This window comes from Fibrella forsythiae (genome assembly GCF_017353175.1).
GTDB lineage: Bacteria > Bacteroidota > Bacteroidia > Cytophagales > Spirosomataceae > Fibrella > Fibrella forsythiae.
Genome location: NZ_JAFMYW010000004.1, coordinates 346,030 through 403,700 on the forward strand (window position 1 = coordinate 346,030; position 57,671 = coordinate 403,700).

55 protein-coding genes (2 of these 55 only partly in view) are annotated in these 57,671 nt (G+C 53.0%); 20 read left to right on the forward strand and 35 right to left on the reverse strand.

The features are described 5' to 3' along the window. Together J2I46_RS15545 and J2I46_RS15550 are read right to left on the reverse strand one after the other, a co-directional pair. Nucleotides 1–865: the start of a TonB-dependent receptor gene (locus J2I46_RS15545; protein ID WP_207329956.1), read on the reverse strand. It extends 2,111 nt beyond the left edge of the window; only the first 865 of its 2,976 coding nucleotides appear in the window; it begins with the start codon at nt 863–865; its stop codon lies off the left edge, out of view. Between the two features lie 107 nt (nt 866–972). Beyond that, nucleotides 973–1,761 (reverse strand): SDR family oxidoreductase, encoded by a 789-nt coding sequence (locus tag J2I46_RS15550; RefSeq protein ID WP_207329957.1) that lies wholly within the window; start codon nt 1,759–1,761, stop codon nt 973–975. An 86-nt stretch (nt 1,762–1,847) separates the two neighbouring features. Here J2I46_RS15550 and J2I46_RS15555 point away from each other — a divergent pair, with 86 nt between their 5' ends. Beyond that, nucleotides 1,848–2,639 carry a DUF547 domain-containing protein gene (locus J2I46_RS15555; protein ID WP_207329958.1) on the forward strand — a complete coding sequence of 264 codons (792 nt, stop codon included), beginning with the start codon at nt 1,848–1,850 and terminating at the stop codon, nt 2,637–2,639. Between the two features lie 76 nt (nt 2,640–2,715). Here the strand turns inward: J2I46_RS15555 and J2I46_RS15560 are convergent, their stop codons facing one another. Together J2I46_RS15560 and gldD are read right to left on the reverse strand one after the other, a co-directional pair. After that, entirely contained in the window at nt 2,716–3,636 is a 921-nt protein-coding gene (locus J2I46_RS15560) for a methyltransferase domain-containing protein (RefSeq protein WP_207329959.1), read from the reverse strand. A gap of 76 nt (nt 3,637–3,712) precedes the next feature. Further along, on the reverse strand, nt 3,713–4,309 hold the full coding sequence (gldD, locus tag J2I46_RS15565) for a gliding motility lipoprotein GldD (protein WP_207329960.1): 597 nt from the start codon (nt 4,307–4,309) through the stop codon (nt 3,713–3,715). A gap of 200 nt (nt 4,310–4,509) precedes the next feature. On the opposite strand from gldD, the gene J2I46_RS15570 reads away from it, so the two are divergent. Both J2I46_RS15570 and J2I46_RS15575 read left to right on the forward strand, forming a co-directional pair. Then, nucleotides 4,510–5,286 carry an ABC transporter ATP-binding protein gene (locus tag J2I46_RS15570; protein ID WP_207329961.1) on the forward strand — a complete coding sequence of 259 codons (777 nt, stop codon included), beginning with the start codon at nt 4,510–4,512 and terminating at the stop codon, nt 5,284–5,286. 74 nt (nt 5,287–5,360) lie between these two features. Further along, nucleotides 5,361–7,034: a hypothetical protein gene (locus J2I46_RS15575; protein WP_207329962.1), complete on the forward strand. Its 1,674-nt coding sequence runs from the start codon at nt 5,361–5,363 to the stop codon at nt 7,032–7,034. 65 nt (nt 7,035–7,099) lie between these two features. Here the strand turns inward: J2I46_RS15575 and J2I46_RS15580 are convergent, their stop codons facing one another. Next, nucleotides 7,100–8,134: a nucleoside hydrolase gene (locus tag J2I46_RS15580; RefSeq protein WP_229379780.1), complete on the reverse strand. Its 1,035-nt coding sequence runs from the start codon at nt 8,132–8,134 to the stop codon at nt 7,100–7,102. 11 nt (nt 8,135–8,145) lie between these two features. After that, nucleotides 8,146–9,141, reverse strand: a complete 996-nt coding sequence (locus tag J2I46_RS15585; protein ID WP_207329963.1) for a phosphotransferase — start codon at nt 9,139–9,141, stop codon at nt 8,146–8,148. Between the two features lie 368 nt (nt 9,142–9,509). On the opposite strand from J2I46_RS15585, the gene J2I46_RS15590 reads away from it, so the two are divergent. Then, nucleotides 9,510–11,621 (forward strand): LysM peptidoglycan-binding domain-containing protein, encoded by a 2,112-nt coding sequence (locus tag J2I46_RS15590; protein WP_207329964.1) that lies wholly within the window; start codon nt 9,510–9,512, stop codon nt 11,619–11,621. A 76-nt stretch (nt 11,622–11,697) separates the two neighbouring features. Here the strand turns inward: J2I46_RS15590 and J2I46_RS15595 are convergent, their stop codons facing one another. Then, nucleotides 11,698–12,990: an anthranilate phosphoribosyltransferase gene (locus J2I46_RS15595; RefSeq protein WP_207329965.1), complete on the reverse strand. Its 1,293-nt coding sequence runs from the start codon at nt 12,988–12,990 to the stop codon at nt 11,698–11,700. Between the two features lie 494 nt (nt 12,991–13,484). Between J2I46_RS15595 and J2I46_RS15600 the strand changes: the two genes are divergently transcribed. From J2I46_RS15600 to J2I46_RS15620, 5 genes are all read left to right on the forward strand, one after another. After that, entirely contained in the window at nt 13,485–14,471 is a 987-nt protein-coding gene (locus J2I46_RS15600; RefSeq protein ID WP_207329966.1) for a hypothetical protein, read from the forward strand. A gap of 20 nt (nt 14,472–14,491) precedes the next feature. Then, complete coding sequence (locus J2I46_RS15605) at nt 14,492–14,932, forward strand: GNAT family N-acetyltransferase (RefSeq protein WP_207329967.1); 441 nt, start codon at nt 14,492–14,494, stop codon at nt 14,930–14,932. A gap of 322 nt (nt 14,933–15,254) precedes the next feature. Continuing rightward, nucleotides 15,255–18,782 carry a DEAD/DEAH box helicase gene (locus J2I46_RS15610; RefSeq protein ID WP_207329968.1) on the forward strand — a complete coding sequence of 1,176 codons (3,528 nt, stop codon included), beginning with the start codon at nt 15,255–15,257 and terminating at the stop codon, nt 18,780–18,782. After that, nucleotides 18,779–18,943: a hypothetical protein gene (locus J2I46_RS15615; protein WP_207329969.1), complete on the forward strand. Its 165-nt coding sequence runs from the start codon at nt 18,779–18,781 to the stop codon at nt 18,941–18,943. Before J2I46_RS15610 ends, J2I46_RS15615 begins: the two co-directional genes overlap by 4 nt. Nucleotides 18,944–19,037: 94 nt before the next feature. Then, nucleotides 19,038–20,597 (forward strand): DEAD/DEAH box helicase, encoded by a 1,560-nt coding sequence (locus J2I46_RS15620; protein ID WP_207329970.1) that lies wholly within the window; start codon nt 19,038–19,040, stop codon nt 20,595–20,597. A gap of 110 nt (nt 20,598–20,707) precedes the next feature. Here J2I46_RS15620 and J2I46_RS15625 read toward each other — a convergent pair whose 3' ends face one another. After that, entirely contained in the window at nt 20,708–21,469 is a 762-nt protein-coding gene (locus tag J2I46_RS15625) for an SDR family NAD(P)-dependent oxidoreductase (protein WP_207329971.1), read from the reverse strand. A 164-nt stretch (nt 21,470–21,633) separates the two neighbouring features. On the opposite strand from J2I46_RS15625, the gene J2I46_RS15630 reads away from it, so the two are divergent. From J2I46_RS15630 to J2I46_RS15640, 3 genes are all read left to right on the forward strand, one after another. Then, complete coding sequence (locus J2I46_RS15630; RefSeq protein WP_207329972.1) at nt 21,634–22,410, forward strand: hypothetical protein; 777 nt, start codon at nt 21,634–21,636, stop codon at nt 22,408–22,410. Nucleotides 22,411–22,514: 104 nt separating this feature from the next. Continuing rightward, nucleotides 22,515–23,030, forward strand: a complete 516-nt coding sequence (locus tag J2I46_RS15635; RefSeq protein WP_207329973.1) for a GNAT family N-acetyltransferase — start codon at nt 22,515–22,517, stop codon at nt 23,028–23,030. An 81-nt stretch (nt 23,031–23,111) separates the two neighbouring features. Further along, nucleotides 23,112–23,354 carry a hypothetical protein gene (locus tag J2I46_RS15640; RefSeq protein ID WP_207329974.1) on the forward strand — a complete coding sequence of 81 codons (243 nt, stop codon included), beginning with the start codon at nt 23,112–23,114 and terminating at the stop codon, nt 23,352–23,354. A 157-nt stretch (nt 23,355–23,511) separates the two neighbouring features. Here J2I46_RS15640 and J2I46_RS15645 read toward each other — a convergent pair whose 3' ends face one another. The 9 genes from J2I46_RS15645 to J2I46_RS15685 form a co-directional block, all read right to left on the reverse strand. Next, entirely contained in the window at nt 23,512–24,420 is a 909-nt protein-coding gene (locus tag J2I46_RS15645) for a manganese catalase family protein (protein ID WP_207329975.1), read from the reverse strand. A 163-nt stretch (nt 24,421–24,583) separates the two neighbouring features. Further along, entirely contained in the window at nt 24,584–25,654 is a 1,071-nt protein-coding gene (rlmN, locus tag J2I46_RS15650; protein ID WP_207329976.1) for a dual-specificity RNA methyltransferase RlmN, read from the reverse strand. Further along, on the reverse strand, nt 25,654–26,259 hold the full coding sequence (locus J2I46_RS15655; RefSeq protein ID WP_207329977.1) for a Uma2 family endonuclease: 606 nt from the start codon (nt 26,257–26,259) through the stop codon (nt 25,654–25,656). Before J2I46_RS15655 ends, rlmN begins: the two co-directional genes overlap by 1 nt. After that, a complete protein-coding gene (locus tag J2I46_RS15660) occupies nt 26,256–26,831 on the reverse strand; it encodes a CvpA family protein (protein ID WP_229379782.1) in 576 nt (191 codons plus the stop codon). Before J2I46_RS15660 ends, J2I46_RS15655 begins: the two co-directional genes overlap by 4 nt. Next, nucleotides 26,809–27,411, reverse strand: coding sequence for a Uma2 family endonuclease (locus J2I46_RS15665; protein ID WP_207329978.1), 603 nt, complete (start codon nt 27,409–27,411; stop codon nt 26,809–26,811). The genes J2I46_RS15660 and J2I46_RS15665 overlap by 23 nt, the downstream gene beginning before the upstream one ends. Before the next feature lie 118 nt (nt 27,412–27,529). Beyond that, entirely contained in the window at nt 27,530–27,979 is a 450-nt protein-coding gene (locus tag J2I46_RS15670) for a GatB/YqeY domain-containing protein (RefSeq protein WP_207329979.1), read from the reverse strand. 132 nt (nt 27,980–28,111) lie between these two features. Then, nucleotides 28,112–28,789: a deoxyribonuclease V gene (nfi, locus tag J2I46_RS15675; RefSeq protein ID WP_207329980.1), complete on the reverse strand. Its 678-nt coding sequence runs from the start codon at nt 28,787–28,789 to the stop codon at nt 28,112–28,114. A 131-nt stretch (nt 28,790–28,920) separates the two neighbouring features. Then, nucleotides 28,921–29,982 (reverse strand): saccharopine dehydrogenase family protein, encoded by a 1,062-nt coding sequence (locus J2I46_RS15680; protein ID WP_207329981.1) that lies wholly within the window; start codon nt 29,980–29,982, stop codon nt 28,921–28,923. Continuing rightward, nucleotides 29,979–30,425: a hypothetical protein gene (locus J2I46_RS15685; protein ID WP_207329982.1), complete on the reverse strand. Its 447-nt coding sequence runs from the start codon at nt 30,423–30,425 to the stop codon at nt 29,979–29,981. The genes J2I46_RS15680 and J2I46_RS15685 overlap by 4 nt, the downstream gene beginning before the upstream one ends. Nucleotides 30,426–30,610: 185 nt before the next feature. Here J2I46_RS15685 and J2I46_RS15690 point away from each other — a divergent pair, with 185 nt between their 5' ends. The 3 genes from J2I46_RS15690 (at nt 30,611) to mnmH (ending at nt 33,453) form a co-directional block, all read left to right on the forward strand. After that, entirely contained in the window at nt 30,611–31,543 is a 933-nt protein-coding gene (locus J2I46_RS15690) for a sugar phosphate isomerase/epimerase family protein (protein ID WP_207329983.1), read from the forward strand. 82 nt (nt 31,544–31,625) lie between these two features. After that, nucleotides 31,626–32,369, forward strand: a complete 744-nt coding sequence (locus tag J2I46_RS15695; RefSeq protein ID WP_207329984.1) for a pyridoxine 5'-phosphate synthase — start codon at nt 31,626–31,628, stop codon at nt 32,367–32,369. Between the two features lie 40 nt (nt 32,370–32,409). Beyond that, nucleotides 32,410–33,453: a tRNA 2-selenouridine(34) synthase MnmH gene (gene mnmH, locus J2I46_RS15700; protein ID WP_207329985.1), complete on the forward strand. Its 1,044-nt coding sequence runs from the start codon at nt 32,410–32,412 to the stop codon at nt 33,451–33,453. On the opposite strand, the gene J2I46_RS15705 is transcribed toward mnmH, so the two are convergent. The 8 genes from J2I46_RS15705 to J2I46_RS15740 all read right to left on the reverse strand — a co-directional run bounded on the left by J2I46_RS15705 (nt 33,426) and on the right by J2I46_RS15740 (nt 42,076). Then, the gene (locus J2I46_RS15705) at nt 33,426–34,067 is read right to left on the reverse strand and encodes a Uma2 family endonuclease (protein WP_207329986.1); all 642 of its coding nucleotides are present in this window, start codon (nt 34,065–34,067) and stop codon (nt 33,426–33,428) included. The two genes, mnmH and J2I46_RS15705, sit on opposite strands and share 28 nt — an antisense overlap. A 39-nt stretch (nt 34,068–34,106) precedes the next feature. Next, nucleotides 34,107–34,670, reverse strand: a complete 564-nt coding sequence (locus J2I46_RS15710) for a hypothetical protein (RefSeq protein WP_207329987.1) — start codon at nt 34,668–34,670, stop codon at nt 34,107–34,109. A gap of 302 nt (nt 34,671–34,972) precedes the next feature. After that, nucleotides 34,973–37,504, reverse strand: coding sequence for a ribonuclease R (gene rnr, locus J2I46_RS15715; protein ID WP_207329988.1), 2,532 nt, complete (start codon nt 37,502–37,504; stop codon nt 34,973–34,975). Between the two features lie 130 nt (nt 37,505–37,634). Then, complete coding sequence (locus J2I46_RS15720) at nt 37,635–38,039, reverse strand: hypothetical protein (protein WP_207329989.1); 405 nt, start codon at nt 38,037–38,039, stop codon at nt 37,635–37,637. Between the two features lie 126 nt (nt 38,040–38,165). Next, nucleotides 38,166–38,879 (reverse strand): lipoyl(octanoyl) transferase LipB, encoded by a 714-nt coding sequence (lipB, locus tag J2I46_RS15725; RefSeq protein WP_207329990.1) that lies wholly within the window; start codon nt 38,877–38,879, stop codon nt 38,166–38,168. 57 nt (nt 38,880–38,936) lie between these two features. Continuing rightward, nucleotides 38,937–39,914 (reverse strand): CPBP family glutamic-type intramembrane protease, encoded by a 978-nt coding sequence (locus tag J2I46_RS15730; RefSeq protein WP_207329991.1) that lies wholly within the window; start codon nt 39,912–39,914, stop codon nt 38,937–38,939. A gap of 45 nt (nt 39,915–39,959) precedes the next feature. Next, a complete protein-coding gene (locus J2I46_RS15735; protein WP_207329992.1) occupies nt 39,960–41,636 on the reverse strand; it encodes a glycerol-3-phosphate dehydrogenase/oxidase in 1,677 nt (558 codons plus the stop codon). After that, nucleotides 41,633–42,076: a sterol desaturase family protein gene (locus J2I46_RS15740; RefSeq protein ID WP_207329993.1), complete on the reverse strand. Its 444-nt coding sequence runs from the start codon at nt 42,074–42,076 to the stop codon at nt 41,633–41,635. The genes J2I46_RS15735 and J2I46_RS15740 overlap by 4 nt, the downstream gene beginning before the upstream one ends. 193 nt (nt 42,077–42,269) lie before the next feature. Between J2I46_RS15740 and J2I46_RS15745 the strand changes: the two genes are divergently transcribed. Beyond that, nucleotides 42,270–42,911, forward strand: a complete 642-nt coding sequence (locus tag J2I46_RS15745) for an AlbA family DNA-binding domain-containing protein (protein WP_229379783.1) — start codon at nt 42,270–42,272, stop codon at nt 42,909–42,911. A 6-nt stretch (nt 42,912–42,917) separates the two neighbouring features. On the opposite strand, the gene J2I46_RS15750 is transcribed toward J2I46_RS15745, so the two are convergent. Beyond that, nucleotides 42,918–43,694, reverse strand: coding sequence for a hypothetical protein (locus J2I46_RS15750; protein WP_229379784.1), 777 nt, complete (start codon nt 43,692–43,694; stop codon nt 42,918–42,920). 4 nt (nt 43,695–43,698) lie between these two features. Next, complete coding sequence (locus tag J2I46_RS15755; protein ID WP_207329995.1) at nt 43,699–44,721, reverse strand: lysylphosphatidylglycerol synthase transmembrane domain-containing protein; 1,023 nt, start codon at nt 44,719–44,721, stop codon at nt 43,699–43,701. Between the two features lie 252 nt (nt 44,722–44,973). Between J2I46_RS15755 and J2I46_RS15760 the strand changes: the two genes are divergently transcribed. From J2I46_RS15760 to J2I46_RS15775, 4 genes are all read left to right on the forward strand, one after another. Further along, the gene (locus J2I46_RS15760; RefSeq protein ID WP_207329996.1) at nt 44,974–47,097 is read left to right on the forward strand and encodes a DUF7657 domain-containing protein; all 2,124 of its coding nucleotides are present in this window, start codon (nt 44,974–44,976) and stop codon (nt 47,095–47,097) included. Nucleotides 47,098–47,191: 94 nt separating this feature from the next. Then, a complete protein-coding gene (locus J2I46_RS15765; RefSeq protein ID WP_207329997.1) occupies nt 47,192–47,917 on the forward strand; it encodes a glycosyltransferase family 2 protein in 726 nt (241 codons plus the stop codon). A gap of 111 nt (nt 47,918–48,028) precedes the next feature. Then, a complete protein-coding gene (locus J2I46_RS15770; RefSeq protein WP_207329998.1) occupies nt 48,029–48,427 on the forward strand; it encodes a DUF2304 domain-containing protein in 399 nt (132 codons plus the stop codon). Then, nucleotides 48,424–49,476: a glycosyltransferase family 2 protein gene (locus J2I46_RS15775; RefSeq protein WP_310589041.1), complete on the forward strand. Its 1,053-nt coding sequence runs from the start codon at nt 48,424–48,426 to the stop codon at nt 49,474–49,476. The genes J2I46_RS15770 and J2I46_RS15775 overlap by 4 nt, the downstream gene beginning before the upstream one ends. On the opposite strand, the gene J2I46_RS15780 is transcribed toward J2I46_RS15775, so the two are convergent. From J2I46_RS15780 to rfbF, 8 genes are all read right to left on the reverse strand, one after another. Next, the gene (locus J2I46_RS15780; RefSeq protein ID WP_207329999.1) at nt 49,458–50,639 is read right to left on the reverse strand and encodes a glycosyltransferase family 4 protein; all 1,182 of its coding nucleotides are present in this window, start codon (nt 50,637–50,639) and stop codon (nt 49,458–49,460) included. The two genes, J2I46_RS15775 and J2I46_RS15780, sit on opposite strands and share 19 nt — an antisense overlap. Before the next feature lie 141 nt (nt 50,640–50,780). Continuing rightward, nucleotides 50,781–51,821 (reverse strand): glycosyltransferase family 2 protein, encoded by a 1,041-nt coding sequence (locus J2I46_RS15785; protein WP_207330000.1) that lies wholly within the window; start codon nt 51,819–51,821, stop codon nt 50,781–50,783. 897 nt (nt 51,822–52,718) lie between these two features. Beyond that, nucleotides 52,719–53,459, reverse strand: coding sequence for a cephalosporin hydroxylase family protein (locus J2I46_RS15790; RefSeq protein WP_207330001.1), 741 nt, complete (start codon nt 53,457–53,459; stop codon nt 52,719–52,721). Then, nucleotides 53,456–54,307, reverse strand: a complete 852-nt coding sequence (locus J2I46_RS15795; protein ID WP_207330002.1) for an NAD-dependent epimerase/dehydratase family protein — start codon at nt 54,305–54,307, stop codon at nt 53,456–53,458. Before J2I46_RS15795 ends, J2I46_RS15790 begins: the two co-directional genes overlap by 4 nt. A gap of 32 nt (nt 54,308–54,339) precedes the next feature. After that, entirely contained in the window at nt 54,340–55,566 is a 1,227-nt protein-coding gene (locus tag J2I46_RS15800; protein WP_207330003.1) for a class I SAM-dependent methyltransferase, read from the reverse strand. 50 nt (nt 55,567–55,616) lie between these two features. Further along, nucleotides 55,617–56,171, reverse strand: a complete 555-nt coding sequence (gene rfbC, locus J2I46_RS15805) for a dTDP-4-dehydrorhamnose 3,5-epimerase (RefSeq protein WP_207330004.1) — start codon at nt 56,169–56,171, stop codon at nt 55,617–55,619. Further along, nucleotides 56,168–57,259 carry a CDP-glucose 4,6-dehydratase gene (gene rfbG, locus J2I46_RS15810; RefSeq protein WP_207330005.1) on the reverse strand — a complete coding sequence of 364 codons (1,092 nt, stop codon included), beginning with the start codon at nt 57,257–57,259 and terminating at the stop codon, nt 56,168–56,170. The genes rfbC and rfbG overlap by 4 nt, the downstream gene beginning before the upstream one ends. Before the next feature lie 102 nt (nt 57,260–57,361). Beyond that, nucleotides 57,362–57,671, reverse strand: partial view of a glucose-1-phosphate cytidylyltransferase gene (rfbF, locus tag J2I46_RS15815; protein WP_207330006.1) — the final stretch only. It continues 461 nt past the right edge of the window; only the last 310 of its 771 coding nucleotides appear in the window; the start codon falls outside the window, past its right edge; the stop codon is at nt 57,362–57,364.

A 57,671-nucleotide genomic window follows, 5' to 3' on the forward strand; every position in this document is an offset into this window, starting at 1 on the left:
TCTGGCTCTTGTCAATGGTGCCACCACCTAGTAGCGGTGCTTTGTAGTTCATGGTCGAAAAGGTGCCGCCGGTCATCAGTGAAGCCGTTAGCCCTTCGTAGTTCTTTTTCAGCACTACGTTGATCACGCCCGCAATGGCATCAGACCCGTATTGAGCGGCCGCGCCATCGCGCAGTACTTCAACGCGCTCTACGGCTGCTACCGGAATTACGTTCATGTCGGTACCCACCGAACCCCGGCCCACCGAACCATTGATGTTGATCAGGGCCGTGTTATGCCGACGTTTTCCATTCACCAGTACCAGTGTCTGGTCAGGGCCAAGCCCACGCAACGAGGCCGGGTCAATGTGGTCGGTGCCGTCGGTAACAGTTTGCCGGTTCGAGTTGAACGAAGGCGCCACGAAGTTCAGAATCTGGCTGACGTCGACCTGCGCGTAGCTTTTCATTTCCTTTGTCGAAATCACATCGACGGGCACTGCACTCTGGATGTTTGTCCGGGCCGTGGCAGCCCGCGAGCCAATAACGACCAGTTCATTCAGGTTCGACTGGCTTTCCTGAAGCTTAGTGGTCAACGTCACCTCGCCTGTAGCTGGTACCGTTACCGGAACCGTGGTGCTTGTGTACCCCACAAAGCTGATTACAAGCTGGTAGCTGCCCGGTGTAAGTTTGAGCACATAGTTGCCATCGCCATCGGCACTGGTTCCGGTTTGGGTTCCTTTGGCCACAATGCTTGCTCCGGGAATGCCATTACCCGATCCACTGTCGAGTACTTTCCCCCGGATTGTTTGACCAAATACAGTGCTGATTGTCAGCAATAAGCAAGTTAATAGTGTAATGAAATAAGTGGTGTTGTATTGACTATTCATAGGTAATCTTTTGTTGATCATCCTACAAATTAAAATAATATATAGCTAATTACAAGTTATAGCATATAAAATTCTGCAATACTTGAATATAACAAAATCAATACATTTTACAACCCACCTGTTTTTCCTCCGTCTACAGGTACGTTGATACCCGAGATTGAGGCCGCGGCCGGGGTACACAGAAAGGCAGCGGCAGCCGCTACTTCTTCGGCCGTTGCGAATCGGCCGATCGGGATTTCACGTTCCATCTGATCAGCCACTTCGTCGGTTGTTTTGCCCGATGATTTCGCCCGCATGTCCAGTACAGCATCCAGACGGGCGGTGCGCGTATAGCCAGGCAATACGTTGTTGACCGTAATACCCCAGGGTCCCAACTCCAGCGATAGCGTTTTGGCCCACTGCGCCACCGCCCCACGGATGGTGTTCGACACGCCCAGTCCTGCAATTGGCTGCTTCACCGACGTGCTGATGATGTTTACAATTCGACCATAGCCAGCCTCACGCATACCCGGCACCAGCATCTGAACCAGCGTTTGGTTGTTGATCAGGTGATTATGAAACGTCTGCACAAATGCCTCCTCAGTCGCTTCGATCAACGGGCCACCCGCCGGACCGCCGGTATTGTTGATAAGTATGTGGATAACTGGTTGCATCGTTAACAACTCAGTAAGAGCGGCCTTTACGCTGCCTGATTGGCTGAAATCAGCCACGGCTAGTGCGTGTCGCTGGCCTCTGCTGGTATCAAGCGTATTTTTCACCGCCTGAAGACTTTCGGCGTTGCGGGCCATCAGGATTACGTTAGCACCTAATAGGGCCAGTTCCACGGCGGTGGCGCGGCCAATTCCCTGCGAGCTGCCACAGACCAGGGCCGTTTTCTGAGTTAGATCGAGATTCATGCGGGTAAAGTTAACGTACCCAGCCACGTACCTGAAAAACCTTTACCCCGTCTTGAGCGTATATCTATCTAAAACCATCACACAACATGAAACTTCTGTTTGTATTTAGTGTCTGCCTTTGCCTAGCCATCAGCCTGTCGGGCAGTTATCTGGCGCATCATAACGCGGTAAATCTTCCTACTACTACCGTAGCCGCTGCCCCGAGTCATGCCGCTTTTGATAAGCTCCTGAAAGCCCACGTGAACGGATCGGGCATGGTCGATTATAAAGGATTCATCAAAGACAAGGCCGACCTGAAAGCCTACACCGATATGCTGGGCAAGAATGCGCCGTCGGACAGCTGGAGCAAAGACGATCAACTGGCCTACTGGATCAATGCCTACAATGCCTTCACGATCCAACTGATTCTGGACCACTACCCCGTAAAGAGCATCAAAGACATTGGTTCGAAGATCAAGATTCCGTTTGTCAACACGCCCTGGGATATCAAATTCATCAAGATTGGCGGCGAAACGTATGACCTGAATAATATCGAGCATGGCATCATCCGTAAGAAATTCTCGGAGCCACGGATTCACTTTGCGCTGGTGTGCGCGGCCAAATCGTGCCCACGGTTACGGAACGAAGCGTTTGACGGCAAAAAGCTGGACGCGCAACTGGACGATCAGGGCGTTGATTTTCTGAATAACCCTGCCAAAAACTCGATCACAGCTAAGCAGGCCAGCCTGTCTAAAATTCTGGATTGGTACGGCGGCGATTTCCAGAAAATGAAAGGCCAGTCGGTGAAAGACGTGGTGAATCAGTTCTCGAAAACAAAGATCACTGACGCTACCAAAATCTCGTACCAGACCTATAACTGGGAACTGAACGAACAGTAAACTATTGATTGGTTTATTTCTAACGACAAAGGGTGCTGCCTGATCAGGCAGCACCCTTTGTCGTTAAGGCACAGAGTTACTGGTATGCCAACGACTCGTAGGCATTCAGGAAGTGCGTGGCCAGAATGGCGTTCTGCGGCAACAGGCACGGAATTGACTGAACTTTGGGATAAGCGAGTAAGCTGTCTTCGGCGAAGAGCGAATCATCGAACGATTTTAATTTCGCTTTGGTGTGCGGACAAGCCAGAAACGGTTCGGCCGGTTTGGCGTTGGCCCCATTCTTTTCAATAATCAGTAAGCCCGTGGGGTTCAGCGGATTGATCGACACATCAAATAACCTGTGTTCAAGGATTGTATAGCCCAGCTCCTGCGCCGACGAGACCAGACAGGTAACGTACCCGTGGTGTATCATCCGCGCCCGCGCCTCTTCGCCCGCCAGTTCGTAGCTGGGTTCCAGTAACACAACGTACCTGTTGGCTACCCGATATAATTCAGCCAACGCCTCTTTCTCGCGCCCCCCATTAGGCTCCACGGAATGGGATGTGTAAACGATATCGACCGAGTTATCGGCCAGGGGCATCTGAAACAGATTACCGGTAAACAGGGTTGGCTGTTTGATACCCTGCTCACGCATGAAGCCCAGCGCGTAGTGAATACGCGACCACGACAGGTCGAACCCGAGTACATGATCAATGGGGCGGGGCAACTGCGGCACCACACGCCCGAGCGTTGTGGCCTCCCCAACGCCTGCTTCCAGAATAGAATTGAACTCACCCAGGCCCAGCAACACCGTCATAATGCTCTGACAGTAAGCTTCTTTCAGACCGGCGTTCAAGCGGTAGCCTTTCACGTATGACCCGGCCTGGAAATCGTAGCTGATCAGGATGTCTTCCAGCGAGTTGGTCGTACTATGTTCCAGCTTTTTCAAAAACCCGATTACATTGTTCCCCTGATCGTACTGCTCTTTTATCTGGGTCAGAAATTTATATTTATTCATGTCGTGTAGGGAGTGCTAGCTTACGTGTAGAGCGAGACGACCAGGATGTAGCGTTCTTTCAGAAAGCGCTACACGCTCATTTCCAGCGCAATGTATTCAGCAATTGCATCATATCGGCGCGGACGTAGTTGATAACCGGGGCCAGCGAATCGTTGGCGGTGGCCGTGTTGAAATAAAGCGCGCCACGCAGAAAATTCCGCGTACTGTCGGTTGTAACGAACTGGAACTGGCTGGGCACTTCGCCTTCGAGCGTGATGAGGCTGGCAGCCAGACCGTTTTTCAGACGTACCTGTTGCTGCTCAATCATCGACGCTTTTACGTTGTGTTTGGCCGTCAGCTTATACGCGTCGGCCAGCAGGCCCCGTAGCCGATTCACGTCGTTCAACACAGGTTTATACGTAATCTGGACCGTGGCTTTCAGGGTGGGGTAATAGATATATATCCAGTGAGGCTCGGCGTTTTTAAACGTATCGGGCAAGACACGGGCGGCGCTGTTCACCTCAAACTGGTATGGATGCCCGGCAGGAATAGGTACGTAGCTCACCGCAGGCAGGTCAATACGGGGGTAGCCTTTGGGTTTGGGAACATAACTGGCTTGTTCCGACGAAGTACAGGCGGCAAACGCGAGCGTGGCCAGAGCGAGGAAGCTGGCGCAGAAACGGCGTGGTATCATGTGTTGACTAACGACAGCAAGGGGTAGTTCGTTGTTTCGGGCACAAGAATAGTACCTTTCCCAATTACCATAGCTATGTCTCCGCCTGCAGGCCGGAAATAACCTATAATTGGCTCCTGTAACCAATTATCCAACCAACAGCTACGTACCTACGCCATTCCACGTATCTTGCTGTACGTATTAAAACCGACTTTATCGCCATGACGCCCGTCATCGACACCCACAACCTGATTCAGTATTACGGTAGTACCAGGATTTTGCAAGGAATAAACCTCAGCGTAGCGCCGGGGCAGGTGGTGGGCTACATTGGCCCCAACGGCGCGGGCAAGTCAACCACTATTAAAACGTTGATTGGCCTCCTGCCCGATTTTCAGGGCGAGGTATCTGTGTTGGGGCTTGACCTGCGTACCCAGGCGATGGAGATAAAACGGCGCATCGGCTACGTACCCGAAAACGCCGCGCTCTACGACCTGCTGACACCGATGGAATACCTCAATTTTGTGGGGCAGCTCTACGAACTCGACTCCACGGCCGTTGAACGAAAGGCACTGGAACTCCTTCGGCTGTTTAGCCTTGAGTACCAGGCCAACGACCGGATGACGACTTTCTCCAAAGGCATGCGGCAGAAAGTCCTGCTCATTTCAGGCCTGCTGCACAACCCCGACTTGGTTTTCCTCGACGAACCACTGTCGGGCCTCGATGCCAATGCCGTTGTGCTGGTGAAACAGATCATTCGCCAACTGGCTGATTCGGGAAAAACGGTCTTCTACAGCTCACATATCATGGACGTGGTTGAAAAGATTTCGGATCGGGTCATCATCATCAACTCGGGCGAAATCATTGCTGATGGGTCGTTTACCGAACTACAGGCACAACGCGAAACCGGCAGCTCGCTTGAACAGCTCTTTGGTCAGCTGACCGGTAGCGATGGCCAGAACACCACCGCCGAAGAGTTTATCCACACGCTAAATCAATGAGCGTAAGGCAGGGGGCTTGGGGTATTGCTTTCGCGTGAGCACCCCCCAAGCCCCCTGCCCCCTGCCACTTTCACATGACTCCTCCTACACTATTCATCACCGACCGGCTACCGTTTCTCTGGCGGTTACTGGGTGTCAATTACAGACAGTTACGGGCTATCCTGGCGGTTAAACTCCAACTCGACAACCGCCGCCCGGTGGCTTTCAACCAGTGGAAGAAAGCAAGTGAAACCAACAATGCATACTGGGTTTCGCTCGCTCTATACGCCCTGTTCGGCGCTGTGTTCGCCTTTCTGCTCACGGTTGCTCCGGCTACCGGGATTGTAAAACCGGCTACGCTATTCTTTGGGTACGTCCTCATCGTCTGCACCATGTCGCTCATCAGCGATTTCTCATCGGTAGTACTCGATTCGTCGGATAACCAGATCATGCTGTTTCGCCCCGTTGACAGCCGAACCATGCTGACAGCCCGGGTTGTGCATATTATCAGCTACCTCTTCACGATTGCGCTGGCCGTGGGAGCCTTGGGCGTAGTGGCTATCGGCTATCGGTTTGGGGCCGTAGCGGGGCTATTATCGCTGGTTCTGTGCCTCATGATGGCCATACTGGCTGTTTTTCTGACCAACGTGATCTACCTCCTGCTCATGCAGTTCGTGAGTAACGATCGACTGCGCGAGGTGATCAATTATGTGCAGATTGGCATGGTCGTTTTTTTTTACGGCGGCTACCAGCTGCTTCCGCGGCTAATGAATGACGATGGCTTCTCGGGCCTGCAACCCTTTGTCTGGCAAACATGGCATTATGCACTACCACCACTCTGGAGCGCCGGCAGCCTCGATCTGGTTGTAAATCGACAAATCGACGCCCGGCATTTGATTCTGCTTGGCCTGGCGCTGGTTGTTCCGTTTGCGGGCCTTTACCTGATGACCCGCGTATTGGCGCCAATCTTTAGCAGTAAACTAGCCACCCTGGACCAGGAAGAAAAAGCGGAGCCCGTTGCCAGACCAATCAGCACTTCTCAGCCAGTTGCCCCTTCATTACCCTTAGCTGAAAAATTAGCCAGCTGGCTTACCAGCAGTCCGCTGGAACATGCAGGCTTCACGTTTGTCTGGTTCATTACAGGCCGCGACCGGAAGTTCAAACTACGTACCTATCCGGGTCTAGGCTTCGGCCTGGCATATGCCGTTGTGATGGGTCTTAACCACCAGTCGAGCATGGGGCGGCAGGGAAGCAGCTTCTTTCTGTTTATTCTATATTTCGGCGGTATCTACATCATGACGGCGCTGATGCAGATTGCCATTTCAGATAACTATAAAGCCGCCTGGATTTACGAATCGTCGCCGATGAGCCAGCCCGGCCTCTTGCTGGCTGGCGGAATTAAAGCGCTGGTTATCAAACTAATGCTTCCTTATTTCTGCCTGTTGGCGGGCTATGTGCTGTATGTCCAGGGAACAAGCGCTATTCCTGACGTGCTCCTGGCCTGCGTCAACTCGCTGATCATGTTGCTGATTACGGCCGTAATGAGTAAGCGGCATTTACCATTCTCCATGGCCCAGGATGTAGTACGCAACAGCACCACGTCGCGCAGTTTGCTCAGTATGTTCATTATTGGCCTGATCGGCGTAGCCCACTGGGGGCTTACCTACATACCCTACGGGCGCTGGGTAGCCCTACCCGTTATGATCGGTGTGGCCGTCGTACTGTTCCGTACATACCAGCAAACGCAGTGGCACGAGGTAGAGAATTAAGCGAAGGGGGATTGAGGCAAAGGTACTCACGCAAGCGCAATGCCTCTCGCCTGCAGCCCTTTCGCTCATTTCTTCAAACTCCCGATCACGATTTCCTCGAAACCAGGCAACGTCTTGTAGGCGTATGTGGCCCGCCAGGGCGTGTCTTTGTAATCGTATGATACTTCCAGAAAGGGCTTCTGACCACTGCCACCGGTATCGTCGGCCCGCGTGTTGATACGTACTGGAATAGCTTCGTAATACTTGAAATAATTGGGGTGCGTCAGGTAACCCAGCGGCGTGGTATCCCAGGGTACGAAGCCATCAACGCCAAATACGTTTTTGTTGAGCATCTGCCAGGGGCCAAGCGTCTTGCTCAGCCATTTATCACCCTCTGAGCCGCCCGCCAGAAAATCCAGATCGGTACGGCCCAGAAACGTGTATACACTGCACTCATAGCCCGACAGCACCACCTTCACGCCCGAATTGAACAACACCCGAAAGGCCTCCGGGTCCATCTCGAAGTTATAATCACCAACCGTAACCAGTTCAAGACCGGGCCGAAACGGCAGCGAGGGTGTTCGGCCGGCACACACCACGACCTCCTCGATCTGTTTGGCAAGTTCGGGGTGGTTTTTAAGCACTGTTGCCACGTTGGTTAGCGGGCCAATGGCCAGAATGGGCAGGCGCTCGCGTCGAAGCGCCGCCGCCATAGCCAGGCTGGCATCCGTTTCCAGGCCAATGTCACGCAGCGTATCAGAACCACGATACACCGGAATTTTCCGGCCTGTCCTGTTGTACCAGCCCAGCAGTTTGCGGGTCACGTTATACCCATATTCGGCGTAGGTGACCGTGCTGATACCAACCAGTTGCACCTTGTCGGCATACCGCAGGGCCATTATCAGCGTAATGGCATCATCGACCTCGCGGGCCCCGCGTTTATCGGGCATTCCCACCATAATGTCGGTATCCAGCCAGATCCGGCGGGGTTGTTTGCTGACGGTTCCCGTTTGCTGAACCGGTTTCTGGCTCGTTCCAAGTGTGTTTTGGGCCATACCCTGCCACGATAACATCAGCAACGTACCCAGCACCAGGATCCATACAGTTTGTTGTTTGTTCATTTTCATCTGAGTCAGCCCATCACCAGGCGTTCGGCCAGTTCCAGTAAGCGGGCTTTTTCATCCAGCAACAAACTTACCGGCAGTTGCGCGATACCGATCAATCGGCGCAGGATTTCAATGCCGGTGAATTGCCGCAGCAACTGTTCGTTGAAGCTGGCATGCCGAACGTACTCAGCCTGTACCTGCTGGTGAACGGTTTCCGGTTGCTGTGCCAGATGCATATGAGCCAGCATCACGCCTAAATCAAATTCGGCGGGGCCATAGAAGCAGAATTCCGGATCGATTATTTTCACGCCCGATTGGGTTCGCAGCCAGCTTCCCGGGTAATAATCGCCATGAAGCAATGTTGCGGGCATACCTACCTGATCGGCCAGGTAACGCTCTCCCAACGCGCGGGCAGCGTCGGCGAGCGGCTTCTTTTTGTAGGGGGCTGCTACATCCTGCAACCCCGCCTGAATCCCGTCAAGGTCAAATCCGTTGCTAGCCAGAAATGGATAAACAAAAATATGCTCATGATTTAGCGTGCGCATAGCCTCGTTGGCAAAGGCAGGATTAAGCCGGTCAGTAAGAAACTGATTGTGGAGTACCGAGAGGTATGTAACTAGAGCCGTCAGTTCGCCGGGCTGCAGTGACTGGCCAGTTTTATAACATTCCAGAAAATCCGATGCCTCACCCAAATCATCCAGTACCAGCAGGTTTTCGGCTTCATCGAGGCCCAGTAGTTCGGGCATATACTGGCGGAGTTCCGGATTTTGTGCGACCTCACGGTAGAAAAGCCCTTCCATGGTAGCCCGTTCCGTTGGAGCAGGAATAGACGGGTATTTTTCAACGTACCCACGTGCCTGTTTTACAATAAGTGAACGGCTGGCAGTACGTACCCGGAGTGTATAATTCATGTTGCCCTCGCCAGGCTTACTAAGGCTGGTAATGGGTTCATCGTCACATATCCATCCTTTCCGGGATAGATAAATTTGTAACCCCTGGGGGTCTTGATCGTCTAAATGCATGTGTACCTGCGTGATTCGTTTTGCAAGAATACAGCCTTGGCAACAGCCTACCAATGAAGCATTCATTAATCAGGTAAATGGCCCGCTATTGGTGTACACTCTTTGGGAAAAACTTAATCAAACTACCTACGGGTAGCTGCCCCACGTGGATGTATGAACTATTCACGCAATAAACATCTTGCCTATTTTGTCTATATATCAGGTATATTCCCTATTTATACATCGAAAAGGCACGACTGTTGCATATGTTACCAGTATACACGTTATGTATCAAACCGGTAACCTTACCTAATTTGCTTACTTTTCGAGGGACTTATCGGATCACTACTTATCGATTCACTCCATACGCTTTACCAACGAAAGATTCTGTGCTGTCACCCATTGCCCGTCATACACTACTCCTTTTTTTATGCCTGCTTTCCGAGCTGGCACTTTCTCAACGTTTACCTGCCATTCCAACAGAAATAAGCTTTGGAGGTGTAACCGTCTACATAAATGCCCTGTCTGAGCAACGATTACAAACAGAAATAAACAGTTTATATGCCGACCGCGCGGCGCTGCGCAACTCCATTGAACAGTTGCAATATGTAGAGTCGGTACTGGGGCCAATGCTGGAGGAACGCTCGATCCCCGCCGATTTTCGCTACGTATGTTTACCTACCCCGGCCTCAAACGGCGCTTACTGGGGACTCGATGCACGAAAAGCCAGCCGGTTGAACCTGCGCGTCGACAACAGCATTGATGAACGCTTAAACGTCGCTTCGTCGTCTGAAGCAGTGCTGGGCGAACTGGCTGCGTTACATGCAAAATCGCCAAACTGGATGCGCGTATTGCTGAATTACGCCGTTGGGCAGCGCGCCAACGATCCCGCCGATGCAGTATTGCCGAACGAACAGCTCCAACTAACGCCCGATAGCCCGTCGCTGGTTTGGGCAGCGCTGGCACGAAAGATCGCTTTCGAGTATGAAATCCCGCTGCTACGCCCCAATAGCCAACCTTATCTGCTGTACGATTACCGCCAGGGACGCGGCAAAACTCTGGCCACTATTGCGCGTGAACTAGGCGTTGAGCAACCCCGGTTCATGCCGTTCAACGAGTGGCTGCGTGTTCGGGTTATTCCAACAGACAAGGTATATCCTGTGCTGATTCGGCTAACATCTACCGAATACCTCACGGTGAAAGGGCAGGTTAACTCCACAGTTCAGTTGGGCCAGCCAACGCAGCCAGGGTCACGACGAGATGTTGGTTTCCCGGTTTTACGCAAGTTGCCGGCTACCACCTCAAAAGACCCGCTGACCCGCAGCGCGGCGTTGTTCTATGAAATCAATGACCGGAAAGGTATTCAGGCGCAGGCTTGTGACAATGTGATAACGCTGGCCTACTACGGCGGCCTGTCTGTGAAGTCATTTCTCGACATCAATGATATGACCGATCGGGATCTGGTTCGTCCCGGCGAAATCTATTACCTGGAATCGAAGGCGCGCAAAGCCAAAATACCGTTTCATGTCATGCAGGCTGGCCAAACGCTCCGCGACGTATCAACAACGTATGGCATTCGGATGAAAAACCTGCTGAGCTACAACCACCTGGAAGCCACCCAGCGACTACAACCAGGACGGATTCTGTGGCTTCGCGAAAAACGCCCAAACAACGTACCTGCCGAATACCAGGTGTTGCCGGAAGCCATACCGCAGCCCGAGCCTACGGTAGCCCAACGAAAGTTGACCCGCGAAAACGAAGAATCGGTCATTGATAGCCCGGGGCCTCCAAACTGGCGGCTTCCGGCAACCGATTCCACAGCCGAATCGGCAGATGGTAAGCAGCCGGCTATGGGTGAGCCAGCCGCTACGACGACATCCTCCGAACCAGCCCCGGCAGTGCCACCCGTTACGTATTACACGGTCAAAGAGGGAGATACGCATTCGGGCGTGGCCCAGCGGTACAACCTGACCTTGGCCGACCTGATGACCTGGAACAACCTGTCGTATCGGAAGCCGCTCGTAGCAGGCCAACGGCTAATTGTGGGCAAACCATCAGCCATCAAACCCGCCGATGTGCCCCGGCCCACTGCGCCCGCCCAGCCATCACCAGAAACTGTGGCCGGCCCGGAGCCATCGATCTCGAAACCGGCCCCAGTCACCGCGGCCGCGCCGAAGACAACAGTCCCACCCAAACCAACCACGCCGGCCACCCGAACGCGGGAATATGCTGAGTCGGCCGTTGACGTTGATCGGCCTGTGAAAGCGCCTGCCCCGGCCGCCCCCGTTTCGGCCAGACCCAAACCGCAGCGACTGGTCAATCAGGTACGCGTTGAGACACCGAAAGTTAACGGAAGTTCGTATTACCACGTTGTTCAGCCAGGCCAAACCGTATACCGGGTAGCCCTGATCAATAAGGTCAGGGTTCAGGATGTGATGCGCTGGAACAACCTGACCAATTATACCATCGAAGTAGGCCAGCGGATTCTGATCAGGAAATAGAAGGTTGATTGGTTAATAGGTTGGCTGGTTAACTGATGAACTAGCCAACCTATTAACCAATCAACTAGTCAACCTTCTACCCCAACTGCCCTTCGATCCAGTCGAGGCCACGGCTATAGAGCGCTAACGCAAACCGGACCCGATTATCGAAATCATCATTGCCCGTTTGCTGGCTGGCCAGGTACGTCTTCACTAGCCGGGCATTCTCGGTTGCCTGCGGATTGGCAACCTCGTCGTCGACGTCTGTTTTAAATTGCGCAAAAGCCGGACGGTCGGCATCGAAATGCTGGTAAAAGAGGTGGTTTTCCGGCGTGCGTACGGCACACAGCACACCGGTAGCCCGCGCTGTTGAGGGGGCCAGAGAGCCTTCAAGGCCACGTTTTAGCACAATAGCCGCATCGAAACCGGCCATCAGCGCCAGCTCTGCCATTTTCATCTGGTAGGTGATATGAAACACCGACGTCACCAGGATACGGGCACGAGCCGGATTCAGAACTTTTTCGAGCGTTGACAGGAACGGCCGCTTCAGCAGAATACGGCGGCGATCGACCCAGCGATTCAACGATGGCGACAGAGCTTTCTGATCCAGCACCCACCCGTAGCCACTGGGCGGCTGCACACTAAACTCGGGCAAACTGAACACAAACTCGCAGTTCATGTGCATATACAGATCGTGCGCGTTGAGCGTATATTTCGGCCCGGGCGTTCGCCCTACCATCGATAAAGCCCCATAGCCACGTTCCTGAAAAAAATTGGCCAGTATTGGCGTAATCAGATAGGAGTGTTCAGCGCCATCGAAGGGTTCGGCCAGTTGAACAATTGGCCGGGTTGGCCCGATGGGTTCGTCATCGTGAAAACGAGGTGCCAACGTTTCCATAACGGCCTGATAGAGTCCCTGATATTCGTCGTTGGTTTCGTGCCGAACCCGCATAATACTGGCCGCCAGCCCGCGAAACGTTTCGCAATCCTGGTTGGGGTCGAAATCGCCAAACAGGTAATCGCCCAGTTGCCGGGCTTCGCTCACCTGCAGGTGTTGCCCGCGAAGGAGTTTGGTAGCAATGGGCAACAAATTGACCGGCAGTTCCGGACAGAGTTTATTGACCAGAAACGTGGGGTGCGAAAACGCGTCGCGCCCGAAACAGGTTTCCAGCGTGCGTTCATCGTCGGTAAGGCCCTTCGTCAGCAACGCACCAATAAATGCGCCGACCTGCAATGGATGGGCCGTTCCCGACAAAAGGCTTGCACGGCATTCGGCGATTAGTTCGGGCGGCATTGGCTTACTACCATACTTACCGATACCAATCAGTTTAATGGCCCGCCCCAGGGGAGTTTCGCCTGGTAATACATCGATCGATCCGGCGGTAGTCATAAAAGCAAATTGTATTAAAACGTGACTGTGTAGCTTGCCAACTGATCAACTAAATCACCCATAGCTAATCATTGGCATAATTCATTAAAAACAAACAATTAATAAAGCATTATCTTAATTTTGACATACATTTTTTGGCTTTTCAATACAGAAGCCTATTTTTATGTGGTTGCAAAGTAAATCAATTTAGAGTAGTCTGGAAAGATTTATGCGATCTTGAGCCAGGTATACTCTTCTTTCTTCGCAACCAGCACACAAAGGGAAAGAACGGGCCGATATAACTTTTACAAGAATAAATAGTGGTTCAATTGTTAGTATACGGGCTCCTGAAACTTAGATAATTAGTTTTGCTACTAACCAAACATTCAACGTGCAAACTGAAAAGCCCTGCGAACTGGCGGGTCCGACAGGGCAAACGGCCTAAGTAATTTTCTACCTTAAACCGTTTCAAATGTATGCAGCCGGGCATCTAAAACAAATAAGTTTGCACCACCATGGTTATTCATCCACCCAACAGAGCGATACTCGTCTTCACAGCCATTCTGCTACTGATTGGTAGTGAAGCGTTAGTCGTTCGTTCAGCTGTTTTCGCACGGGCACCGGCACTCCTTTCGTTAGCCGTACTGTTCGACCTTACAGTTGTGTCATCGGCCTTGTTTTATTGGCTGCTGGCCCGGCCCAAGGGCTGGTCGATTGGCCGTACAGGGCTCATTGCGTTATTTATGCTGCGGATCGGGCTCTTTATTTTACCAGCCAACACCCAACTGACACTGGTAGATGGGCCGGTTTTGCTTGCTTTGGCCGAAGCCGCCGCTCTTTTGCTGATTATGGTTCGTATCAGAACGATCCGGCAAACGTACCTGACCCTTCGCCCCACAACTTCCGCCGACCAGGCACTTCACCTATCACTTGCCGTAGTCTTTGGACAACGGGCAGCAGGAGTTATCCTGAGCGAATGGCAGTTGGTCAGGTACGTTACTGTTGGATGGCGACAACAGTCTGATATACCAGCAACGGCCTTACCGCTTACTACCCATCGCGAATCGGGCCAGGTAGCCCTCACAGTTGCTCTTGGCGTTGTCTGTCTGATCGAACTCATGGGTATGCACTTGTTAGTAGCTCGCTGGAGTCCAGATATGGCTTTCTGGTTAACCCTGGCTAGTGCCTATAGCCTGCTACTTGTAGTTGCCGACGTTGTTGCCACCATCCGACGTCCTTCCTATAAAACCGCCGACGCCTTGCAGCTCCGTCTTGGCATTCGGTGGCAGGCAACCATCTCCCTCAGCCAGATCGCAGCAATTGTGAGCATCCATGAAAAACCCGTGCGCCAGAATGGCCTGCTCAACATGGCATTATTGACCGAACCCAATGTTTTGTTGACGCTCAACGCGCCAATTTGCGTTAATGGCCCCTATGGTATTCGGCGAGAAGCGACCCAACTTGCGCTCTGGATTGATGGGGGCATTTCTGCCCTGTCCTGACTTACCCCACTTCCGTCTGAATGACCCGCCCTGCCACTCCCGCTGACCTCGACTCAGTAGCCTATTTGTTTAACGAGTACCGCATCTTCTACGAAAAACCGACTGCCCTGGCTGAAGGAAGACAATTTCTGGCCGACCGGATGGACCGTAAAGAGTCTGTCGTCTTTGTGGCTGAAACAGATTCAGGTACGTTGGCGGGTTTCGTGCAACTCTATCCGCTTTTCTCCTCGACCCGCATGAAGCGGCTCTGGCTGCTCAACGACCTGTTTGTCCATGCCGATCACCGCGGTCAGGGCCATTCGCTCGCTTTGATCGATGCAGCCAGGCAACTTTGTCGCGAAACCAAGGCCTGCGGGTTGATACTGGAAACCGCCCAAACGAACCTGATTGGCAACCGTTTATATCCCCGAGCGGGCTTTGTGCTCGACGAAGAGCACAACTATTACAGTTGGGATGTGTAGGGGTCGGTCGCAGCGTTTTGGGTTGTTACATCGATATAGAACCAGATTTTGTTCGTTTCTTGTTACACTAGGCAACGTACCCGGTTTATGGAACAGATAGCAGCGGCACCCCAGAGAAAACGAAACTCATTTCAGGTTAGCTTACTCCGTTCGGTCACGACGATGATCAGCCCGTCGACGTTGCTGTAGCAGCAAGGGTCGATTATCTAATCACAAGCGATACCCATTTCGCCGTTTTGAAGAGTGTCGATTTAGCTGAAGTGACGGTTGGTTCACTACCGGCATTTCTTGCTCTGATCAACTAACCAGTAGACTTAATTAAATGGCCGAACGCATTACGTATGGTAAAACCTGGTGGGGTCAGCAATGGCTTCAGGCACTGACCAGTATCGATGAAGGGAACCGTCTGCCACGGGGTAAAACATACGCCAACAAAGGAGCCGTCAGAGCGCTGAAAATCGAGACCAACCAGATCAGTGCTCAGGTGCAGGGCAGCAAACCACGCCCCTATAAAACTAAACTGACGGTCAGGCTTTTCGAGAAATCCGAGAACGACGCGCTTCTGGCCGAAATCAGGCAGAACCCCGCGTTACTGGCGCAGTTGCTAAACCGGCAACTCCCCCCCGAACTGATCCAGTTTGCCGACCAGCGCGGCATTCGGTTGTTTCCGCGCTCGTTCACCGAGCTGCAGGCGGGCTGTTCGTGCCCCGATTATGCCATGCCCTGCAAGCATCTGGCAGCCGTTATTTATCTCATTGCCAACGAAATCGATCAGAATCCGTTTCTGGTTTTTCTGCTGAAAGGCCTTGATCTGCTGGCCGAACTGGCAACGGAGAATTTCGGGGCGGGGGGTATGGAATCAGTACTGACAGTGACGGATCTGTATACCGACGACCTGCCCGATGATGAAGACTGGACGCCCAATGAAACCGCTCGCACAGAGCTTGATTTCGCTACCATTCCAACCTTAAGCGATTCATTGCTTGGCTTGCTGGAACCCGAAGTGACGTTTACGAAAAGCAACTTCCACAAGGATCTAGGCAAAGCGTATAAACTATTCAGTAAACCCGTAGTGGATAAAGTGGTGGTAAGCCACCCCGAACCCAGCGATAGTATCGAGCTACAGCTCGACGAACTGCTCGATCTGCGGAAGATCAATATTTTCAGTGAACACGGCGAGGCGCGCCCGCTACCCCATTTTGCCATTGCCGATCTGATGGGCTGGCTCGGTGACCTCACCGAAACCGATTGGCCCGACATGAGCGATTCGGTACGTGCTCTTTACCTGACGCGTCAGTTTACGGCCGCGCTGCTCCGCCGGGGGGCCGTGGTCCCGCAGATCCTGCGTGTGGGCACCGATGGCAATCAATACCGGGTACGTTGGTTACCCGCTACGCTCAACGAAACCATTCGCCGCCTCACCGATGCGCTGGCCACCCAGCTACCGCCCGAACTGCTGACGGTTCGCTGGCAGAAAGACATTATGTCGCCGGGCTCGCCCGCCGAGCACGTACTGATGCTCTGTTCATTACTGTTGCGTCAGCCCGTGAAGCAACCCACTGTTGAGCTCTGGGAGCGCTGGCCGCTGGAAGATGCCGACCGGCTATTCTTCGGGCAGGAAATTCTGAAACTGGAAGGCTTTGGCAAGCGCGAGAAACCGTTGGCTATGCAGCTGTGGCTCAACGACTTCTTTCTGACGCAAAAACGCTTCGTGCCCATTCTGGCCATCGAAGAAGCGGAGTTTGGCGAGGTGTTCAAACTCAGCCTGCTCATCCGCGACCGCGAAGCCGCCGACGGCCTGTCGACACCGATTCCGCTGACCGAGATTCTGGATGAAAAACCACATCAGAACATTCGTATGGCCGTGTTGCAGGACTTGCTGGTATTATCGCGGCATTTTCCCGACCTGGCCAAACTGACAAAGAAAAACAGCCCATCGTATCTCAGCTATGCGCCAGATGATTTTGTGAAAATTCTGCTCGAGAAGCTGCCCAGGATGCAGTTACTCGGTATCTCGCTCATGCTGCCGCGTTCGTTGCAACACTGGGTACGTCCGCAGGTGGGTGGCCGCCTCAAGGCCAAGTCTACCGCGGCGGCCAGCACGGCTTTCATGAAGCTCGACGATATGCTAACCTTCGACTGGCAGGTGGCCGTTGGCGATCAGATGCTCGACTACCAGGAATTTGAGTCGCTGGTGAACAACCGCACCGGCCTGGTGAAGATCAAGGACCAGTATGTATTGATTGACCCCACTGATCTGGGCCGACTCCAGAAGCAACTGACGCGCCCCGCCGAGCTCAGTGGAACCGACTTGCTGCGGGCGGCGATGGCCGAAGAATACCAGGGCAACCGCATTGGTATCAGCGCCGACGTGCAGGGTATACTGAAGCAATTTACCGAAGCCCAAACCCAGCCCCTCCCCGACCGGTTAAATGCACAGTTGCGCCCGTACCAGCAACGCGGCTACGAGTGGCTGTTGAAGAACACTACCCTCGGCATGGGTAGCCTCCTGGCCGACGATATGGGCCTTGGCAAAACGCTTCAGGTGATTTCGCTGCTGTTGAAATTTAAGCAGGAAGGCCGTTTTATGAAGCAAAAGGGGCTGGTGGTGTTGCCTACAACCCTATTGACAAACTGGCAGAAGGAGATCGCCAAATTTGCGCCCGACCTGAAAGCACACGTGTACCACGGCCCCAACCGCAAGATGCCTGAGGGAAAAGCGGCCGCCGCGAATGACCTGATTCTGACCACCTACGGCGTGGTGCGCTCCGACCTGGAAACGCTGAAAAAGACAACCTGGTCGGTACTGATCATCGATGAGGCGCAGAACATTAAGAACAGCGATACCGAGCAAACCAAAGCCGTGAAAACGCTGAAAGGTCAGGTACGTATTGCCCTCAGCGGAACACCCGTAGAAAACCGCCTGTCGGAGTTCTGGAGCATCATGGACTTCGTAAACAAGGGGTATCTGGGCGGGGCCAGCAAGTTCAATGAGGAGTTTGGCAAACCCATTCAGCAGGAGCGCGACCAGCACAAGCTCGAGTTGTTCCGACGTGTGACCAGCCCGTTTTTGCTCCGCCGTGTCAAAACCGACAAAAGCATCATCAGCGACCTGCCCGACAAGATCGAGAACAACCAGTTTTGTGCCCTTACGCCCGAACAGGCGGCATTGTACCAGAGCGTAGTGGCCGAGAGCATGCGGGCTATCGAAGAAAAAGACGGCATTGCCCGGCGTGGTCTGGTCTTGAAGCTGATGACCGCCCTGAAACAGATTGGCAACCACCCGCATCAGTATCTGAAAAAAGGGAATCAGAACCCGGCGCTGTCGGGCAAGGTAACGCTGCTGCTGAACCTGCTCGAAACGATCTACGCCAGCCATGAAAAGGTGTTGATCTTCACGCAGTACCGCGAAATGGGCGAGCTACTGCAGCAGTTTATCCAGCAGGCGTTTGGCCAGGAGCCCCTCTTCCTGCACGGAGGTACGTCGCGCGCCGACCGCGACGAGATGGTAGAACAGTTCCAGAAAAACCGGTCAGACCATACGTTCATTCTCTCGTTGAAAGCAGGCGGAACCGGCCTCAACCTCACGCAGGCCAACCACGTTGTTCACTTCGATCTGTGGTGGAACCCTGCTGTTGAGAATCAGGCCACCGACCGGGCTTTCCGGATTGGCCAAACCAAAAACGTGCTGGTATATCGCCTCATGAATCAGGGTACGCTGGAAGAGAAGATCGACGCCATGATCCGATCGAAAAAAGAACTGGCCGACCTCAGCGTTAAGACCGGCGAAACCTGGCTCGGCGACCTCTCCGACGATGAATTGAAAGAACTGGTCAGCCTTGCTCCATGAGCATAGCCATTTTGGGAATTGATCAATTACTGAGCCGCCTGTCGTGGATTGAAAAAGCGCAGGTAGCCCAGTGGATCGTGCGCGATTCATTAGAAGAACCTCCTTTTACTTATTTTCAGGCCTGTAGAACGTACCCAACCCCATGTGGTATACGGAACTAACCAGCCAGATACTTCGTAGTTAAGGTGTTATACACTCCGTGGTGGGGTTTAGGCATGGCTTTTGCAGCCCCCTTTTCAGCATCACCCCAACTTAATGAATTTCAACGAATTAGCGATTATTTCGCCTATCCTTGAGGCCCTCGCCGAAGAAGGATACACTACCCCAACCCCGATTCAGGAACAAGCCATCCCGTTAGTCAATGCAGGCCGTGACCTGCTCGGATGCGCCCAGACAGGCACCGGAAAAACCGCCGCCTTTTCGATTCCGACCCTTCAACGGCTCTATACAAAAAAGCAGTCAGGTCAGTGGTCGAACAAGATCAAAGCCCTGATTCTTACGCCAACGCGCGAGCTTGCCATCCAGATCGATGAGAGCCTTGCCGCTTATGGCCGCCACCTCGACCTCCGCCATGCCGTTATTTTCGGTGGCGTTGGTCAGAAATCACAAACAGATGCCCTTCGTAATGGCATCGACATCCTGACCGCCACACCGGGCCGCCTGCTCGATCTGATGAATCAGGGCTTTGTGAACCTGAAGCATATCGAGTTTTTTGTACTCGATGAAGCAGACCGCATGCTCGACATGGGTTTCATCCACGATGTTCGGAAGGTATTGGCCCAATTGCCTGCCCAGCGGCAGTCGCTGTTCTTCTCGGCCACCATGCCCCCCGAAATTGTGAAGCTGGCTGACACGATTCTGACCAACCCCGCCAAAGTGGAGGTTACGCCCGCTTCGTCGACAGCCGATACGGTAGCCCAGGTGGTGTATATGGTGGAGAAAGACGACAAGCGCAGCCTGCTGCTCCACTTGCTCGAAGACAAAAGCATTGCCTCTGCGCTAGTGTTCAGCCGCACGAAACACGGCGCCGATAAAGTAGCCGAATTCCTGAACAAGCACGGCGTAAAAACCGAGGCGATTCATGGTAACAAAGCGCAAAACGCCCGTCAACGCGCACTGACCAACTTCAAAGATCATACTACCCGCGTCTTGGTCGCCACTGACATTGCCGCGCGGGGTATCGATATCGACAGCCTGTCGCACGTGTTTAACTACGAACTGCCAAACATTCCGGAAAGCTATGTGCACCGGATTGGCCGTACGGGTCGCGCCGGCGCCAGTGGCATTGCTATTTCGTTCTGCGAAACCGATGAGCGGGCATACCTGAAAGACATTCAGAAGCTGATTGGCAAGGTTGTGCCCGTGGCACAGGAAAACCCATATAAATCAGATAACCTGGACCCAATTGAATGGGCTAAACCACCAAAACCAGAGCCTAAGCAGGGTCGCGGTGGCCGTGGCCCACGTGAGGGTGGGCAGACTGGTGGGGGTCGTAACGGACAACCACAAGGTCGCGGCAACGACAGTCGCAGAGACGGAGCACGCCCGGCACAGGGTCAGCCTCGCGCCGAGCAGCCAGCTCGTCCGGCCGGTCAGCCGTCGAATCCAAATCGGACCAATAGCCCACGTCCTGAAAACAGGCCCGCTGGTGGTAACCGCAACCCACGCCGCGATAACCGGAATACCCAAAGCGCTTCAACCAGCGCCGAAGATTCGCGCTGGAAGCCCTGGACAGCCTCTCTATCTACGTCGCCCGACCGTTTCGACAAGCCTCGCGAGTCGGGAAACAACGGCGATAAGAAGAAGCGATACTAAAAAATAGTTTACTGTTTACAGTTTGCCGTTTACTGTTGCTTCGCTAGCTCAAAGTTCTTGAATTAGCGAAGTAACAGTAAACGGCAAACTGTAAACAGTAAACTATTTTTTCATCCCGCCGTCATGCCGCCGTCCATCTGAATGGCCTGGCCAGTACAGAAATCATTTTCCGGGGCGCAAAGCCACATAATAGCCTGCGCAATCTCTTCGGGTTGGCCAAAACGCCCCATTGGAATAACGCGCCGCATCCGTTCTTCCATTTCCGGGGCTGTACTCATTAGTTCCTGCACCATCGCCGAGTGGGTGTACACCGGGCAGATCGCATTCACACGAATATTCTTCTTTACGTATTCGAGCGCCGCCGTCTTCGTCAGGCCAATTACGCCGTGCTTGGCAGCGCTGTAGGGCGCCCCCATTGGCATGCCTTTTACCCCCGCAATACTCGACACGTTTACGATTCGGCCCCCTTCTGGCTGCTGCACCATCTGGCGAATCTGAGCCTGTAAGCCATAGAAAACACTACCCAGGTTCACGGCCATCATCTGCTCCCAGTCACTCACGGTCTGATCGATCAACCGGGCAAAACGACCACCAATTCCGGCATTGTTTACGGCCACATCGAGCCGACCGAACGTACCTACGGCAAATGCAACCGCCGCCGTATGCTGTTCAGGATCAGCCACATCACAATGTATGTAGGTAGCCTCTCCACCCGCCTGCCTGATGAGCTCCACTGTTTGCTGCCCATTGGAGCCGTTTACGTCCGACACGACAATGCGCGCCCCCGCCTGCGCAAAGGCCAGCGCCGTAGCCCGACCAATGCCCGACCCAGCGCCGGTTATGAGAACGACTTGTTTGTTAAATGATGACATGTTGGTACGTTTTATGCACTGATTATTTATAACTCAGTCAACTAATATAAACTAGTCGACTAAAATTAAGTCTAATTAATATTGATATAAGATAAACCTTACTATAATCCAGCTGTCTATATTTACGGTAGATTAACACTACCGTAACAAAAACCTACTTCGAGATGATTGCCAACGCTGAGCTTCCAACAAAGCCGGATCTGATTCCTGGCATCTACAATTATTGCGATTCCTGGTGCGAACGCTGCCCGCTTACAAACCGTTGTCGCAGCTTTCAGTTACAACAGGAAAGTGGGATTAAGGCGCCGGACCCCAACACGTCGCTAGTCGAACAGCTGACCGAAGCACTTAACATGACGAAGCAGTATATCGACACGCTACACAAAGCTTCCTCTTCGTTTTTACCGGCAACTCCATCATCAGATGAAAAAATGACGCTGGAAGAAGCCGTTCTGAATCGTCGGCACCAAACGAAAGACCATCCGGTAGCCACACTGGCAACATCGTATCTAAAACAAACCGGCTCCTGGCTGCTTATTGAGAAAGGGTTGCTCGAACGGGCTGGTCAGCAGCAGCTTCGCGATGTACAATTAGGAATCCGTACTGAAGATGAGGCCATGATTCTGTTAAACAACCTTCGCGATGCTTACGAGCAGATTCGCTGGTATCGTACGCTGATCCCGGTCAAGACTAAGGCCGCGCTTAGAGCAGTAGAAGAACAAACAGACGACGAATACCTGCTTTCCTATTATGACGGTAAAGCCAAGCTGGTATTGGTTAGCATCGATCAGTCGCTGAAGGCTTGGCAAACTGTGATGGCTTACTATCCCGAAACAACAGACGACCTGCTGAATACCCTATCAATCCTGAGCCGGTTGGGCCGTCAGATCGAAATGCTTTTCCCGAACGCCCGCGCCTTTAAACGGCCCGGATTGGATTGACCCGAAAGTCATTCAGCTACGGTGCCCTTATTATTATTGCTGGCTATTCGTTGGTTAGTTTGCAACAAATAGCCAGCAATAATAATAAGGGCACTTTCAATTCAATGATTATTCGATTAGCGACTTTCGACGACGTACCTGCCTTGTTGGTTTTGGTAAAGCGGGTTGTTCCGCTTATGCAGCAAGCAGGTAATTTCCAGTGGGACGATACGTACCCGAACGAGGCCGTTTTCATCGACGACGTTGCCAAACAGCAGCTTTGGGTAGCCGACGTTGACGGGCAACTGGCGGGCGTATCGGCCATCACGACCGATCAGGAACCAACATACGCTGAAGTAGGCTGGGATATTAACGAACCGGCTATCGTAACGCACCGGCTGGCCGTTGACCCGGCATTTCGCAGACAGGGCGTAGCCAGGGCACTACTTTTACAGGCAGACGAAGTTGCCCGGCAACGCGATATTCCCATTTTACGGATCGATACCAACACGCAGAACCAAGCCACGCAACGGCTCTTCCCCGCGCTTGGGTACGTGTATGCTGGTGAAATTGGCCTCGATTTCAGACCTGGCCTGCGATTTGTCTGCTACGAAAAACGGCTGACGCGTACGCTGCCCTAAACGGCCACTGGCTCAAATTTTCTAACTTCCTTCCTAACCTTCGGGTTTGTGAAATTGGTTATTTTCACCAAAAATCAGATTATGAAAACCAAACAGTATGTACTGGGCTTAGCATTAGCCTTCATGGCAACAACATCATTTGTAGCCTGCGATTCGAAGAAGGAAAACAAAGCCGAAGAGGTGCAGGAAGCAAAAGAAGACCTGAACGAATCACGCGCCGAGGGCGACACCAGTGATATTCGTGACGATAAAGCCGATCTGGATTCGGCTAATAAAGAATATAACGAAGCGGCCAAAGAGGCCCGTAAAGATTCGTTGAAGTAACTGACGAAGTGGTATATTCTTAGCATTAGCATTTCTAACGCAAAAAGCAGCCTGTTGATAAAACAGGCTGCTTTTTGCGTTAGAACGGAGTATTTCTCCCTTTGCCCCTCGACCAGGCTCGTTCGCCGCGATTCCTGACAGGCTCAGAACAGTGAACTTATGGCTTTATGCCCATTTTCTTCGCCATATCGGCAAACATCTGTGGGTCGTATTCATACTCATCTGAGCCAGGGGCATTGAGCTGTGGTTCCTCGTCGAGGTCCGGCACAGGATGACCAGGAATAGCTCCCTGAATCACTTCGAGCGGCTGACCATCTTCGGGGTGATTACCGTGCCAGATCTGACCAACCTGCGTGTAATCTTCCTGACTGAAGGTATACAACTTCAAGTGCATCTTATTTTCCATATGCTTCTTCGCTTCTGGAAATTTGTCGTTGCTCAAGTCAGGGATAGGCAGCAATTTCGTTACCTCAACGCCCGTCAACAGTTCCAGCGCTTTGGCATAGGCCACCACATGCAAACCACCACGAACCAACAGATAACCCACCATTTCGCGGGCGGTTGGGTCAGATACCATTTCGTAGGTACGCATTTTACCTGCCCGCGCACCACATTCCAGGAAGAAGTTATGGAGCAGATCGAGCTTCAGGTTTCCGCTACTGAATACGTTATCGCCCGACCAGAACTTACCCATCGAATCCATTGGCAGAGCCGTCTGGCCGCTGTTATTGAAATGATACGTATTACGCGCGTTTACACCATCGGCCAGGGGCGCAATGGTTGGATCGATACCTCGTTTCGATACGCCGGTCAACAGGAGGTTGATTGTGTACGAAACCACTTCGATATGGCCATACTCTTCACCAGCAATACTGCAGATCAGATCGTAGAAAGGACGTAATTTTTTGCGTCCCCGAAAATTGAACGACTGATAGGTGTAGTTCATCAGGGTCGACATTTCCCCGAATTTCCCACCCAAAAGCTCCTGTACGGCGGCCGCATCATTGGCCGAAGGGTTGGTTGGTGTTGACAGCTCAATTGGCAGCCGGTCCATTTTCAGGATCATAACGTATGTTGGTTTTGCATGTAGTACTACCCGCCTAACCACCCCACGCTTTCGTTGTTCTATAAAATCTACAGAAACAGTAGATATTAAGAATAAGGTACAGAAAAGGCTCCATAGTTTAACCAGGAGCCTTTCTTTGACCAGTTAATATCGACCAGATGACTTACAAAGCAGCCTCGTCTTTTACTTTTTCTTTTCCGGCCAGTTGACCACAGGCCGCGTCGATATCTTTGCCCCGGCTCCGGCGGATATTCACCGTAATGCCCCGGCTATCCAGGAAACCGGCAAACTTGTCGAGCGTCTGTGGATCGGTGTTCTTGAAGTTCGCTTCAGCAATTGGGTTATACTCGATAATATTGATTTTGGCCGGTACGCGCTTCGTAAACTCGTACAGTTCTTTCGCGTCCTGCAGCGTATCGTTGAAATTGTAGAAAACGATGTACTCGAACGTAACGCGGGTACCGGTTTTGCGATAGAAATACTGGAGCGCATCGGCCAGGTTATTCAGCGAATTACTCTCGTTGATGGGCATAATCTGGTCGCGCTTTACATCATTAGCCGCGTGCAACGACAAGGCCAAATTGGTCTTCACCTGATCATCGCCCAGTTGTTTGATCATCTTGGCAATACCCGCCGTTGAGATCGTAAGACGTTTAGGCGACATACCCAACCCGTCGGGCGAGGTGATGCGGTCAACCGATTCGATGACGTTTTTGTAATTCAGTAATGGTTCGCCCATGCCCATGTACACGATGTTGGTCAGGGGCGCGTTGAACGTGGTTTTGGCCTGCCGGTCAATCTCGACAACCTGATCGTAGATCTCGGCGGCGTCGAGGTTGCGTTTGCGGTCCATGTAGCCCGTTGCACAGAACTTACAGGTCAATGAACAACCCACCTGGCTCGATACACAGGCCGTCATTCGATCCTGGTCATCCGTACGCAGGGCCGGAATGAGCACGCCTTCGACCAGATTGCCGTCATACAGCTTGAACGACGATTTGATGGTGCCATCGTTGCTGCGTTGCTCGGTAGCAACCGAGAGTGAGTTGATGGCGAAGTGGGTATCGAGTTTTTCGCGCAGGGCCAGGCCCAGATTGCTCATCTCGCCAAATGACCGTGCCGATTTCTTCCACAACCACTCGTGTACCTGCTTGGCCCGAAAGGCCTGCTCGCCATGCTGCTTAAACCAGTCGGTGAGTTGCGCGGGGCTATATTTTCGAATATCCTGTTTCACTAGTAGACGATCTCTTCCTCATCGAGGAGATTTTTTATGTTGAGTGTGCAGTCTTCCAGCACCAGAACGTCGTTGCTCCAATCGGTAATGATGCTATCCTGACCCGCCTGCATGACTACGATTTTACGTGAGGTAGTCAACACCCACAGTACCCGTTCAACGCCGAATTCGAACAGCTTCTGCGATTTTTCAAGGAGGTAATTCACACTATCGGTCGGTCCGTCCCACTCAATCCTGATATCCACCTCGATCATCACTTTAGGTGGCACATCGAAGTATTTTCCTTTCAGGGCGGGAAGCGTTGCCTTGTCGAAGATGGCAATGTTGGCCGCGAAATTGTTGCCCTGGCCCATGTGCAGCCCGGCTTCACTCGAAGCGAGTTTATATCGCTTCCGGTCAACGCGGCTCCATAAGGTGGCAACAATTGCCGTTACCAATACACTTTGTAAATCACTACCTCCCATAATTTCCTGTGGTTTGGCCCGACCAGCCAGCACGTCGCGGTAGCCTTTGTAATAGAGCGGTCTGCCGTTCAGTGTTTCGCGAATCAGTTGGGCGGGCACAGCCGGGGCCAGGATTTGAGCAGGTTCCTCGGTCGTTATCATGGCGTTGTTGGTAACTGTTCTTTCTTAAATTTCCGTCCCGCCTCCAGGCCTTTCGGCATCCAGACCGTGGCAACGTTCATGACCTTCGGCGCCACGGGGCGCAGCAATGGGTACATAAAACTGTCGCGGGTTTGGTTGGGCGGCATGCGGACGTTCATAAAGCTGAACAGCCAGAGAATCACACTAATTCCAAAAACCCAGGTGAATATGCCAACGGCTGCACCGGCCAGGCTATCGAACGTACCCAGCAGGGTGTACCGGAGCGATCGCCGCAGGGAATAGCCCATGCGGTTGATCATGAAAACGACGGGGAAGAAGATAATGGAGAAGCCTAGCCAGGGCAAAAATTTCCGGGCCAGTTCGCGGCTGATGTAGGGAGCCAGCAGGTCAATGCCGAATTGCAGAAACTTAAACCCAATGATAAGGGCCACCACAAAGGCTATGATGGCCACAATCTCGACAAGCAGTCCTTTCCGGTACCCGTTATATGCCCCCCATAGCAGCGGAATCAGAATAAGAATATCGATGGTAGCCACAGGCGCAGGTACGTTAAAAGACCAGTCCGTCTTCATCAAATACCTGTTGGATATTCAAACTGAACTCATCAATAATAAGCACATCTTTTGTCAGATCGGTGATCAGCCAATCCTGCCCGGGAGCGGCCACCAGCACCTGACGTGACTTGGTCATAATCCAGAGAACACGTTGCACGCCAAACTGAAATAACTCGCGTGTTTTCTGGGCAACATAATCCCATTCGTGCACCACATCAAGGTCAATTTTTATGTCGACTTCAACAACCACGCTGGGAGGAACATCGAAATACCTGCCCTTCAGAACAGGCACCAGACTCTTCTCGAAAATACCAATATCAACGGACACATAATCGCCTTTGCCAAGCTGTAATCCTGTCTCATTTGAAACGGTCCGGTACTTGCTTCGATCAATTCCGTTCCAGATAACCGCATTCAACAACGATACGATTGAACCCTGTAAATCACTACTCCCCATAACGGACTCGATGGTTGATACGCCGGCCAATACATCTTTATAGCCCCGGTAATACAGAGGTTTTCCGTTGAGCACTTCGTAAAGTAGCGCATTGGGTATCTCCTGATGCGCTTGGTGAGAAACAGGATTTTCAGTGATCATATCCACGGCCGTTTAACGTACCTCAATTTAGCACTTTTTAGCTTGGGGAAGGGGGCCTAGGGGAAGGGGTATTGTTTTCGCGGGATCACCCCATGCCCTAAGCCCCATGCCCTATGCCCTACAACAGACTCTTCACCATCGCGGCGATGGACTTACCGTCGGCCTGTCCGGCCAGTGCTTTATTGGCGGCGCCAATGACTTTGCCCATGTCACCGGGACCGGTAGCGCCTACTTGAGCGATAACGGCCTGCACTTGTGTCCGTAATTCATCTTCCGACAGTTGTTTCGGCAGGTATTTCTCGATCACGGCGATTTCGGCTTCTTCGGTGGCCAACAAATCGGCGCGACCCTGTTGCCGGTAGATATCCGCCGAATCTTTGCGCTGTTTAACGGCTTTCGAGAGCAGCTTGATCTCGTCTTCCGGTTTCAGATCACCACCAGCGGCCCCTTCTTTGGTTTCTTCGAGCAGGATCATCGACTTGATAGCCCGTAAGGCCCGAAGGCGATCCTGATCTTTGGCTTTCATAGCCTCTTTAACGTCCGTATCAATTTGTTGCTTAAGCGACATATGTAGATTGCGAATTAGCGAATGAATGACTTGCGAATAGACAAAGGTACGCTTTTGCACTATAGTGCACTGCTTCGCGAGCCAGGCCCTTCGACCGTACGCGAAGCAGTGCACTATAGCACCAATCATAATTTATGCATTCAGATAGGCCCGCCGCACGGTGTTCACCAGGTTGTGTGCGCGCCGGGTGGGTTCGGGAATTCGGTAGCCGCCATCGCATTGCAGCATCAGCGAGACAGACGTTTCCAGATCGATAAGATTACCTGGCGACACGTAGACGGGATTGACCTTGTTCTTCGTGCGCAGCGCTGCCCCAATTATTTCGCCCCGATGCAGCATTGGCGACCAGGAACCCCGTTCGAGCGCGGGCTCTTCGTAGCGACCAACCAGCACCGATTTGCCACAGCCCAGCGTCGGCCGGTTCAGCCACAGGCCCGCGTGGGCTGCGATACCCAGTCGGCGTGGATGCGCAATGCCGTGACCATCAAACACAACCACATCGGGCATAATAGTCAGGTTGTTCCAGGCCTCGAGCAGGGCTGGTATTTCGCGGAACGATAACAGGCCAGGTACGTAGGGAAACGATGTGGTGGTAATGGCCGTGGCCTCAGCAATGGTTTCAAGCGTATCGAGCCGCAGCACCACGATGCCGGCATAAACGGTCTCCTCGAACTTGTTGAACGAAATATCGCAGCCCGCAATGGTCTCAACCGGCCCAGTCAACGGCTGAATACGTACCTGACCGCGTATCTGCTGCTGTATGGCAATTGCCGCCTCCGGGCTATCCGGCCATTCGTGTAGTGGGTTCATACTGTTGAGTTTAGGTGCTAAATCGCACTAGTCAGAAAAGCATAATAATCATGATTACGTTTTTTTGTCATCCCTCCTCTCGTCGGGATGACAAAACACACAACCTGATCGACCCACCTACTTAACTACCATCACCCCTCCCGCGTGACGCCTTCGACTTCCAGCACCATATTGGCGCCGTAGAGGCCAGCGGGCGTTTGAAAACCGGGTTTGACGTTTCCCTGAAGCACTTTTTTAGTGATGATCAGGGCTGAGAGGGCAGTAAGGGTATAGCCTTCCGGGCCGGTTAATCTGGCTTCAACGGTTTTACCGTTTTTGTTGCCTACACGGCCCCATACCTGTGTTTTCGCCTTATTCCGGGTGGCTTCATCCGGGCCAGTCACGCGTTTCGTGATTTGCCCGCTCACCCATTTCTGTACGCCTTTCCGACGTAACAGCCAGTTAAGCGAGTTGCCCAGCTTCGCCATCTGAATGCTGGCCGACGTGCTGCCGATAAACGTTTCGACGTTCAGAATGCCTGTGGTATAATAGGCCGTTGACACGTCGCCCCAAGGGATGCTCATACAGGGCAATGTCTGTCCATCGGCGAAGATTACGTTCAGCACTTTGTGTGCGTAGGGCACCACAGTCAATTTTCCATTCTCGCGCACCAGACCACCCTGCCCCAGGTTATCTACAGCCGTTTGCGCTATTCCGTGTGACAAGGCTCCACCATCGTTGGCAAAGGCCAGTTGCAGGTACGTCGCATCGGGCAGTTTGTTGTGCAGATACAGGGCCAGACAATCTGTCGGCACCACATCAAACCCCACACCCGACAGGATCATGACACCTTTCTCCCGCGCCTGCCGGTCTAACGCCGCTCCCTGCTCGAATACCGCTATCTCGCCTGTGATATCCAGGTAATGCACACCATTGCGCAGGCAGGCCTGTTGCATAGGCAAGGCTGTTTTTGAAAACGGCCCGGCGCAATGGAGTACCACCGATACATCACGCATGGCATTGTTCAGGGCAATTTCGTCGGTCAGATCGGCTACGCGGTACGTAAGGCCGTATTGCTCGGCCAGTGGGCGAAGCTTACCCTCATCGCGACCGCAGAGGATAGGGTTCAGGCCAAACTGGGATACCTTTTCCAGCACCAGTCGGGCGGTGTAGCCATTGGCTCCGTAAAGCAGAAAGGTGTTGGGCGGGTTCATGAGCGGCGGTTTAGCCAGCTAAAGATAGCGGCTGTGGCCAACCCGCCAACGACGTACCAGGCTACCGTCAGCGAGGCAGTGGTAGCCGTGCGACGAACCGGTTCGCTACCCAGGCCCATTGGCTCCGACAGTGTGATGGCACCGGCACCCGCCAATGCGCCTAAAACGGCACCTACGGGCCAAATCGCCTGTGGCTTCGCCAGACCGATCAGGCTGTAATACAGGGCATTGGACGTCAGATCACCCGCCAGCGCGGTGGCGTACAAGGCATTGCCGGTTGGCGTAGGCAGGCCAGTGGCTTTTGTGATTTTGATGATGCCGCGTTTCCCTAGTTTATCAACGCGCGGCGCTTCGGGCTCTACCTGCCGAACGGTTTCGTGCAATACGTTCAGGGCCACAGCTCCACCTAGTCCGCTCAGCAATGCATTTGTTAAAGTAGTCATATCGTTGTGTGTGCTTTTTGCTGTAACAAGCCACGTCGCCCTTGGGCGGTGAATTGTTGTTTACCGGCTTTACCCACAACCACGTAAAACCTTCTCCTTCGTTGTCACTCGCCACAGGCGAGCGACAACGAAAATCAACGAATGACAGTAACACCAACTAATTGAAAATAACCTCTTCCAAACCAATGTCCCGTCTTTCCCGTCGCCAAACGCTTGCTGCTCTGGGTACGTTACCCGCCACCTCTTTCCTGAAACCGCAACCTTCACTCAGCAAGCCGAAGGCCGCTCCATTTACGCTCTGCCTGAACATGAGCACCATCAGAGGCCAGAAACTGGGCTTTATCGGTGAGTTGGAAGCAGCGTCGAAAGCCGGGTTTCGGTCGGTGGAAGTATGGGTAGGTACGTTGCAGGATTATCTGAAGACCAACACACCCGCCGAAGCCCGCCGTCGCCTGTCGGACCTGGGCATCACGGTCGAAAACGCTATTGGATTCGCCCCCTGGATTGTCGACGATGCCGCAGCCCGGCAGAAAGGGCTCGATCAGATGAAGCTGGAGATGGACCAACTGGCGCAAATCGGTTGTAAACGCGTGGCGACACCACCCATCGGTGCCCAAAATGCCGACGCACCGATCATCGACCTGCACCGGGCCGCCGAACGGTACCGCACGCTCCTCGAACTGGGACAGCAAACGGGCGTGAACCCACAGCTTGAACTGTGGGGGTTCTCGAAGAATCTGAACCGGCTTTCCGAAGTGATGTATGTGGCCGCCGAAGCCAACCACCCCAATGCCCGCCTGTTGCTCGACGTGTATCACCTCTACAAAGGTGGCTCAGGCATAACGGCCTTACCGATGGTGGGTAAACCGGCCATCGAGGTATTCCACGTCAACGATTACCCATCCACGCTGGCGCCCGCCCAGATCACCGATGCCGACCGCGTGTATCCCGGCGATGGGGTCGCTCCGATTCGCGAGATGCTGAAGATCATTCAAAACCCCGACCGGCCGGTGGTTCTATCACTCGAAGTATTTAACAAAAACTATTACGCCCAGCCCGCCGATCAGGTGGCTAAAACATCGTACCAGAAAATGCAGGCGCTGGTAGCAGGGCTATAGCGACGAACCGCAACCGGTCAGCCGTGGTTACCTTACCATCACTAACCTTTGATCACTGTTACCTGATCATTGTTCATTGACCATGACCCGTCTGTCAGTAAACATCAACAAAATAGCCACGATCCGCAATGCGCGGGGTGGCAACAACCCTAATCTCGTCCAGGTCGCGCTCGACTGCGAACGGTTCGGCGCACAGGGCATTACCGTTCACCCCCGGCCCGACGAACGGCACATTCGTTATCAGGATGTGCTGGATCTGCACGAGGTGGTCACCACCGAATTCAACATCGAAGGCAACCCCGACGAGCGGTTTATCGAGTTGGTAAAGCGCGTGAAGCCCGCCCAGGTAACACTTGTACCCGACGCGCCTGACGCCATCACATCAAACGCGGGCTGGGATACGATCCGCCATGCCGACCACCTGCGCAAGTTGATCGACACGTTTAAGGAAGACGGCATACGGGTGTCCATCTTCGTAGATGCCGACGAACGAATGGTAGAAGGCGCCAAGGCCGTTGGCACTGACCGGATTGAGCTGTACACCGAACCCTACGCCACCCAGTATCCAACCGACCGTGAGGCTGCTGTAGCGCCGTTTGTGCTGGCCGCCCGCAAAGCGCAGGAATTGGGCCTCGGCCTCAACGCCGGCCATGACCTGAGCCTGGACAATCTTCGGTACTTTGCTCAGCACGTACCTGGCCTGCTGGAAGTCTCCATCGGCCACGCCCTTATCTGCGACGCACTGTATTTCGGGTTAGAGAATACGATTCAACTGTATAGGAGAGAGCTTTCTGAAATTCATTACAGGACCAGCGGCGTTTTGTAGCGTTTCCAGTTGGCTTAGTCCTTGTTTTTCCTCCAATCTCATGCCACTTTCCCTCCACGACTTTCTCCAGCAAGCCCAAATGCTACCCGTCATCGACGTTCGATCGCCGGGGGAGTTTGCGCATGCCCATATTCCGGGGGCGGTGAACATGCCGCTGTTCGACAATGCCGAACGGGCGCAGATTGGTACGACCTATAAGCAGGTTGGGAAAGATGCCGCCGTGTTACAGGGACTGGATATGGTCGGTCCGAAAATGGCCCGCTTTGTTCGGGAGGCGCAGGCATTGAATCCGGAGGGGAAGCAGGTGCTGGTGCATTGCTGGCGGGGTGGTATGCGGTCGGGGTCAATGGCGTGGCTGTTCAATACCGCAGGACTGAAAGCCGACACGCTGACCGGCGGCTACAAAGCCTATCGCACAGACGTGTTGACTTCGTTTGCGGAACCCCGAAACCTGCTTATTCTGGGCGGAAAGACAGGCTCGGGCAAGACGGACATTCTGAAGCACCTGGCCGCACGGGGCGAACAGGTCATTGACCTGGAAGGGCTGGCGCACCACAAAGGCTCATCGTACGGGGCCATTGGGCAGTTGCCGCAGCCCTCGAGCGAACACTTCGAAAACCTGATTTACGAGCAATGGCGACGGCTCGACCCCACGCGCCGAATCTGGCTGGAAGACGAAAGCAAGAACATAGGCCGTTGTCATATCGCCCTGCCCCTCTGGCAACAGATGCGCACCGCGCCGGTCGCCTTCATCGACGTACCCAGGCCCGTTCGGGTGCAACGCCTTGTGCAAGAGTATACGGGTATCGATCACGAATTACTGGTTGAAGCGACCAAACGCATCGAACGGCGGTTGGGTGGACTGGCCGCGAAACAATCGCTGGCCGCACTGGAGCAGCAGGATTATGCCACCGTAGCCGAGCTGACGTTGGTTTATTACGACAAGGCTTACCTGAACGGTCTCGCCAATCGTAACGCCGAGTTGGTAAACCAGCTTCCCATTAGCCAGGATAATCCGGCAAAAACGGCCGCTGATCTGATCGCCTGGGCTGATGCTTACGCTGAGAAAGGCGTTTTACGATAGATTTTCTGCATCGGTAGCTCCATCTCGCCGACCAGAATGATGTCGGTCAACAATCGGTAGTCAGTATCTACCCATTGGTCGGGCTTATCGGTGCGCGAATACACCCTGGCAAACACCGCATCCTGACTGACGAACAGAATGTGCCGTAGCGACGGAATCAGTCGGTACTGATCCAGCTTATCTGACTGGTCATATGCCTTTGTGCTCTTGGACAGCACCTCGACCACAATTTCCGGGTTTTTGATCCGCGCCGTAGACACCTTTCCGCCAGGCAACGTCACGTATTCCGATGGTCCGCGCACAACCGACAGATCAGCATTGAATTCAGCACCGCCTTCGGCAATACAGATTTTCACGCTACTGCCCAACACCCGGTAGTCAGGTTGCTCGTCGAGAAGGTTGTTGAAGAGGGTAATTAGCTGAGCAATAAGTTGTCCGTGAAGGTCGGTGGCCTGGCTCATGGAGATAATCTCGCCGTTTAGGAATTCGATGTTGTAGGGAATCTCCTCAGCCAGCTCCACGTATTCATCCCAGGTAGCGGAAACGCGTACTTCGTCCGGGGCCGCTCCGCGCTCGGCCAGGGTCATCGGTATCAGAATCGTTGTTGCTTCCATCTTGCTCCTGCGTTTGCCAAACCTACACCATTACGCGCATTATTTCTTTGGCTTCATATGCCGAATCACCTCCTGTTTCGGGAAAGCCAGTCGCCAAACGGCCAACGGCTGTTTATGCTGACCAAAACACGTCTGGCTCAGTACATTATCAGCCGGAACAGCTGCGTTATACACAAAAAGTGTATCGCCAATTCGCTGAATATTACTCGACTGCGGCAGCTTTTTCTCCGCGTTATACACATACGCATCCAGCACCTCGCGCTCCTTTTGCGCCAGTTTCGTATTCTGCACATCGGCAGCTCCCAATAGGCTAATTATCATGCCATAGCGAGCAGCTAAGGCTTGCGTTTTAGGCAGGTCTTCCAGGGTGCATATACCGGTTGGTGCCTCACCTTTCGCCAGTTTACCGGCCGCTTCTTTCTCGGCAATGGCTACGATCTGCTGCCCCCAACTATCCACGGCTTCGGTCAGGTCAGCATTGGTGAGCCGCCTTACCTTTTTATCAGCCATTTCCTGTTTCAGCTTATCAGTATACTGAATTCGATCAGGATTGCAGGCTAACAGTGTGAGTGATATGCATACAATTTGTAAAGAGCGTGACATTGCGAAGGGTGTTTTTAGCTGAAAACGCGCGACAAAGCCGTTGGGTTGCAGGTACGTTGTTTTTGGTTGAACACCTTTCGTTATCGCTTGCCTGTGGCGAGTGAACCTTAACCGTAGGGCCTCCGGCTCGGGCCTTCCGTATTCCTGTTGTTTAGCTAAATATCCGTTTCACTAGCTACGAACGGGCCAGAGGCCCTTATTAATGTAGGTCACTCGCCACAGGCAAGCGACAACGAGGAGGCGATTAATCCCGCACTTTTAAAAGTGCGGGATTAATCGCCTCCTCAAATCTTTCAGGTACGTTACTTGCCCCGGCCACCGCGGCGGTTCTGGCCTTTGGGCGACGCGCCTTTTGTGCGTTTGGTTTCGCTTCCGACGGCTTTCGAGCGGCTACCCGCCGTAGCAGAAGCAGACGTATTAGCGGCTTTACGACCGCGGGCGGCGTTGCGCTGACTCTGGTCGATGGGGCTGTCGGAGCGGCGGCTGCGACCTCCGCCTGAACGGCTATCTGAATCGCGGTTGCTTCCTTCCCAACCTGCTTCGGCGGTTTTGGCGTTGTCGCTGATCAGGGCGAAGTCGATGCTGCGGCGGGCGAGGTTGGCTTCCTTCACGCGTACCGTTACGGCATCGCCGAAGGTGTACATCTTCTTCGATTTACGGCCGATGATGCGGTAATTGTCTTTATCGTACTCGTAGAAATCGTCGGTCAGGTCCTGCATACGCACGAGGCCTTCGCAGCTGTTTTCGGGGATTTCCACGAAGAAGCCGAACTCGGTTACGCCGGCAATGACACCCGCGAACTCCATGTCTTTCGGCATCCGGCTCATGAACTCTACCTGCTTGTACTTGATGCTGGCACGTTCGGCTTCGGCCGCTACTTTTTCGCGGTCCGAGGCGTGTTTGCAGCGCGCTTCCAACGCTTCCCGATCCACCGAGCGGCCTTTGTCGAGGTAGTGTTGCAACAACCGGTGCGCCATCATGTCGGGGTAACGGCGGATAGGTGAGGTGAAGTGCGAGTAGCGGGCGAAGGCCAGGCCGAAGTGGCCAAGGTCTTCGGTACTGTACCGCGCTTTCGACATGGTACGGACGGCCAGTTGCGATAGCATGCCCTGCTCAGGCTTGCCCTCGATCTGCTCCATAAACTTGTTCATCGACCGCGATAGGTGCGTATCGTCGACGTTGAGTTTATAGCCCAACCGACGGGCGAATTCCGAGAAAACGCGCAGCCGGTCCTCATCCGGGCCTTCGTGAACGCGATACACCATCGTATTGGCTTCGTCGCCTTTCGACAGACGCATGACAAATTCGGCTACCCGCTTATTGGCCAGCAGCATGAATTCTTCGATCAGCTTGTTCGTGTCTTGCCGAACCTTCGGAATCACCGCCAGTGGCACGCCGTTCTCGTCGAGCTTGAAGCGAACCTCGGGCGTTTCGAAATTGATAGCTCCGTTACGGAACCGTTCGTCGCGAAGCTTGTGGGCCAGTCCGTTCAGGAGGGTCAGTTCTTTTACGAAATCACCTTCGCCTGCATTCAGGATATCCTGCGCTTCTTCGTACGAAAAACGCCGGTCGGAGTGAATCGCCGTACGGCCAAACCACTCCTTACTGATTTTTCCTTCGTCGTTCATTTCGAACACAGCCGAAAACGTCAGTTTGTCTTCGTTCGGCCGAAGTGAACAAACGCCGTTCGACAGCTTTTCGGGTAGCATCGGCACCACGCGGTCGACCAGATAAACTGACGTAGCGCGTTTGTAGGCTTCTTCTTCCAGTTCAGTACCGGGCGTCACATAATGCGTCACATCGGCAATGTGGATGCCAATTTCGTAGGTGCCGTTATCGAGGTATTTGACCGACAGGGCATCATCAAAATCTTTCGCATCAACAGGGTCAATGGTGAAGGTCGTGGTTGTCCGGAAGTCGCGACGGCGGGCAAATTCGGCCTCGTCGATCTCCACCGGAATCTCTTCCGATTCTTTTTCCACTTCAGCCGGGAATTCGACGGGCAAGCCGAATTCAGCCAGGATGGCGTGCATTTCGGTATCGTTATCACCCGCCAGGCCCAGAATGCTCGTTACTTCACCCTCGAAATAACCGTCTCGGTCGTCGCTTTCAGGGTATTTTGTCAAACGAACAAGCACTTTCTCATTCTCACTCGCACCGCCTAGCTTATCAGCCGGGATCAGAATGTCGTGGTAGATGCGGCGGCTATCCGGGGTTACGAAAACCTGATTACCGTGCCTTTCCAACGTACCTACGATTTCAGGTTTGCCACGTTCGGCAATGCTCACTACTCGCCCAACAATGCGCTTGGCCATTTGCCGCGTGCCGCGCTGCCGCGAGTCGCTGAAGGCAATAACCCGAACCAGATCGCCATCGATAGCCCCGCCGAGGTCTTCGGCCGGAATCCAGATGTCATTGTCTCGGTCGCGCGTGACGTTTTGCGGGACGATGAACGCAAACTTGGTGTTCACATGCTCGACTTTACCGAGGATGGTATTCTGGTTCTGGTTGAACTGAAACCGGCCATCGGGCAGGCGCGTCAGGCGACCCTCGTCGTGCAGTTCGCCAATCAGTCCCTGAATCATCAACTTCAGCTTCCGGTCATCCGCATCGAAATTCTCGACCACATCCATCGTGCTCCATTGGCCCGTGTTGTTGATCTCGAAAAAAGCGGCGACGTCATTCTTCAGTTCATCGATATAGGAAGTGGCTTGTTTGAAACCAGCCGAACTTGCCGCTCTGATTTCTTTTCCATAATTACCCCGGCGGGTGCTGCTTTTCTGCTGCCCCTGCGCCGATGGTGATTTGGCATATTTATTTTGTTTGGGTTTCATTTCTAGGAAGTCGGGAGTCGATAGTGGGTAGTCTGGAAAGTCGGTTTAGTGTTGCTTACGCGAACGTATTTCTGACGCGTAAGCAACACCAAACCGACTTTCCAGACTACCCACTATCGACTCCCGACTTTTAAACATGTAAAATGCCTTCCAACCCGAGCGCGGGTACATTAACCAGGTGTTGCTCGGTGATGCTGTCGGGCACGAAGATGAATTTTTTGTCGTAAATCTGGTTGCCAATAAAGTAACTGACCCAGTATTCATTATTCAGGTGAAACACATCGGGAATAATGGTTTCGACCAGTTCGTGGGCATTAGGCTCAATGGAGACAAAGAAGTGGCGGAGGGTTGCCGTTTTCTGTTCTTCGCCGTCTTTTTCACCATACCCACGCGAGGTAACGAATACGGTATGAATAGGTTGCTCATTCTGGTTGATGAGGAACACCTGCCAGTCATACTCGTTAATCTCATTCAATTTGCGGGCCACAACTACCTGTATGCCCTCAACAGGTAAAAAAGGAATATCTTTTTTCATTGGAAATTTACCTCACCCCCAGCCCCTCTCCTGCTGAGAGGGGAGATGCACTACCGCAATTACGTTTTTCAACAAAGCTTTTCCGTATCTGCACCCCTCTCAGCAGGAGAGGGGCCGGGGGTGAGGTTATATCGTCATGTCAAACAAATTAACCAGGTGCCGCTGCACGTGTTGGGCTACTTCGGCCACAGGAACCGGGTGGCCTAGCTCCTGCTGCATAGATGTCACGGCTTTGTCAGCAATGCCACAGGGAACAATATGGCCAAAATAACTCAAGTCGGTATTCACGTTTAAGGCAAAACCGTGCATCGTTACCCAACGGCTCGCCTTAACGCCCATTGCACAGATCTTGCGCGGGCCTTTGTCATCGTCGAGCCATACACCTGTCAGGCCGTCGATACGGCCGGCATTGATACCGTAGTCATTCACGGTCAGTATAATGGCTTCTTCCAATAACCGCATGTAGCGGTGAATGTCGGTAAAAAAATTATCCAGATCCAGAATGGGGTAGCCTACCAACTGCCCGGGACCGTGGTAGGTAATATCGCCGCCCCGATTGATGCGGTGATAGGTGGCGCCAATCTGCTTCAGAAACTCATCGTTGGCCAGCAAGTGGCTTTCGTGTCCGCTTTTCCCGAGGGTATACACGTGCGGGTGTTCGCAGAAAAGCAGGTAGTTGGGCGTCGGCTGCTGCTCGTCGGGCACGAGCTGACGGTTGGCAATCTTGATAGCAACGGTATCGGCAAACACACGTTCCTGCTCGTCCCAGGCGGTTTGGTAGTCGATCAGGCCAAGGTCGCGGACGGTTACTGATTTGTTCTGAAGCGTAGTGATACTCATTACAACTAGAACACGCTGAGGCGGTAAGGGGTTCAGCGGTGCATCCGTTCGGTGTCGCTACATCTTCTGCCAAAACGCAGCGGCTTCCATGAGCCAGGCAATGCCGATATGGATGAACAGACCGCCCCAGATGCTTCGCGTAGAGAGAGCCAAAACACCCAGAATATAGCCACCGAACAGGGACGAGACGGTTTCGCCTACCGGCCGACCAAAATGAATGGTAGCGTACCAGACAATCATCGGCAACACAGGTCCGGGTTTCGATAAATTCGACCAACTTATTCCTGACGTGGGTACGTTCTGTTGCAGGATGCGGCTTAGACCGATGACTAGAAAACCCCGGAAGAGCAGTTCCGTTGGCACGAAATCCCAGCCGTAGGCCAGTTCGTAGCCTAGGGCGGTCACCCACTCAGGTACGTTCAGCAGGGTATGCGCGCTGGTATCCCGGTAGGTGGGGTATGATTGCAGGAAGTCGGGTTGGAACGAAGCGTATAGGATAATCGGCACCATCAGGGCTAGCAACGTAGCATAGACCAGCAGACCTTTCCTTTTGGGCTGCATGCCGTAAAACCCGTTCGCTGACTTATCGATTAGCAGGTAGTACAGCCCCAGTGGCAGCACGATGGTGAATAGCGAGTGCACGTTCGCCAGTATCTTATACACGTAAACGTATAGGCCGAAATCGGGGAAGCGTGCCTGCGCCCAGTCGGAATAGGCAATAAACCCAGCGTAGTACGAATAAGCGATCAGCGCCACGAGTGTATGCAGCCAGAACCAACGGTTTCGCCAGATATCGCGTCGGTTGTGAAACATGCTCCAGAGCCAGAACGCACCATAATAGGCAGTGGTGTACATACCGAAATACCAGACTGGCCGCCAGGGACTATACGGTTGCCAGTCGATCAGGCCATTCTCCACACGAAACTGGTAATTGATGGTGATCAACAAGCCCACCCACAAGGCCGTTGCGAGGTACAGACCGAGCTTAAAATCTGCCCGCAGGTAAGCACGTATGTCCCGGAGAAGTTCGGTCATGTATGTGGGTATGTTATTTTGTTGCTTCGCGAGCGAAGCAACACATCAATTTCCTACCACTGATCCCACTTTTCCCGTCGCCTTTTCCATCAACCCCTCAATATGCGCCCGGAAGCTAGCCATTGCCTGTTCCTGCTGTTCGGGCGTCCAGTTACGTTCAATAGCTAGTAGGCTGGCGGTGACGGGCAAGGCTTCCAACGTGGCTTTCCAGTCGATGAGGCCGAGGCGGATACGGCGCATCAGCACGTCGGGCAGGGTTTGGGCCATTTCGGTGCGGGCGGCATAGATCACCTCGGCTTGAATGAACGGGTGACCAGCAGCCAATCGGGTTAACCAGTCAGCTTCTTCGCGCAGGAGGCGCAATACATTCAGGGCATCGGTGCCGTATGTGTTGGCCAGATGGTCGAGCACATCGGCGGGGTATTCGGGGTAACTATCCGTCAGGTGCTGGCGGTACTTACGGTTGTAGCCCTCCGCCCCCTGCAACAGCAGGGTCTCTGTCTGGCAGGGAGGCACGGTGCCAAGAATCTGGCAACAGGCATCAACAGTTTCCTGCGCCATCAGGCGGTAGGTTGTCCATTTGCCGCCCATGATGCTGACCAGGCCCGACGTTGGGTCGATCTCCACTTCATGATCACGCACCAGCGATTGGCTCGACGCATTCGGATCGGCCTGTAGCAAGGGACGCAAACCAGCGAAGCCACCGGTCAGGGCATCAACAGAGACAGGATCTTTCACGTACTGATTCACGTGATCGAGTAGGTACGTTGCTTCGTCGGGGAGTAGCGCAGGTACGTCGGTCGGGTCGGCTTCGGTGTCAGTGGTGCCGATGAGCCATTGGCCGCGCCATGGAATGGCAAAGAGCACGCGGCCATCTTTCGTTTTCGGTACCAACAGGGCGGCGGGTTCGGTTTGCCCCTCGGCAACGGGCAGGGCTGAACCAGCCAGTACCGCATGAGCCCCTTTGCTGGCCCGCATTCTAACGCCCTGCTGGTTGTTCGCACCCTGCCGAATGGCATCGGCGCGCGTTCCAGTGGCGTTGATGAACACCTTGGCATTTACAGAAAACTGGTTTCCCGTCAGCTTATCAACGACCTCGACCGCTGTGATTTTTCCGGCGGAATCAGTACTTACTTTTTCAACAAAGACGTGATTTGCTACTACTGCCCCTTTAGCTGCTGCCGTTTGCACCAGACTCAGGTTCAGGCGAATATCATCGAACTGACCATCATAATACATCACCGCGCTATGCAGCTTGTTGGGGTCGAACGCGGGGAAGTGGCGTAGTGCATTGGCTTTGCTAAGCCAACGACTAGGCGCCATACGTCGACTGCCGGCCAAGAGATCATAAATTTTCAGACCAATGGCGTAATAAGCGCCTTCAATCAGATTGTTCACCGGCGTTAGCAGAGCCAACGGATGACACAGGTGCGGCGCAATGTGCAGCAACGTCCGGCGTTCATGGAGTGCTTTTCTAACCAGCGATAACTGTTTAGGGTCGAATGTCTTAACGGCCTGCTCCAGGTAGCGCACCCCACCATGCACGAGCTTGGTCGACGTACCTGACGTAGCAGCACCGAAATCATCTGCCTCGAGCAAGGCTACGCGCAGGCCTCGGCTGGCAGCGTCAACCGCACAACCTGCTCCTGATGCCCCCGCGCCAATGATACAGATGTCGAACGCGTCAGATTTCAGTCGGGCGAGGGTAGCTGAACGATTCATTTTTTATCGTATTTCCTGGGCGCATACAAAAACCCGAAGGCTTCGGCTCCTTCGCGGGTGTGTACCTTGTGGTGTACGTAATGCGCCCGCATGATCCGTAGCAGGTACGGGTTGGTTGTTTTGAAGCTAATCTTAATCCGCCGATGTACGATCACATCGTGGAAAACGAAGTAGCCAATACCGTAGAGCGTAACGCCCGCCGCAATGGGCGCCAGAAACCACAATGACGGTATTTCAAGGCCGGCAATAAACAGGCCAACAGCTACGCCGCTGAACAATACGCTGAACAGGTCGTTCACTTCAAAAAAACCTTTATGCGCATTATGATGCGAGTGGTGCCAGTTCCACATAATACCGTGCATAATGTACTTGTGCGTGAACCAGGCCACCCCTTCCATAGTGATCAGGGTAGCAAGAGCGATGGCAACGTTTAGGAGCATTTTTGCGTTTATAAAGTAATCGCGTTTGGTTGGATAACGACCGTTGGCCTTGAAAAGTTGGCGAACTATCCAGCGGCTAAGTTAAGCATTAGTGAAACCGCGGCGGCGGACCGATTGCTATTCCGCTTGGAGGTTGTACATTTAGGTGTGATCGTAACGCATCATGGTGGGCAGATCGAGTACTGACTATAAAATGCTCAAGGAACTGGTTCGCCGGGGAGAAGGGCATTCGCTTGAGTTTAAACTCAAGACAAATCATCCCGAAAAAATTGTTCGGGAAATCGTAGCGTTCGCCAATACAGACGGCGGCACGCTCCTGATCGGTGTCGGCGATGATGGTACCATTCCGGGCCTCAAATACGCCGACGAAGACGAGTATCTGCTCGTTCGGGCCATCGAGAAATTCTGCTTTCCGGCTATCCAGTACACTCTCGAACGCATTCCGCTCCACGACGAGCGTGAGGTGTTGCTGTTCCGGATTCCGCGCAGCCCGAACCGCCCCCACTATGTACTTCCCGACCCGGCCGACCCCGAGAACCGGAAGGTTTATGTGCGTGTGGCCGACAAATCGGTGCAGGCCAGCAAAGAGGTGCGGGAGATCATGAAAGGTGAACGGGCCGACCGAAACGTGCGCTTTACCTACGGCGACAAAGAGCGGGTGTTAATGAACCATCTCGGCCAGAACACCTCCATCACGGTCGATGCCTTTGCCATGCTGGCCAACATCCCCCGGAAGATCGCCTCCCGAACGCTTGTGCTTCTGGTGCTGGCCAACGTACTGGATATTCACCCCAGCGACGTCATGGATAAATATACTACGAAGTTGGTGCTGTAGTATTCGTTACTCTACCACCTCGGCGGCGCCCATTGTGTCGAAAAGGGTATGCCAGTACCGGGTAACGGTAGGGTTGTTTTCTTTGGCCGATGCCGTAGCAGCAAAGGGTAATACCAGCCGGATCGTGGGCGAACCAATCACGTATTGGGCCGATAATTTCTTGGCGTCGGTTTTGGCCCATTCGTCGGCCTGTTCGTTGCTGGCGGGGGGCGTTTTGTGAAAATCGCGGCGGCCGGGAGCGTTCATGCTTTCGACCATATCGCTCAGGTAGTAGGCACGCACCTGCTTACCTGATTCATCGGCCCGGGCCAGCACGTCGAGGCTACCCCACAGATCGGTATGCTGGTTGGAGAGATCAGTGTTGGGCTGGTCGAGCTTGGTCAGCACCTGCCGCTGCAGGGTGGTCTGCTCGCGGGTGAGTTGCAGTTCGTAGTCCGACTGGGCGGCTTCGCGATCGGTGGGGCTGGCTCCTTCCGAGTCGGGGAGTTGGGTACGGGCCGTCAGCGAGAGCGCGCGGGCTTTGGCCGTATTATCGTGCACGTAATACACCACCACCTTATCACCCTTCTGATGCACATTTTCGGCAATGGCTTCCCGAATGACGCGTTCATAGGTTGCCCGTGCTTCTGACAGGCTGTTGTTACTCAAGCTTTTGTCGATAAAGAACAGCGTGTAGCTTGGCTCGTCGGCAACCGCCCGGGTACGTTCCTTTTTGTCGGAACAAGCTGTTAGAAAGAGCAGGAGCAAAAAGATGATACGAGGCATAGGCAGCGTCTTATTCATAAACCTATAAGGTTTTAGACACCTTATAGGTTTGCCTGCCACGCAGAAAACGCAGGGCGGCCAGAAAACCCAGCGCACTGAACATCAGATTGACCACCGTAATAACGGCGTGCGAAAACGTGGCCCAGACCGTGCCCGCCAGAATAGGCAACCCGTAGGCCACCAACCCACGACTTGCCAGAAAATGATACGAACCAATGCTCGCCTGCGTAGGAATGGTCAGGCTACCGAGGGAGGTCAGGGCAAAAACGGTTAACGCTGCCGAGTTGGGCAGTGTTTCGGTGACAGGTAAAGCACGGAAAAGAGCCGTCAGCACTACCAGCGATAGGCTGTGAATGAAAAATGTGGTCAGCCAGTACAGCGATGGGCTATCCACGATCCGGATACTCAGTAGCCCGCGCCGGAAACCATTGACCCGTTCGCGCACCTTGAAACGCGTGGACAGTCGTTGCACTGAGGCTCGCTTCGCCAGAGTTTTCAGTCCCCGGATTCCAAGGAAGACAGACAAAAAAAAGGCTATGGCAACGCCTATCCATTGCCCTGTTGTCATAGCCAGTAACCAGGCTGGTGGTTGCATATACTGGCGTACGTAAGCCAACAACCGGCCCGATTCGAGCAGGATAGTCAGGGTCAGAAGCACAGCCGTTGCCAGCAGATCGACCAATCGTTCGGTAATAATCGAGCCTACGCTTTCTGTGATCGGTACTTTGTCGCTTCGTTGAAGCAGCGTGCAGCGAAGCAACTCACCCGAACCCGGAATAATCAGGCCCGAGGCGCTGCCCGCCAACATAGCCGACATGGCCCGCCCTGTCGAGGGGGTATAGCCGAGGCCCTGTAGCAACATCCGCCAGCGAACGGCGCGTAGTAACGTCTGAAGGCCCATAACCAGCGCGGTAACGGTGATCCAGAGGGGCGATGCTTTGTAGAGTTGATCGAGCAGGCTGGCCAGGGGCATTCCCCGTAGCGCGTAGGCCAGCAATGCAAACGCCAAAACGATGGGCAAAAGCTGTTTAAGCGTCTTTTTCATGGAGACAGATTGAGTTGGCACAGCCTTTGATGCGGGGACATTATAACCGGCTTAAGGGGTCGAAAATAACAGGTCGACTGGAATCCCCTACCGCCAAAATTGGTAAATTTGTCTGATTAGGCTACACTGTTAACAGGCCATGTCCTCATTAAGTGATCAGTAAACCACACTGGCATTTAGCGTAACCAGGGCTTGATGAGTAATTAACAGTGCAGTGGAATGCAATTTTAGTGCCCGACCCATACTGAACTAATGAGTAAAAAAGGCAAAAAACCAGCCGATTCTCCGGCGACTGAACGTCCACGTCCTATCGCGTCTACTGTGGCGCCGCCTCCAGCGCGGTCTGCTCCTGTAACTTCGGCCTCTTCTCCACCTACGGCACCACCCAAACCAACGCAAGCCGCCCCTCCCGATGCGCTAATCTGGTTCGATAAGCGTGTAAAAATTACGCTGGGTGTGTTTGTGGGCATTTTTTTACTCTTTGTGCTCTTCAAATGGCACTATATATCGCTGCCCGCCTGGAACGAAATTCTGCCAGATGGTGGCCCTGCTAAACGCGGCTTGGTAGCTGGTACACCAAAACGTATTCGAATGGACGATTATGCCGTGGGAGCTCCCTGGATTTTGTCTAACGCCAATACCGGGTTTAAAACCGAAAACGAAGCAGTTGGCGGCCTGAAAACACCCCTTCTAACGTTACCGGTAAAGCATCCGATTATAATTTTCAAAATAGGCTATTGGGGCTTTATGTTTCTCGATGTAGAGCGTGGGTACTCCTGGATGTATAACAGTAGCCCGCTCATTTTGCTGTTGGGTACGTTTTTGTTCTTTTTACTGGTTTCCAAAAACCAATACTGGCTTTCACTGACAGGAGCGCTTACATTATTTCTATCGTCGGGCACAGTACGGTGGTCATTCATTCCGTCTTCGATGATTGGTTATTGTGGGCTGGCATTTGTAGGGGCAGTATATCTACTTCGCAGCACGAATCCCAAAGTGTATATTCCCGTTGCCTTCGGGCTTATCTGGATTATCGTTTCATTCGCCATCACCCTTTACCCTCCTTACCAGATCCCGATGGCTTACCTCTTCATCTTTCTGCTAATTGGGTACGTCCTTAATGAACGAAAACTGGTGTTCCCCCCCAAATCAGTACTCGTTAAACTTATCAGTCTGGCAGGAGCACTGTTAGTAGCCGGTTTTGTAGCCTATCTATTCAAGAGTGACGTTGATGAGACAGTTAAAGCCGTGAGCGGTACGGTGTATCCTGGCAAGCGCAGTGAAACAGGCGGTACAGGCTTTATTGCCAACTGGTATTCAGAATACTACAGTTGGTTTTTTGACGATCAGCAATTCCCGAAAGGCTGGTTGAACATCTGCGAACTATCTCATTACCTGAACTTTGTTCCTGTCGTTAGTCCGTTGGCAATTGCACTATTTGCCTTCACCCGCCGCATTGACTGGATGCTGGTTGGCGCGATGGCTTTTGTGGTGTTGATGTGGCTCTGGATGGAAGTAGGTTATCCGGAAGCCATCGCCAAAGCTACGCTGATGAGTATGGTGCCTACCCGGCGCGGCCAGATTCCGATGGGTGTAGGAGGTATCGTGTTGCTGTTTCTCTACCTCGCCGCCCTTCGCAACGTGAGTCTTAGCGACCTCAAACAGGCTATTCCCGTCTGGTTTACGCCTGTAGCCATCGTTGGTATCGTGGCTTTCGTTGTTTATACAGCCTACGTGAACATCAATGATGCAGAGGGCATGCTTCGGACAGACCAGACGTTTATGCCAGTGCTATTCTTCATCCTGATGAATGGGCTTCTGCTATTTTCGCTAAATATTCGGTATCGCATGGCGCTGTTCTGTGGCGGCATTATTCTGTTCCTGCTGCCGAACCTGAAGGCTAACCCCCTGTCGAAAGGACTTACGCCACTGACGGAGAACCTTGTTTACCAGAACGTAAAAACGTTGGTCGATAAAGACCCCGACGCCCGCTGGATTGTCAACGGTAGTCAGTTCGTCACCTACATGGTAACGGCAACTGGCGCGAAACAGATTACGGGCGTGAAGTACATTCCGAATCGCAAGCAGATTTTCAGCGTGCTGGACCCTACTATGAAGCGCGATTCGGCCTATAACCGCTACGCCCACGTAACGTTCCAGACGTACATCAACGGCGCGCAGGGCGACACCACGATCCTGGCCCAGCAGTATGAAGACGGGTACGTAATTGCAGGAGATCCGTGTTCGCCGAAGTTCAAAAAACTGAACGTCAAATACATGCTCTACGACCACGCGCCGCAGATTCCGTATGAGGTACGTTGCATGAAGAAAGCCGTTGAACTGGGATCAATGACCATCTACGAACGAATCGACTAAAACGATTTTACTGTTTACCGTTGCGCTGCTAGTCAGCCACAAGGTTCATCAGCGGAGCAACGGTAAATAGCAAACTGTAAACAGTAAACTGATTTTGAAGATTCTCATCGTCATACCATGTTTCAACGAGCAGGCTGCTATTGCTGAGGTAGTGCGCACGATTCAGCGGACAACCCGCCAGCAGGGCTTCGATGCCGACGTGCTGGTGGTAAACGATTGCTCGACCGATAAGTCGATCCAGATCATCCGGACGCTGGGCTGCCTATACCTCGACTTGCCGGTGAATCTGGGCATTGGCGGGGCCATGCACGCGGGCTACAAGTATGCCTATCGGCACGGCTACGATGTGGCCGTTCAGATGGATGGCGATGGTCAGCATCCGGCCAATGAACTGTCGAAGATTCTGACGCCGCTGTTGCAGGATAAGGCAGACGTGGTGATTGGCTCACGTTTTATCACAGGTGAAGGGTTTCAATCGTCGCTGACCCGACGGCTGGGTATCAAATATTTCCGCTGGCTAAATCAGTTTTTGATCGGGCAAACGATTCACGACAGCACGTCGGGTTTCCGGGCATTCAACCGAAAAACACTGGCCGTTGTCGAGCGTTATTATCCCGACGAATACCCTGAACCAGAAGCTATTGTGCAGTTTGGCCTATATGGGTTACGCATGATGGAAGTGCCAGTACTGATGCAGGAACGGCAGGGTGGTGTATCGAGCATCAACAGCAGCCGCGCCGTTTACTACATGGCTAAAGTATCGCTCGGCATTCTGTTCATTTACCTGCGTTTGCGGGGAAAGGGACTGAAGGCAGTTTAACAAGTTTACAGCTTTCTGTTTACTGCGGTCCGCCGCTGCGGTGCCCTGCACAAGCCTGCATCTTTGGAGAAGCAACGTAACAGAAAACTGTAAACAGTAAACTTTTTAAAAATGGGAGGTCTATCATTTGTCATTCAGCTAGTCAGCATAGTCGGCGCGTCGATCTTCATGATCATGATCTTCCGGCTGATCATCAAAGGGCGGCTGCGTGAAGAGTATTCCATCGTCTGGATTCTCTGCACGCTGATCCTGATCGTGTTTTCGATCTGGCGGAAAGGGCTGGAACAGATTTCGCTCTGGCTAGGCGTTTATTACCCGCCATCGCTAATCTTTCTGGCGGCCATATTCGCCATTATTGTGTTCCTGGTTCACCTCTCAGTGGTCAATTCCAAGCTGCAAAGTCAGATCAAAACGCTGACACACGAAATGGCCTACCTCAAACAGGCGCTTCAGCAAGTAGAACTTAATGCTAAAGCACCGACAACTGAAACGGTTGAGGAAGTTGAGTGATAAATGTACCTATTGTGCCCATCGATCTGACAATCATCATTGTTTCCTACGCTAGTCTGACTGACCTGCAACGGTGCCTGCCATCAATTCTGCGCCAACAGGTCTCGTTTAGGTTTCAGCTTGTTATTGTCGACAATCACGGGCAGGATGGGGTTGCTCCGTTTGTTAAACGGGATTACCCAGACATTATGTTGCTGTCAAATCCGGCCAATACAGGCTACGCCGGGGGTAATAACCTGGGACTAAGGCATAGTGAAGGGCAGTGGGTGCTGTTTCTTAACCCTGACACCGAGCTCCATACGGGGGTGTTGCAACAGCTATTCCAAACAGCGCAGGCCCATCCGCGGGCGCTGATCAACCCCAAGCTGGTTAATTCGGATATGGTGACTATCAATGCCTGTGGCAATCAGATGCAGTATACAGGTATCACCACCTGCCGTGGTCTGAACAAACCCAGTTCAACCTATACCGGATTGACCGCTGTACCTCTTCTATCGGGGGCTGCTCTCTTGGCTCCGACTGCCATTGTGCGCGAGTTGGGCGGGTTCGATGAAACTTATTTCATGTACTTCGAAGACGCCGATCTGTCGTTGCGAGCGAGGCTACAGGGTTTCTTATTGTTATGCGACCAAGAGGCAGTGATCACACATTTTTACCGGCTTGGTATGAATCCAAACAAGTTCTACTACCTCGAACGCAACCGGCTGCTTACCCTCCGTAAAGTGCTGAGCCAACGTACCTGGCAGCAATTAATACCCGCCCTCCTGTTGACCGAACTGTTGACCTGGGGGTTTGCTCTACGTGGCCTAGCCTATCTGAAAAGCCGGTTCAGGACTTATAGATGGCTCTGGCATCACCGCCGGAGCATCGGGCAGCAGCATCTTGCTCTTCAACAGACCCGGCAGATAACCGACACACAGCTCATGGCGGGGGCTACCCTTAGTATCCCATTCGAGCAACTGGTACCACCCCCAATAAGCCAGTTCGCCAGAGCAGTTCTCTCGCCTCTCTACCGGATTCTGAAGCCCCGTCAGATAGTTACCGATTGATGCATCAGCAGCTCGCAAAAATCGTGGGTGTTTTTATCCCAGGAAAATTCGTCAGCCCGCGCAATAGCTCCTGCCGACAGGTTGCGCCAATAGGATTCATCGCCCAGTAGTTTTTTTAGCTGGCGCGCCAGATCGTCGATGTTACCAGGCTGGAAATACAAGCCCGACACACCATTCACGACGGTTTCGCCCGTGCCACCCGACCCCGTCACGACTGCCGGCGTGCCGCAGGCCATTGCCTCAACGGGAGCCAGCCCAAACGCTTCATTGTGGGCAGCATGCACAACCACCCGGCTACTGCCCAGCAGAGTCCGCAACTGATCGTTGGTAAAGTAGGTATCAATAATCGTCACTGACTCCTGGAGGCCCAACTCTTCGACCAGGTGTATCAGATTCGCTTTTTCTTCTCCTTTGCCTTTAATCACCAGAGTTGCCTGCTGAAATTGAGGATCTTGTTTCAACAGAGCCAGTGCACGAATGACCCAGTCAGCATTCTTGAACCTGGTCAACGTACCCATAATCACAATCTGGGGCAACCGCAGGAGTTCTGGATCATAGAAAACGTCATGACTGATACCGCAGTAAATCCGCGTCAGGGTCGCCCTGTTTGTGGTCGGGTACACACGCAGTAGCTCCTGCTTCGTGAAGTCAGAGATGGCTACCGTATGGTCTGTATGCGGGTAGAGCTGTTTTTCAATGAATTGAAGCAATGGCTTGAAAAGAATCAGTCCCCAGCGCATGTAGAAGGGCTTCACCGATTTGGTCCAGTCGGGATTGTAGATAAACGCGGATGGCTCGAAACAGTAAAAAACATGGAAGACCCTGGGATTAATGTATTTGTATAGCCACCCCCACCAAACTGCCGGAAAAGCGCCTGACACCACTATGTTCGCTCCGGTCTGGCGAATAGCCCGCTGAACCTTCCGGTAGATGAAGGGGAAAAAGAGCCAGAACCAGAGCGACGACGAAATGGGCCCTCCTACGTCGACGAACCGGACCCCTGCTTCTCTGGCAGTGGCCGTGATAGCCAGGTCAGAACGCGACGATATAACCGAAACATCCCACCCTTTCCGGGCCATCCGCTTACAGATTTCCAACAGCAGAATCGTTGACCCAACAGCCAGCGTAAGGTGAGGCTGGAGAAACGCAATTCGTTTATTCATAGTAAGCAAAGCATCAACATTGTGCGTATGGAACTGAAAGTAACTGGCGTACAAACACCGTATTTGTCAAGTAGGAACCTTGCCGTTTTCCACCTAACCATCGATAAATAAGGTCGTAAAAAATGGCCAATCCATTTAACCCTAAAATGGCCGCTTAACGAGTTTCTGAATCTGCAAAAACAGGGTATAGATTCCGTTCAGCGCGGGTTTTGTCAGATTAGCCTGTGGGCTGCCCAATAAAAATGCAACGAGTTTAGTAAACGTAGACGGCGGATGAACCTTTTCGGAAACAATAGTCAATGCCCTATTAGCCTCTTCAGGTGTACATCCGCCTGTAAAGAAATCGATAAGGGCCGCTAACTCCCAGCGACGAGCCTGATAACTCCGCCACTCGGCCATCGTTTCCGGTATCAGATAACTCCGTAATATGGGCGAATCCTGAACCAGACCAAGATATTGGCCCGCATCAACGATATTCTTTATCAGCCTGTTACCCCCCAGTTTGCCATCCTTGGCTGTCCATATTCTGAACTTACCGACGGGCTCGTCAACATACAAAACGTTTCCAGCTTCGTGTGCTTTGAGCAGTAACGCTACATCAAATCCGTAGGTGATATGGCCATCTAACACATCGCGGCAGTGTAGGTACGTGTCGCGACGAATCATACCGCCCGGAATCCAGGCGAAAAAAGGCCGTGCCCGAACGAGTTCATTCAATGATTCGGCAGGTGTTCGCAGGGCCGTTGGCTTGCGGTTGTAATAAAATTTTATCTGGTTCAGATCACGAAAATCAACGCTGGCCAGTTCGCCATACGCCACTACGGCACTGTTGTCAGCCGGGAGGTTCGCAACCAGTGTTTCCACACAAGTTGGGTACAGGTAGTCGTCGGAGCAGAGGTACAGGATCCATCCGCCCCGAGCCTGATCGGCGGCAAATTGAAAATGCTCAACCATGGGTAAAAACCGGTCTGGCCGAACTACACGCAGGCGGGTGTCTGTCTGTGTAGCTAGCCAGGCGGGTGTTTCGTTGGTCGAGTGATTATCAGAAACCAGAATCTCAACGGAATCATAGGTTTGCGCCAATGCACTTGCCAATGCTTCCTGAAAGTAAGTCAGTTGCTGGTTGTACAGTGGAATGACAATACTGACTACTGGTTTACTCAATTCTTCTTCAACTCCCATTCATTAGCAAGTATATGTACTTGTGCTTATAATTACCTGATCATTCGCACCTATGTCGATTTGAATAATAATCGACAATACGACTCTGATACCGAATGCATAGGCTCGCCCATTATCCTGAACTACGAGATAAGAACCCACGCCCCACAGGCTTCTATTCAAAACGGCCTATGGTCAATGCAGGCTGTCTGGTCGTGTAACAGATTACCAACCAGCCTTGAATCGGCTTTGGTGAGGCACACGGTAACAATACCGAATAGCTATGTCGCTCAGGCAAAGTCGGTTCTTTATCAGGCAGGTGGACTTCTAGTGGTTCCACCAACGGGAAAGCTCAAGCTCTACTCTATTCCTTAGAAAGCCGTTTCTGTACTCATAAACGGGGCGTTCTTTTTGCCTGGGCCAACGAGTTTGTGCCGCTGTTGTTATACGTTTCCGTATACGTAATTGCCGATTCAGAAAAGGTTATACTGTCCCAATTAATCAGGCGGACTGACACAGAGCCTAATGTAAGCGCGACTTTTGTACGATCGTTACTTACAAAACTCCACACAAAGCTGATTGAATTCCCCTGCCAGTTAGTAGTGCCCGTTCCATCTCAATTAAACTTGATAATAGCGTCATCGAAGCTAACCAAGTTAGTCGAACCGCCTCTTTTAGAGTAAGCGTTGGTATTATTCTGCAAATAGCGAATCTCATCCATTTGCCAGACTTTACCAGTCAGAATAGCCATCGGATCGGGGGTGGCATCATTGGTTTTACAGGAGCTGATAAAGAGCAGCATCCCTGCAAAACAATGAATAAGAAGAGAAATCTTAAGCTGCTTGATAGCATAGCTCTATTCCAGTGAGACGCTTACAGGAGCTTCCGGACAGGTTTACAACCAGGCAAGTTCGTTCATTATTTCACCCGCTTCAGGTACCCTTCTGGTGCTACAGAGATCAGCAGTTTATTGTCGATGCTGTGATCGATTTCGAAGTTATCGTTCGTTTTCAGGTATTCCCAAACGGCAGTCTTGGGGTTATTACCCACATCCCAGGGGCGTTCGTAGGCACCTTTAGGCATGTCTTCAACGATCGTGTCGAACACAACGCAGTAGGAGCCAACCGTCACGAAAGGCGCGTAAAGTTCGAGTTCGCGCAAGACGTGGTCGTGCGTGTGGTTTGAATCGAGGCAGACCATGATCGTCTCTTTGCCTTCGGCACGGCGGGCTACTTCTGCCACCAATTCTTCATCAATCGCTGACCCCTGAATCATCTGAATGCGCTTGAACATCGGGTGCGCTTCAATCTCGCGGCGGTTATGCTCCCGGATATCAATGTCAATCCCGATCACTTCGCCTTTGCCGATGAGTTCCATCAGCGAGGCGTAGTAAATCAGCGAACCACCGTGGGCAATCCCCGTTTCGATGATCAGGTCGGGTTTAATGTCCCAGATCAGTTCCTGCATGGCAATCATATCCTGCGGATACTGAATAATGGGGCGACCCATCCAGGAGAAGTTGTACGAATACTTATCGCGATTCGACGTGACGTTGAACGCGGCGGCAGCTTCGCGCAAATCACTTGGTTGGGCATAAGTGGCTACGCGCTCGGCACGTTCCTGCTTAAATTCCTCGACGGGGTTGGCTGTTGAAGTCATTGGGTTATGATTGATTGTAGTTTTTGAGCATCGCCCCAGAACGCCATGGGTTCGTAATCGGGGTATGGGTAATGGCCTAAATTTAAGGTAATACGAGCATTGAGCCGTTGAATATGCTCTTCGACCAATCGACGCACCGAAATGGGTTGGCCGCTGCAGCAATTGATAATACCCGTAATGCGGTTCTGCTCCAGAATCTGACTCAGGTACGTTGCTACTGCTTCAATAGGCAGATAATCACGCAATTGCTCACCGCCCGACATGTTGAATACCGGCTCGCCCGCCGCCACCGCCCGCTCCAGCAAAGGCAGAATCGAGTTTGGACTTTGACCGGGGCCATACATATAAAACAGTCGTGCCCATTTTAGCGTAAATGTCTGTTCAGCCTGCAACACACCCAGAAATCGCCAGAGCGAATACTTGGCCAGTCCATACGGGTTGGCTGGGTACGTTGTTAACTCTTCGGATAAACAACCACTTTGCATTCCGTACTCAAAACACGTGCCAGTAACCGTTAGATCGCGCAGTCCATTGGTAATCAGATTTTTAAGAAATAGGTAGTGGGGAAACAGGTTCTGATCGAGGTGAAACGACGACTTATAATTCGGTAACCCCTGCCAGGCTAGGTGCATCAGCGCGTCGGGCTGACCGAAGTAGTCGTACAGGTTCTGCTCATCACCAGCCAACGACAGTACGTACGGCACAACAGTTACCTGATCAGCCCAATCGAACTGAACCAGCTTGTCGGGCTTCGTTGCTGAGGTCGTAATGCGATGCCCGCGCGCGAGCAATGCCCGCACCACGTGCTGCCCCACAAACCCCGATGCGCCGGTGACGAGAATATGCATGCAAAAATAGTTTACCGTTTACTATTTGCTGTTTACAAAACCTTTACTTCTGGAATAGGTACGACAAACTGGCCACCCCATTCGTTGATGTAGCTGAGCTGTTTGGTGATTTCGTCACGGAGGTTCCAGGGGAGGATCAGTACAAAATCGGGTTTCCGGGCTTTCAGGGTGGCTTCATCGACAACCGAGATGTGGCTGGCAGGGAGAAACTTGTTCTGTTTGGCCGGGTTAGCATCCACTACAAACTCGATCAGGTCGCTTTTAACGCCGCAGTAGTTCAGCAACGTGTTGCCTTTCGCCGCTGCGCCGTAGGCCGCTACTGACTTACCCGACCGCTTCTGCTTCGTCAGGAAATCAAGGAGGTCGAGTTTTACGGTCAGGGCACGTTGCTGGAAACCTTCGTAATACGCCATGGTGGTCAGGCCCGTTTCGACTTCTTTCCGGAGCATGGCCGCTACATTAGGCGAGATCGCTTTGCTCTGGTCGGCCTCATGTTTGGCGTATATCCGCAGCGAACCGCCATGGGTGGGCAGTTCATCGACATCGAACATAACCAGCCCCTGCGCTGCAAAAATCTGGCTGACGGTGGTGAACGACAGGTACGAGAAATGTTCGTGGTAGATGGTATCGAACTGGTTGTTTTCGACCAGTTGCAGCAGGTGCGGAAACTCCATCGTGACCACACCCTCAGGATTGAGCAGTATGCTCATGCCCTTCACAAAGTCAACGATGTCGGGTACGTGGGCCAGCACATTATTGCCCAGCAGCAGATCGGCCCCGGTTCCCTGACTTGTTAATTCAGTAGCCAGTTCGGTACCGAAAAAGCGGGTAATGGTCGTCACGCCTTTTTCGATGGCCACAGCAGCGGTATTGGCCGTTGGCTCGATACCCAGCACCGGAATGTCTTTTGCTACGAAGTACTGCAGCAGGTAACCGTCATTAGATGCTACTTCCACCACCAGCGATTTCTCATTCAGCCCAAACCGTTCGGTCATGGCCTCGACGTACCGTTTCGAATGCGCCAGCCAGCTGGTAGAGAACGACGAGAAATAGACGTAATCACTGTCGAAAATAGCGTCCGATTTCTTGTACTCGTCGACCTGAACCAGAAAGCAGGTTGGGCAGGTGAAGACCTTCAGCGGATAAAACGTCTCGGGTTCATTCAGTTGCTCGGCCGTCAGAAACGAGTTGGAGGCCGGAGAATTGAACAGATCAATAAAGACGTGTTCAAGCGGGGTATGGCAGAATCGACAGTTCATTTTTCAATTAAGAATGAAGAATTAAGAATGAAGAATAACCGCGCTACTTTTTAGCCTTGATCTTTCATTCTCAATTCTTCATTGAGTAAAGCGAACCCCAAATCTCGTTCTGATATATCAGCTACGGGCAGGGGCCAGTTTATGGTTAGTTTCGGATCATTGTAGCGAACGCCACTCTCATATTCGGGGGCGTAGGCTGTACTGTGGCAATAGACCAGTTCGCAGTTGGGTTCGAGGGTCTGAAAACCGTGAGCGCATCCTTCAGGAATGTACAGCATCTGCTGATTCACGGCCGATAACTCGGCGCCAAACCACTGCCAGCGCGTGGGCGAATCGGGCCGGAGATCGACCAGCACATCGAACACGCGACCGGCCACGCAGCGAACCAGCTTCACTTCAGCCGCAGGTACGTTCTGGAAATGCATACCACGGATGCTTCCCGTAGTAGTGGTCATGGAGTGATTCATCTGTATCCAATCGGCGCAAAGGCCATGGGCCAGAAAGGCATCCCGGTCGAAGGTACGCATGAACCAGCCCCGATGATCGCCACGGGGGGCGGGCGTGATCAGGTACGCCCCGGCGATGGGTGTTTCGGTGAACGTCATACAGCCCAGGGTTGATTAGCAGCTTCGGCCTGCGCCGTGTACGCCCGCAGATCGGCATCGGTATGCACGGCTCCGTTCTGGTAATAATCGCGGTACCAGGCGATGGTGCGCTGAATAGCCGTTTCGGTGTTCCAGACGGGTGTCCAGCCCAGTTTGTGCTGGGCTTTGGTGCAGTCAAGCGATAACAGGTGCGCTTCATGCGGATTAGCGGCCGATGGATGCTCGTGGCACCGAATAGCCGACCATTCGGCGCGGGCGTAGGCAATTACATCACGAACCGGCAATACGTCGGTGGGTGCGGGGCCAAAATTCCAACCCTCAGCGGCAGGTACGTTGCCTTCCAGGAGTTTCTGCCCAACCAGCAAATAGCCCGACAATGGCTCCAGCACGTGTTGCCACGGGCGAACCGCCAGCGGATTCCGAATCTCAATTGGTTGATCGTTGCCCTGGGTACTCCGAATCAGATCGGGGATGAGCCGATCTACCGCCCAATCGCCGCCGCCAATCACGTTGCCCGCCCGTACGCTAGCCACCAATACCTGATGCGACCGGCCGTACTGCGCCGGGTTGAAAAACGAGTTACGATAGCTGGCCGTTATCAGTTCAGCCGCCCCTTTCGACACGCTGTATGGATCGAAACCACCCATCGGATCCGTCTCGCGCAGTGGCCGACCGTCTTCCGGGTTTTCGTAACACTTATCGCTGGTCACAATCACAACGGCCCGTACTGAAGGCGTTTGTCGCACGGCTTCCAGCAGTCGGGCGGTACCCAGGACGTTGGTTTCCAGCGTTTCCAGCGGTGTTTGGTACGATTCGCGCACCAGCGGCTGAGCGGCCATATGAATGACAATATCGGGCTGTGCGGTCTGCATGGCCTTTATCAGCTCAGGTACGTTGTTCAGATCAGCCAGCGTTTCGGCATTGTCCAACGCCAACAGCGCATGGTGACTGGGCACCGTGGGCGCAGGCAGCGAGTAACCAATTACGTTGGCCCCCAGCTGCTTCAGCCAATACGCCAGCCACGACCCTTTAAAGCCGGTATGCCCCGTCAGAAAAACGGTTTTATGTCGGTATATATCGTTGAACACAGTCTGTTTGCTGTTTGCTGTTTACTGTCTACTGTTGCACTGCTTAGGCAAGTTGCGTTGATCAGGCAAAGCAACAGTGAACAGCAAACAGTAAACTCTTTTTTACCACACTTTCCACTCCGCCTGACCGTTGGTCCAGGCTGTTTCGAGTTCCAGTTTGTCGCGCAGGGTGTCCATCGGCTTCCAGAAACCGTCGTGGCGGAAAGCCATCATCTCGCCCTGAGCAGCCAGCGTTTCCATAGGGTAACGCTCCCAGGTGGTATCGTCGCCTTCGATGAGGTCGATTACGGAGGGGTCGCAAACAAAGAAACCGCCGTTGATCCAGGCACCATCGCCTTTGGGTTTTTCCAAAAACGACCGAACGCCATCGGTATCGTTTACGTCAAGGGCGCCAAATCGGGCCGAAGGCTGC

Coding starts and splice junctions, on each gene's coding strand:
- J2I46_RS15625 (WP_207329971.1), bottom strand. CDS start 21,469: ATGTCATCATTTAACAAACAAGTCGTTCTCATAACCGGCGCTGGGTCG.
- J2I46_RS15790 (WP_207330001.1), bottom strand. CDS start 53,459: ATGACTTCAACAGCCAACCCCGTCGAGGAATTTAAGCAGGAACGTGCC.
- J2I46_RS15770 (WP_207329998.1), top strand. CDS start 48,029: ATGGGAGGTCTATCATTTGTCATTCAGCTAGTCAGCATAGTCGGCGCG.
- J2I46_RS15595 (WP_207329965.1), bottom strand. CDS start 12,990: ATGACTACCGCCGGATCGATCGATGTATTACCAGGCGAAACTCCCCTG.
- J2I46_RS15760 (WP_207329996.1), top strand. CDS start 44,974: ATGAGTAAAAAAGGCAAAAAACCAGCCGATTCTCCGGCGACTGAACGT.
- J2I46_RS15580 (WP_229379780.1), bottom strand. CDS start 8,134: ATGAACAAACAACAAACTGTATGGATCCTGGTGCTGGGTACGTTGCTG.
- J2I46_RS15705 (WP_207329986.1), bottom strand. CDS start 34,067: ATGGAAGCAACAACGATTCTGATACCGATGACCCTGGCCGAGCGCGGA.
- nfi (WP_207329980.1), bottom strand. CDS start 28,789: ATGAACCCACTACACGAATGGCCGGATAGCCCGGAGGCGGCAATTGCC.
- J2I46_RS15795 (WP_207330002.1), bottom strand. CDS start 54,307: ATGCATATTCTCGTCACCGGCGCATCGGGGTTTGTGGGGCAGCACGTG.
- J2I46_RS15680 (WP_207329981.1), bottom strand. CDS start 29,982: ATGAACCCGCCCAACACCTTTCTGCTTTACGGAGCCAATGGCTACACC.
- J2I46_RS15720 (WP_207329989.1), bottom strand. CDS start 38,039: ATGAAAAAAGATATTCCTTTTTTACCTGTTGAGGGCATACAGGTAGTT.
- J2I46_RS15730 (WP_207329991.1), bottom strand. CDS start 39,914: ATGACCGAACTTCTCCGGGACATACGTGCTTACCTGCGGGCAGATTTT.
- J2I46_RS15640 (WP_207329974.1), top strand. CDS start 23,112: ATGAAAACCAAACAGTATGTACTGGGCTTAGCATTAGCCTTCATGGCA.
- J2I46_RS15645 (WP_207329975.1), bottom strand. CDS start 24,420: ATGATCCTGAAAATGGACCGGCTGCCAATTGAGCTGTCAACACCAACC.
- J2I46_RS15570 (WP_207329961.1), top strand. CDS start 4,510: ATGACGCCCGTCATCGACACCCACAACCTGATTCAGTATTACGGTAGT.
- lipB (WP_207329990.1), bottom strand. CDS start 38,879: ATGAGTATCACTACGCTTCAGAACAAATCAGTAACCGTCCGCGACCTT.
- J2I46_RS15800 (WP_207330003.1), bottom strand. CDS start 55,566: ATGAACTGTCGATTCTGCCATACCCCGCTTGAACACGTCTTTATTGAT.
- J2I46_RS15550 (WP_207329957.1), bottom strand. CDS start 1,761: ATGAATCTCGATCTAACTCAGAAAACGGCCCTGGTCTGTGGCAGCTCG.
- J2I46_RS15575 (WP_207329962.1), top strand. CDS start 5,361: ATGACTCCTCCTACACTATTCATCACCGACCGGCTACCGTTTCTCTGG.
- J2I46_RS15735 (WP_207329992.1), bottom strand. CDS start 41,636: ATGAATCGTTCAGCTACCCTCGCCCGACTGAAATCTGACGCGTTCGAC.
- J2I46_RS15635 (WP_207329973.1), top strand. CDS start 22,515: ATGATTATTCGATTAGCGACTTTCGACGACGTACCTGCCTTGTTGGTT.
- J2I46_RS15750 (WP_229379784.1), bottom strand. CDS start 43,694: ATGAATAAGACGCTGCCTATGCCTCGTATCATCTTTTTGCTCCTGCTC.
- J2I46_RS15780 (WP_207329999.1), bottom strand. CDS start 50,639: ATGAATAAACGAATTGCGTTTCTCCAGCCTCACCTTACGCTGGCTGTT.
- J2I46_RS15585 (WP_207329963.1), bottom strand. CDS start 9,141: ATGCATTTAGACGATCAAGACCCCCAGGGGTTACAAATTTATCTATCC.
- J2I46_RS15555 (WP_207329958.1), top strand. CDS start 1,848: ATGAAACTTCTGTTTGTATTTAGTGTCTGCCTTTGCCTAGCCATCAGC.
- mnmH (WP_207329985.1), top strand. CDS start 32,410: ATGCCACTTTCCCTCCACGACTTTCTCCAGCAAGCCCAAATGCTACCC.
- J2I46_RS15610 (WP_207329968.1), top strand. CDS start 15,255: ATGGCCGAACGCATTACGTATGGTAAAACCTGGTGGGGTCAGCAATGG.
- J2I46_RS15685 (WP_207329982.1), bottom strand. CDS start 30,425: ATGACTACTTTAACAAATGCATTGCTGAGCGGACTAGGTGGAGCTGTG.
- J2I46_RS15655 (WP_207329977.1), bottom strand. CDS start 26,259: ATGATAACGACCGAGGAACCTGCTCAAATCCTGGCCCCGGCTGTGCCC.
- J2I46_RS15690 (WP_207329983.1), top strand. CDS start 30,611: ATGTCCCGTCTTTCCCGTCGCCAAACGCTTGCTGCTCTGGGTACGTTA.
- gldD (WP_207329960.1), bottom strand. CDS start 4,309: ATGATACCACGCCGTTTCTGCGCCAGCTTCCTCGCTCTGGCCACGCTC.
- J2I46_RS15660 (WP_229379782.1), bottom strand. CDS start 26,831: ATGAAGACGGACTGGTCTTTTAACGTACCTGCGCCTGTGGCTACCATC.
- rnr (WP_207329988.1), bottom strand. CDS start 37,504: ATGAAACCCAAACAAAATAAATATGCCAAATCACCATCGGCGCAGGGG.
- J2I46_RS15605 (WP_207329967.1), top strand. CDS start 14,492: ATGACCCGCCCTGCCACTCCCGCTGACCTCGACTCAGTAGCCTATTTG.
- J2I46_RS15560 (WP_207329959.1), bottom strand. CDS start 3,636: ATGAATAAATATAAATTTCTGACCCAGATAAAAGAGCAGTACGATCAG.
- J2I46_RS15620 (WP_207329970.1), top strand. CDS start 19,038: ATGAATTTCAACGAATTAGCGATTATTTCGCCTATCCTTGAGGCCCTC.
- J2I46_RS15600 (WP_207329966.1), top strand. CDS start 13,485: ATGGTTATTCATCCACCCAACAGAGCGATACTCGTCTTCACAGCCATT.
- J2I46_RS15615 (WP_207329969.1), top strand. CDS start 18,779: ATGAGCATAGCCATTTTGGGAATTGATCAATTACTGAGCCGCCTGTCG.
- rfbC (WP_207330004.1), bottom strand. CDS start 56,171: ATGACGTTCACCGAAACACCCATCGCCGGGGCGTACCTGATCACGCCC.
- J2I46_RS15710 (WP_207329987.1), bottom strand. CDS start 34,670: ATGTCACGCTCTTTACAAATTGTATGCATATCACTCACACTGTTAGCC.
- J2I46_RS15670 (WP_207329979.1), bottom strand. CDS start 27,979: ATGTCGCTTAAGCAACAAATTGATACGGACGTTAAAGAGGCTATGAAA.
- J2I46_RS15785 (WP_207330000.1), bottom strand. CDS start 51,821: ATGGGAGTTGAAGAAGAATTGAGTAAACCAGTAGTCAGTATTGTCATT.
- J2I46_RS15755 (WP_207329995.1), bottom strand. CDS start 44,721: ATGAAAAAGACGCTTAAACAGCTTTTGCCCATCGTTTTGGCGTTTGCA.
- J2I46_RS15745 (WP_229379783.1), top strand. CDS start 42,270: ATGCTCAAGGAACTGGTTCGCCGGGGAGAAGGGCATTCGCTTGAGTTT.
- J2I46_RS15630 (WP_207329972.1), top strand. CDS start 21,634: ATGATTGCCAACGCTGAGCTTCCAACAAAGCCGGATCTGATTCCTGGC.
- J2I46_RS15695 (WP_207329984.1), top strand. CDS start 31,626: ATGACCCGTCTGTCAGTAAACATCAACAAAATAGCCACGATCCGCAAT.
- J2I46_RS15665 (WP_207329978.1), bottom strand. CDS start 27,411: ATGATCACTGAAAATCCTGTTTCTCACCAAGCGCATCAGGAGATACCC.
- J2I46_RS15740 (WP_207329993.1), bottom strand. CDS start 42,076: ATGCTCCTAAACGTTGCCATCGCTCTTGCTACCCTGATCACTATGGAA.